Source organism: Oryzibacillus soli (assembly GCF_051594765.1).
Classification (GTDB): Bacteria; Bacillota; Bacilli; order Paenibacillales; family NBRC-103111; genus Paenibacillus_AR.
In genome coordinates this window covers 114,917-170,422 of the sequence record NZ_JBPPGJ010000008.1, presented here as the reverse complement: position 1 = coordinate 170,422, position 55,506 = coordinate 114,917, and the positions used below count along the sequence as shown (strand labels likewise).

Here is a 55,506-nt window from a genome sequence, read left to right as displayed (position 1 = left end):
TGGGAATGGGACAACTGAAGTATTACACGGTGGACGTGTTCGCGGAGAAGCGGTACGAGGGCAACCAATTGGCGGTATTCACCGGCGCGGGGCAGCTGTCCCCGGAGGAGATGCTGCAGATCGCCCGGGAAATGAATTATTCCGAGACCACGTTCATCCTGTCGGAGGAGCCCCGGAACGGAGGATATGACGTCCGGATCTTCACGCCGGGAGGTGAGGTTCCGTTCGCCGGACATCCTTCTTTGGGCACGGCTTATGTGATTCGCGAGTTCCTCCTGGGCCAGCCTGTGGAACAGGTGGTACTGAACCTGGAAGTCGGGCCAATCCCCGTGGAGTTCGGTACGGACGGCATGCAGTGGATGAAGCAAAACCTGCCGGAATTCGGACCGGTCTTCGATCCGGGCACGATGGCGGAGGTGCTGGGTCTGGCCGCCGGCGACCTGGATGAACGGTATACGGTCCAACGGGTATCCACCGGCCTGCCTTCGATCCTCGTACCGTTGAAGGGACTGGCCCAGGTCAGGAAGGCCCGGACCCGGAGCGAGCCTTACGAGGCCTTCATCCGGGAACACGGCAACCATACGATCCTGCTGTTCTCAGCGGAAACCTACAAGCCGGATAACCAGCTGAATGCCCGCTCCTTCTGCGATTGCGTAGGCGTCCCCGAGGATCCGGCCACCGGCTCGGCAGCGGGGAATCTGAGCGCCTATCTGGTCCGGCACCGGTATTTCGGCAGCACGGACATCGATGTGCGCATGGAGCAGGGCTATGAGATCGGACGCCCGTCCCTCCTGCATCTGAGAGCCTCGGAGCTGGCGGACGGCTCCATCCGGGTCCGCGTAGGCGGGCGCACCGTGCCCGTAGCCCGGGGAGAATGGCTCTAAGACAAAAAAGGGGAAATGATATGGCAACCTTAATCCTTTTTTCCATAAGGCTTCCCCTATACAATGTAAAAATCGAGAGAGGGTGTACCTATGGGAAAATGGAAGGACAAAGTATGGCACGCTTTGCAATCCTATGACACGGCCGTCTGGGTCCGGGCCTTCGGCACGGCCTTGACGTCGCTGACCAACTTCATGATGAGACCGTTCCTCGTCTTCTACCTGTACGACCAATTGGATGGCTCCATCATGCTGTCCATGCTGGTGGTCGGACTGTCCCCCTTGGTCGGCGTCCTGGTGAACGTTCTGGCCGGAGGAATCAGCGACCGGATCGGCCGAAAACCGGTGATGCTGGCGGCGCTCCTGATCCAGGCCGTCTCCATGCTGGCCTTCACCGCAGCCAACCAGGTTTGGCACTTCGCGCTCATTTCCGTGCTGAACGGCATCGGCCACGCGCTGTTCGGCCCCGCTGCCAACGCCCAGGTCAGCGATGTAGTTCCGGAGGCCAAGCGGCCGGAGGTATTCGCCTTGTTCCATACCGCACTGAATATCGGCGCCGCCGTCGGACCGCTGATCGGCGTGGTGCTGGCGGCGTGGAACATGCACGTGGTGTTCCTGATCTGTGCCGCCGCCATGAGCTGCTATGCCGCCGTCGTCTGGTGGAAGGTTCCTGAAACGCTGCCTTCGGAGGTCAAAGGACGCAAGTCGGAGAGTCCCAAGCGTCCGTTCGCCGGCATCCGGCTTCGGGACCATTCTCCTCTGCTGTGGCTGACGCTGTTCGCCTGTCCGGTGACGCTGCTGTATGCCCAGGTGGAATCCACCTTCCCGCTTCACCTGCAGACCCGGTTCGAGGATTACAAGAACGTATACGCCAGCCTCATGGCGTTCAATGGCACCATGGTCATTCTGCTTCAGATGTGGATCGCCCGCCGGACCAAGGATATTCCGGCCCGCAAGGTCATGATGTTCTCCTACGGCATGTTCGCCCTGGTAAGCGTCGGATACGGCTATGCGCCTTGGTTCGTCCTGCTGCTCGCCGTAGAATTCGTCTTCACCATCGGCGAAATGCTGAACGGCCCCCACATGCAGAAGCTGGTGTCCGTCATGGCCCCTCCCGAGCACCGGGGCTTCTACTTCAGCATCTACGGCATGAACTGGCAGCTGTCCCGGGCGGTGGGACCCATACTCGGGGGCTTCCTGCTCAGCAGGATCAACGGGGAATTTCTCTTCTCGTTATTGACCGTTGTTATCCTCGCGGCCGGCATCGCCATGTCCGTGCTGGCCCGCCGGGTGGAGGCCGCCAAGGCTGCGTCCGAGCTGGCGCTTGCAGAGGAAGCCAAGAGCGGCACATCTGCAGCAGCCGCAACGGCATAACAGTCTCACCGCACGACAAGAGGTTGGAGCATGAGATCGCGCTGCCGGCAGGCAAGCGGAGATCTCCTTACTCCAACCTCTTTGGTTTTTTGGGCGGCGGATGGGTAAACGGAACGCATGCCGGGCTCCCTTAGCTTCCTAACCGGGAAGCCAAGGTGCTCAGCACCTGCTCCCACCTCTCCTTCATCCGCTCCCGGACGTCGGCGTCCGCCAGTTTCTCTTGGTGGAAGCTGACTGTCGTCCGTCCTGCTGCCGCCGGCAGCAGCCGGATCTGTAGGGTGGAGGCTTGCTCCCACCCGGGCGGCTTCCAGGTGAGCCGCAGCTGCTCCTGCAGCTTAACCGCCCGCACCTCTCCCATGGTGCCGTCGTCGGCGGTATATCTCGTTCCCTTCACAGGCTCTAGGCCAGCCGCCACACCTCCGAGCCACAGCCGCATGCCCTCGGGGGACAAGAGATAGTCCCATATTGCTTCAGGAGATGCATGCAGGGTGCGTCTGACGCCGACTTGAAATCCTGAATCAGCGGTTAACCCGACCGGCTTCTCTTTCATTCCTACTCCCTCCTTCCTTCGGATACAGCGCCGCCTGTTCAGCGAAATGTATGTTCTCCTCTTATGAGCTTGGTGGGAGTTTTCATCTCGTAGAATCGCTTCGCTATATTCGTTCCATTCGTGTGCCAATCTTCTGTACCGTCAATGTGAATTATAGGACACGTTAGTGTTTCCGCCCATTGTTCCATTTTTGACAGCGAACGCGAAGCCACGAACTCGATAAATTTCAAATGCTGCTCGTACATATCGCCGCCTTTACGGATGCGTTCTCCGTGTTGCATATACTCACGTTGCTCTATACGTTCCATACGTAGCTCAATCGGTGCTGTGATAAATACGGCGAGGTCGTAAAACTTCGGAATGGTGTCGCCAAAATCACCGGTAACAGCAGTGAGTACAAACAAACGATACTTCTCAATATCTCCAAGCATTAAATTCAAGCAGTCCTCATAAGGGCGAACATTAGTATATGGAAGTTCTGATTTTTCAAAGTGATAATCCTCGTGATCCATATGCTTAAAGTCCAATATGTTCGCCAGTTCGCGTCCAAGTGTAGTCTTTCCGCTTCCGTTTGCCCCGAACAAAATTATACCATGAGGTTTATTCATATTGCTGTCCTCCATTTACAACCGCCCTAAAGCGAATTCTTCTATAGCCTTAAAAGGGGTGAAATATAATTGTTTAATTATATAATAATTTACACATAAACTTGGATATGCGACAATGAGTACAACAGGGGAAGGAATAGCGTTAGGATTTTGATTCGTCCAATTAACCGAAAAAGGGGGTTAATACATGGTTCTCATCGAGAAATTAGCAGATGAACTTAAGTTGGCCGGAGACAAAACCCGGTTAACCATTCTTTCTTTTCTGAAAGAACGGGAATGCTGTGTATGTGAGCTTGCCGAGTTACTTCAAACCAGTCAACCCAATGTGAGCCAGCACATGCGAAAACTGAAGGATGGCAAGCTTGTCAAGGAATCCCGCAAAGGACAATGGATTTATTATTCTTTGGATCTGGCGGATAAACCCTATTTGATGGAGTTATTAGAGATACTTCCGTCCCAGAAAGACAAGGTCGAACAAGTTTCAGCTGAGAACATAAACCGCTGCGAATAACTTCAACAAAGGAGTGCGTTTCCCTTGGGCCAAGAATCCACAAAAAGATTATCATTTTTAGACCGATACTTAACCCTTTGGATCTTTTTAGCTATGGGGATTGGTATTTTGCTCGGAAACACGGTCCCGTCATTTGTTGACTTCCTCAATAAATTTCAGGTTGGGACAACATCGATTCCTATAGCGGTCGGGCTCATCCTCATGATGTACCCTCCGCTTGCGAAAGTCCGGTATGAGGAATTGGGCCGAGTATTTAAGAATGGCAAGATCCTGGGCTTATCTCTTCTTCAGAACTGGGTGATCGGACCAATCCTAATGTTTGGCTTGGCCATCCTATTTTTGAGGGATTACCCGGAATACATGGTAGGTTTGATTATGATCGGCTTAGCCCGCTGTATAGCTATGGTAATTGTTTGGAACGACTTGTGTAAAGGTGATACGGAATATGCCGCGGGACTTGTTGCATTCAATTCCATCTTTCAAGTATTGTTCTATTCCGTTTACACCTACATCTTCGTTACATGGATGCCTGGATGGTTTGGTCTGCAAGGGATGGTCGTCGATATTACCATGGGTGAGGTCGCCAAGAGCGTCTTTATTTACTTAGGGATTCCCTTTATTGCCGGTATGCTGACACGGTTCATTTTCACGAAATCCAAAGACAGGGTTTGGTACGAAAAGAACGTTATCCCCAAAATCAGCCCGATCACATTGATTGCTCTATTGTTCACGATTATCGTAATGTTCTCCTTGAAAGCGGATATGATCGTGGATCTGCCTCTGGACGTGGTTCGGATTGCCATTCCTCTTCTGATTTACTTTGTGGTCATGTTTGTGATTTCGTTCATCATGGGCAAACGTGCCGGTGCAAATTACCCGGTTACATCAACTCTGGCATTCACGGCGGCCAGCAATAACTTTGAGCTTGCGATAGCTGTCGCTGTTGGTGTCTTTGGTATCCATTCGGGGGCCGCTTTTGCAGCTGTAATCGGTCCTTTGGTTGAAGTGCCCGTCATGATCGCACTCGTAAATGTCGCCTTCTGGTTCCAACGCAAGTACTTCGGAAGTGAAAATAGCGTTACGCGAACCATATAACAATCGACTAATTCAAAAGGAGCTATTAAAAATGGACAAAAAACTCGTTTACTTCCTTTGCACAGGCAATTCCTGCAGAAGCCAAATCGCGGACGGATTCCTCAAAACGCTCGGCAGTGACAAATATGAGGTAAAGAGTGCTGGGCTTGAAGCTCATGGGTTGAACCCTCGTGCTGTCAAAGTAATGAATGAAGCCGGTGTTGATATCAGCAGCCATACCTCAGATGTAATCGATCCGGAAATTTTGAACAAAGCGGACTATGTCATTACCTTATGTGGTCATGCAGACGAGCATTGCCCTGTCATTTCGAACAAAAACGTTGTGAAATGGCATTGGGGTTTTGACGACCCGGCTAAAGCAACCGGTACAGAAGAAGAAATCATGGCTAAGTTCCGGGAAGTACGTGATTCGATCAAGTCCCGCATTGAAATCTTCGTTCGCGAAGGTAAATAATAATTTGTGGTATGCAAAGAAGCCAAAGAGCGACGGCGGCTGCTGTGGCGGCAGCTCCTGTTGCTAGAGGATCATAAATATGAACTACAACTTATTGGTTTCCCACTGTTTTGGGTTTACACTTAAAATCATAAAAAACTGGCCTTTCTAACGAGTTCGTTTTGCGTCCTTTGGATAAAAGCAACGTCCTCATGATTAAACCCTACGCATTCGAGGTGTTATTAATGGAGATGGAAACATTATGGGGGGCTTTTCACGAACCATTAAAGGCGTTTATTACTCGGCGGGTTTCTAACGAACAAGAAGCTGAAGATATATTGCAGGATGTTTTCTTGAAGATATTCACCAAGATGGATAGTCTTCGAGATGAAGAAAGCTTGAAACCTTGGATTTATCAAATCACCCGACATTCGATCATTGATAATTATCGCAAGAGAAAGCCCGTAGGAGATCAGCTGCTCCATGACTTACCTGAGTTTATTGAATCCAACGAGTCTAATTTGAATATGGAACTCTCCGCCTGCTTGCGGCCAATGATTCAGCAGTTGCCGGATAAATACCGGGAAGCCATAGAATTAACCGAACTAGAAGGTCTCTCGCAAGTTGAACTTAGCCAAAAACTTGGCATTTCATTTTCAGGTGCGAAATCAAGGGTTCAAAGAGGCAGACAAAAATTGAAGGATATTATCTCAGCATGCTGTCACCTGGAGCTGGATCGGTATGGGAACGTTCTTGAAATCGAAAGCAAAGATGCCTCTCCAAAATGTAATTCGTGTGGTTGCCAATAAGGTTTTGCGTCTTTCCCCCCCCTGCTTCGTCTTAATGAATGCAAGAAAAAATCTTGAAGGACGAAGGGAGCGCTTGAAATGACCGATTCGAATAAGGTACATGTTCAGTCTTGCTGTGGAGGCACTGCACTTCCACCTATAGAAGCATGCTGTGCGGCCGACCAATCGGCAAAAGAAGCCGGTGAGGAAGGCTGCGGTTGTTCAGAAAACAAACAAGAAAATAACAGCGATGTAAAAAAAGTATCCTGCTGCTGATTGAATGATGAAAGGAAGGGCATAGTCGGCCCTTCCTTTTTCTTTGCCGATTTGTGACCAGAGCCGATTATTGGATCTATTTGACTGCTTTGATTACAGCGGAAACAATGTAATCTTGGAGATTAGCGCCAGGGACCCAATCCCGGATAAACTCCCTAGATTCTTCTTTGGGCAGGATATTAATCTGTGAAAAACCACTCTCCTGTAATGCCTTCTCCAACTCTTGAATCGAAGAAGCCCCGGATATGCAGCTGGACAAGGAATTCAGATCGTTCTTGATGTCCACCGGCAATTCCGCAGTTGTAACGATATCCGAAACGGCAATGCGTCCGCCAGGTTTCAAGGCTCTATAGGCTTCACGGAATACCTGAGGTTTGTCAGGAGAAAGATTGATGACACAATTTGAGATAATGACATCGATTGATTCGTCAGCAACCGGCAAATGTTCAATCTCCCCAAGACGGAACTCAGCATTTTTGAACCCGCCTTTTAGCGCGTTTTTGCGTGCTTGACTAACCATTTCAGGTGTCATATCTACCCCAATTACTCGTCCTGATTCTCCTACTTGACGGGCGGCAAGGAAACAGTCGAATCCCCCGCCACTTCCAAGGTCCAAAACGCTTTCCCCGGCCTTTAAATCGGCTATTGTCTGAGGGTTGCCGCAACCAAGCCCCAGATTTGCCCCTTCCGGTACTGCATTAAGTTCTTCTGTGGAGTATCCCAATTTTGAAGATACCTCTTGTGGGGCTGCACAATCTGTTGGATTTGCTCCAGAGCAACAACTACCGGAATTTGCTTGCTGTAAAACAATCTGTTTGTACCGATTTCGGACATTCTGTCTGATTTCATCATGACTGGCTTGGCTCATTGGAATCGCTCCCTGCGTTTAATATATTCTAATCAACAGCAGCTAGCCTTGTGTTTCGCTCGACCTCCCTTTGCTGTGTACCCCCTTATATAAAGAAAAGTCGATAAAAAGTTGTATTATGCAAGTATTTTATAAAAAGATTACCCCGGAGGTGCTTTACAACAAAGACTTGATTGTGCCATAGCGTTGTTCAGTAGCTTCAGGGAACGAATAACGGTCTCTTTTTCAAAATCATTCATATGGGAAAACACTTCGTTCAAGTAATCATTCATTTGTTGATCAATTGTCGCGGCAACGTATTTCCCTTCTGTTGTCAACTTGAGAATGGAGACGCGACGGTCATCCGGATGAGGCGACTTTTTGACCAAGTTCATCTGAATCAAGGACTGAGCCTGTCTGCTGAAGGTTGTAATATCTGTACCCAATGTTTCAGCGATTTGCTGCATAGAAGGCTCATGCTGGCGATCGATTTCATAAAGGATATGGCTCTGAACAAGACTGATGTCACAACCGCCAATAGTACAACAATTTTTGTTGAGAAAGCCAAATCGGCGTGTCATCGTTTGAAATAACATTCGGAGATCTTCCATGATTTCACCTCTTGAGATTAGTTATACAATAATTAATTGCATTTTACAAGTTATTTTGCGATCAGTTCTCTTTGAATCTGTTTGGGGGACGCGCCGCTATCGTTCTCCGATAGCGCAATAAGGCTGCCGATCAAGGAATGATCTGCTTCAATAACTCACCAGATTTAAAAAAACTTAAGAATCTCTTTGTTGAACTACTTATAGTTTTGTCTTCATTGAACATACTATATAAACTAAAGTCTATCTTATATAATTCTCTAACTGCGTTATTTCCCTCTTTATAACAAATATTATACTCACAACGTTTAGTATAAAATTCATGCGCGTAATTTCTTACCAATCCCCCAAACTCTGCTTTACACCTTATTCCAATTGTTATTAGATCCAGTTGGTCGGTAGGGTCCATTTTGGTATCCAATAGAATAAAGTCATCAAATGATCTATCAGAATAATAGATGGTAATCGTTGGATTATTACTTCTATTTTCATATAAATCTTCAACGATTTTCGAGACGTTTAATTCAATATTTAATACTTCCCTCAGTTTCTGGAATGCAGGTTCTTCAATATATTTATCATTATAATCATCTGGATAAAAAATAATGGAATCAAAGGGTACAATCATCCTTATTTCTAGGTCCCACGCAGTATCTAAAATCATCATTAATCACTCCATTAAACTGAATGTATCAACTCAAACTACTATTACCATTATTGGAACTACCTGCTCTTTAGCTTGGGATATTTCTTTATTCCTCTATAGTTCTCCGTTAGCGTAACGAGGAAAACTTGTTCTTGATATTAAAGTTGTACCACCCTGAAAACTAACAGCTAATACAAGCTGTCGAAAATTCAGAAAATACTCTACTAGACTAAAATCAGCTGAGTCTAAATTTATGAGCCATCAAATTAGCATTATGCAATAACCGTTGTATTTCTTCAATTACTATTTCTGGCTCATCGTGATGAATATAATGATACTGTTCTTTGCAATTTTCAATTTACTTTGTGTTGAAAGTTTTTGAAATTGGGCTTGCAATCTTTGCTCGACTAGTAATAATTCTTAATTGGGCCAATCTTCATTGTCACATTCAGGAAGTCCTCTAGTTAGTATTGTTAGGGGAGTATCGTTTTGCCTCAAGTGATCAACGATTTCCTTATAACTCTGCAACTTATCAATCTTCTCGATATTTAACATTGGATTCTCAAGATATGCTTTATTCGCCGCTAACAAATGCGGTGGGAGCACCTTTTCATACGCAAGTTCTTTGTATTCGGGTACGGCATCAATTAAGATCATACCTGATACGAGTGTTGGATATAGACTATTCAAACAAACCTGCCTGTTACTTATGCGAATGGCTGCCGTGATATTCCGCGGCAGCCTGGTTGTTGGATATGAAGAGGCTATCGTTCATCGTTTGCTGAATAATTACCACTCTTAATGACTATTCACCTACAGCTATTGCTTCTATTTCAATCAAGAAATGATCATTTACTAGATTACTCACTTCAACTGCCGAACTGGCAGGTGGATTCTTCGTATTAATATACAAATCTCGAATGTCGCGAACTACCTGTATTTGGGAGATGTCAGTTAAAAAGAAGGTCAATTTAACAACATCGTCAAAGCTTACGCTGGAAGCTTCTAGCGCCACTTTAATGTTTTCGAATACCTGCCTCGTTTGTGCAGCTAAATCTCCTAGTCCTACCACTTCTCCGTTTTGGTTTATGGCAATTTGCCCAGAAACATATATCGTTCTTCCGTTTCGTACTTCCACAACTTGTGTATAACCATTTGCTGGCGGCATTGATTGTGGATTTCTAAAAATTAATTGCTTATAATCATGCATAGAATTCACTCCTTTTTAGTAAGAAAGGATAAGCAGCTAGAGCGCTGCTAGACCATGTATATAGAATGTTACCAGAAAAACCACATTATTTTGACTATATTTTTATTTTATGTAATCATTGCAAGTTTACTGCCCGTTACTTAAGCGAAGGCTGCCGTGATGTCCGCGGCAGGCTGTTTGTCGTTAGATCTATTTTGTTACTTTCTTTGCTTCTAGCCAATAGCCAAAAAATAATATGATGGAACCTGGTAATTCCGTAAAGAAATATATGGCCTTAGGGGCTACAATTATACCATTTTATGGAAATAAGCAACGCAAAATAATACGCAAGCCTGCCCGGACCAACGGCACTCAGCGGTCTTCGCTGATGCTTGGCAGCGCTATGAGCTCCAGCACGCCGACGGACTTCCAGCCCAGGTTGACCATAGGATTCTCTTCTTTTCCACTGATGAATTCCCAGGCTTTGACGCCGGGGCCGACCCAGGGGTGTCCGTACATCGCGGTGGGGATGCACAGGGCGTTGGAGTCGGAGATCGGCTTGCCCAGCATGCCAACCAACGCTTCGTGTATGCTTTTGTTATTGATGCCTCCAGATGTAAGCAGAAGTTTCATGAATGCACTCCTTTTCTTTGTGTACCTGACTCAATGGGACCACCGATCTTAGCGGCAGCCTCATCATGGTTGTTTGTTGTGGAACTAAAGTTCCCGTTAGCGCAACGAAGTAGCCAAACCGTAGCGGCCGCATTTGCTGGATTATATCCATACAAGCTATGACTCCGTTATGAGTTCTTCTAACTTTGATGAAAAAACATCCCAGTCTGGATCAATAAACCCGCTATTAAATGACCACCCTCTAGAACGTAGCTTCTCGCCTAAAGAGATGTAGTCGGCACGTTGCTTGTCATTTAGAGTAATATCTAAAGCTAATGTTCCGTCACCAACTACGAATTTTTTCATGTAATCGTGCAATTTCCAAAGGACCGTTTGCTTATCGTTATCTCTTTCCATTCCCAAGCGCAAGATAATGGAATCCATAGTATCATTTAGCTTCTGGACAACAAGAGCTTCATTTTTCCAATTATGATCTAGTTGATCCTGTATCGTTGCTTCAAGCTGAGCTAAATCTCGATAAATGTATCCATTTAATAACTCATATCTTATTTCTTGTTCTCTGTTATCACTTTTATGATTAATAAATAAGAATAACGATACTGATAGAATTACTCCGATCCAATAGAGTATTTTCCTCATTCAATCCTCCAATCACTCAACAAGTTATTTAGTGGCCTCTTCAATCGGGTATCGGTTTGTAATACTTTGTTACCCAATGGCCATCCGAGAACTGGCTCTATTGAACATGTTAAACGGTTCATTTCCACACAACATAGCTGTGAGTGTAGTCACTTGCATATTCCCTATCAACTTAGAATTGTAATATTATAACATTTTACCACAATAGTTGCTTCCAATGCGATGGTGCGTAAAACTGCCCATTACTTCAACGAAAAAACGGGATCCTTAACTGCATGGCAGCTGAAGATCATACAAGCAGGAGCAGCATCCCCATGGCAAGATCAAGTCGCTTAAGGAGCGCTCCAACGGAGTACGACGCCGACCGCCAGAAGTCGCAAATACGAAGAAACAGCAGGACGCTGCCTTGTGGGGGCGTCCTGCTGTTTTGCATTGTGACTCTTTATGGCTCCAAGGCAAGATCCGCGATTCCCTGAGGGTCAAGAATGAGACCCACCTGGCCGTCCCCCAGGATGGTGGCCCCCGAGATGACCTGGGATTGCTCGAGCGATCCAGAGATGCTCTTCAGTACCACATCCTGGATGCCGATCAACTCGTCCACCCGCAAGGCCAAACGGCGTGTGCCTGTATGAAGGATCAGGAGAGTCAGGAGCTCCCGCTTCACAGGGCGGGGCTTGAGATGAAGCTCACCGTACAGGGAAACCACCCTCAATGCCTGCTGCCGGTACATATACGCGGTTCCGCCGCCAGAGAGCGGGTGAAGCTCCGCTTCCTTCACCTTCAGGATCTCCAAGACGGCGGACATCGGCAGGCCGAAGGGTGAACCGCCGATGCGGAATAGCAGGCCCTTGATGATGGCCAGTGTAATGGGCAGCTTAATGCCGAAGCGCGTGCCTTGTCCTTCGGCGGTCTCCAGCTGGAAGATGCCGCCCAGTTTCTCGATATGGGTGCGCACAATATCGAGGCCAACTCCCCGTCCCGATACGTCCGTGATCTCCGCTGCGGTGGAGAAGCCGGGCTTATAGATCCATTGGATGATCTCCGAGTCAGGGAGTGCCTTAGCGTCGGCCTCGGATAGGAGGCCCTTGCGGATGACCGACTCCCGGATCTTGTCGGCACGGATTCCCCTGCCATCATCCTCTACGGTTAGGAGGACATGGTGCTCCTCCTGGGAGCCGCTGATCCGGAGCCGGCCAGACCGGGGCTTGCCTGCCGCCGTCCGCTCACCCGGCTGCTCGATGCCGTGGTCGAGCGAATTCCGGACCATGTGGACGAGCGGCTCATAGATTTCCTCGATGACCGAGCGATCCACCTCCGTCTCCTCGCCGACCAGGATCAGCTCCACCTCCTTGTCTAAGGACTGGGAGAGATCGCGGATCATCCTCGGGAACCGTTGGAACAGCTGTCCCACCGGCTGCATCCGCGTCTTCATGACGGACTCCTGCAGCTCTTGGATCAAGAGGGACAAGCCTTCAGACACCTCGTGAAGCTCCCGAACCCGCGGATTCCGGCGGTCCTCATGCAGCAGGGTGCGGGTCAGCTGGGTGCTCCTGGAATGCTGGATTACCAGCTCCCCCACCAGATTCATGAGCCCTTCCAGACGCTCCAGCTCCACCCGCATGGTCTGGCCTTTCTTAGTCTTCTTCCCCGGGGCATCCAGGGCGCAGAGCCTGGCGAATGGGACGGCCTCGGCAGGGGACGCGTCGGACTGCGGAGGGGTAGACGGCTGCGGAACCGCGACGGGCTGCAACAGATGTAGGTCACCCTCCTGCAAGGAGTGGAGCTCGACCTGTTCTACGTCCGGGAAGGATTTCAATAGCGAGCAGAGCTCCTCCTCCGCTTCGGGAGTATAGACCAGATAGGCCATATGCTCCGGGTCCACCGCCGGGTCAAGCGAATCGAGCTCGGGATAGGTGGAGGCGACAGTGCGGCTCTCCGCCAGGTGGGACCGGATCATATAATAACGGGCGGTGCGAAGCAGTGTTTTCGGCTGGAGCGTAATCCGGCAGCCGAAGGCCCGCACGGAATCGTCCGCACCGGGCAATGGCATCCGGGCTCCCTCCCAGAGTCCGCGGAGCCAAGTGTCAGGGGCGGCTTTTCCGTCAGCTGGAACCGCCGTCCTGTAGTCCTCATGGGTGACGGACTCCAGCATCCGCTTGATGGAGGAGATGTCGACCGCAGCCAGGTCCCCGCCGCCCTGGATGATCTCTTTCAAATGCTGAAGGTAATCCAGGCAGTGCATCAGGGTATTGATGATGAAGCCGTCAATGGAGAGATGGCCGTTGCGCAGCAGGTCCAGCACGTTCTCCATCTCGTGGGTCAGGTCCTTGACGGGACCGAAGCCCATGGCGGCCGAGGAGCCCTTCAGCGTATGGGCGACACGGAAGATCTTCTGGACCACCTCCGGATTGCCCTCCTCCTTCTCCAGAAGCAGCACCTGCTCCTCCAGCACCTGGAGATTCTCCTCCATCTCCGTTAAATACACGGGCAGCATTTCGGCGTAATAAGCTTCCACAACCCTCCTCCCCTCTTACGAACCGTTCCTGAGTATACGTGCTGCCTGAAGAATATGGACCAGCTTCCCTCCGGACATGCCGATGGCCTCTATTTGTACGGAGCCATCCTGTCCCGATACGCCCGGGGGGGGCTGGAGTTCGTCGAAGGAGGTGACCCGGTTGACCCGGTCCTCCAGCAGTCCGAACAGGTCGCCGTCTTGCAGCACGATGATGCGGGTAGCACGGTCATGCTTCTTGACGTCCATCCGGAGCTTGGATCGGAGGCTGATGACGGGAATGATCCGTCCCCGCAGATTGATGACTCCGATCACATCGTTACGCTTGTTGGGGTATACCGTGATGCTCTCGACCCGGATGATCTCATGGATGCACCCGATGGGCAGGGCGTAGGGAGTCTCCCCGATCTCAAACTCGATGTATTGTTCCTCTTCTTGCTCCAGTTCCTCCAGCCGGGATCCGTTAAAGAACGTCATATCCGTTCCTCCTGTCTGCCGTCCACCAGGCCTTAGAGCCGTTGGGACAATTTGCTGATTGCTTCGATCATGCCCTTCATCTCGTTGATGGATGCGGAGGTTTCTTCCGCTGCCGCGGCCGTCTCCTGGGTGACAGCTGCAATATTGTGCATGGCCTGCTGGACGCTGGAAGACTGGCCGGCTTGCTCTTCGCAGGCGGCGGCGATCTCCCCAACCCGGGCCGCGGCACCCTGCAGCATGGATTGAATCTCTGCGAACGCACGTCCCGCGTTCTGTGTGAGGGTATTCCCTTCGATGGCGGCTGATACGGCCAGGTTCGTATTGCCCTGCATCCCTTGGATGAGCTGGGCGATCTCCTTGGTCGCGGCACTGCTGCGTTCCGCCAGCTTGCGCACCTCATCGGCTACAACGGCGAAGCCCTTTCCGGCGCTGCCAGCGCGTGCTGCTTCAATGGCGGCGTTCAGGGCCAGAAGGTTGGTTTGGTCGGCGATCTCGTCGATGACATCGATGATGTCCCCGATTTTGTCGGACTGGCGGGACAGGTCTTCCATCTTGCGGTTGATCTCCTGCATACCTTGAAGGGTTTGCCGGATGACCTCGTTGCCCTGGCTAGCGGTCACGGCCGCCTGGTCTGAGACAACGCTTGCCTGCTCGGCATTGCGTGCTACGTCCTGGATCGCCAGGTTCATCTCGAGCACCATTTCATTAGCGGTCTCGGCCGACATGGCTTGGGATTGGCTTCCGCCGGCAATTTGTTCGGAGCTCTGCGAAATCTCGTTGGCGCTGCCTGTCACCTGGGTGATGGAGGCGGAGAGCTCGCGGAGGGTGCGACTGATGGAACGGTAGATCGCCCAGCTCACGAAGACGCCGACGAGGATGGCCAGGACGGAAGAGATGATGAGGACCCGCATGGTATTCTGCTGTTTGGCCTTCAGTTCTTCTTGGGCTTGATCCACAAGAGCGGTTTCGAATTGAGACAGCTTTTCGGCATTCTCTATGGCGCCCAAAAGGTAAGGCCGTCCTTGGATGGCAGATTGCTTAGCCTGCTCAATCTCACCCTTTTTCATGTGGGCAGTGATGGTCTCGGTGTAGGTCTCGTAGGTCTTCGCGGCTGCCATAAGCTCTTTGGCCAAGGACTTGGCTTCTGCGGAAACCAGCAGCTTATCGAGTTGGTTCGAGCTCTTGGCCACCTCCTTCTTGGCGATGAGGTAGGGCTGGACCATGGCTTCTTCATTGAACAGGATGTATCCGCGCATGGAGGCGCTGTACTGGAGGATGTTGTACCGCAGATTCTCCGTCTCGAATTTGGCTACGACTACGCGTTGAATCAGGTCGTCATACTGCTGCTTGGTTTGGTTCAAGTTCATGTAACTGAAGCCGGTGACGATAAGTAGCAGGATAAGAATCATCGTGAAGCCGACAACCATCTGTTTGCGGAGCGTAAGATTGCGGATTCGATCCATGAAGTGTACCCCCAGTGATATGATGGTGTGCAGTTGGTTCTGTTCACAATTTCGACAAAAATCGACATAATCCTTCTTTTAAATAGAATAATTATAAATCGCTCTTCATATCACTGGATTGACGCCTGGAATGACGAATGCTTTTATCGTTGGAAGAGTGGATTGTTCGGGGAGAAGGGTAAGCCTTCACCTTTGCCGATACACAACGGTTTATTCTTTATCCTGGAGGAATATGGGGATTACGCTGGCGCCAAGAAATTCGTGATGCCTAATTGATCCGGGTAGTCTGGAGTTAATCTCAACTCAAACTAGTTAAAATAACAACAATGAAATGACCCGGCCTATGATATGGCTGGGTCATTTATTGTTAACATTTTTGAACTAACTTTTCCGATAGCTTAATGATACTGGTATTCAAGACAGACCGAATGTATCAAGTCATCTAAGGAACCAATCCTCTGTTCAACTGAATCTACATGATAAAAAGTACATGTATTTCCGATTTCGTTCAGTTCATTAGTCGAAGAGTATAAATAAATTCTCTTTCCTGCTCCCAGAGCTATTCCTAACTCGACATGACTCCCTTTGCCTGCTGGAAGCATGACAATTACAATATCTGCAGCTAAAACCCCTGAAACTTCCTCTTGGCCTATTTTACGAAGTTTAATGATGGAGTCTATATTCGAATGTGTTGTCCAGTCGTACGTATGTTGAAAACCACGTGCTTTCAAACTCTCAGCGACTTGACGCACGTTTTCTATGTTTTTGAGACTGGAAGCTATATAAAACTTCATTTCGTTCCCCCATTTCTCTTCAATACATAACGTCATATATTAACATATATTGGAAGTATCCTACCAACTTATGACTCTAAGTTCCGGCCATTTACTTGTCCATTTTGCAACCTTATTGTAGTAAATCTCCTCTGAGATTAAATGCTTATTTGCTCTGAGAGTAAGTGTAAATAAGTCATCCAAACCGAATGGGGCATAGACTTGCCAATTTCCGCTTGTATTGCGTACTCCTAGTGCGGTAGCAGAGGTCGGCCATGTGTCGATCGCTTGTTCAAGACTTAAATAGGGGCTGGTTTTAATACCGAACTTATTCTCATACCACAAGTGCACCCTTGCTTGATTTTTTACGTCTACTTTTATCTGGATATTGCCAAAGCAGTTTATAACCCTTTCTGTAACAGCCTTTTCAGCCTCATAACTCAAATTTTGATCATCAAAATATACAATATCGATATCATCAATTCCATAAGTCAAAGGACGATTCGTGAGGTAATTCCATACTGTCTGTGTTATGCAACCAGCACCCACATAATATTGATTAAGACCTAGTAGGCTTGCATTGCTAAAAACTTTACAGAGAAAATCACTTTCTTGAATCACTTCAACAAGTCTGCTTTCCATTATCTGTTTATCCTCCCCATCACACCGCAATTAAAATAGAATTAATCACAGCTATTTGAAGACATCTGCCCGTTACTTAAGCGAAGGCTGCCGGTTGGATCCGCGGCAGCCAGGGTGTTGGAATTAACAGGCCGTTCGGGCTATTGCTGCCCGTAATCTCGATTTTCATCATAATCCGACCAGCTACTACTGTTTCCTTTCGAGATACCATCCGCGTTCCATATCCTATCCACAATTGAGCCTATTTCAAGGAACACAGGATCGCTCTTTTTATCCTTAAGATAACCAAAATGTAGATCAATATGGAGATCGATACCTTCCCAGATCTGCAACAGGTTTTCATTAGCGAACCGCATAGCTATTGGCTCCGCCAGCAATGAACAACCCATTTCTCCTTGAACCAATTTCCCTATCAGGGATTCGTCATCGACATACATGATTTTTTGCGGAACCATATCCTGTTTCAGGAAGTAATCGATGGATTGTTTATAGAAGGGGCAACCCTGTGTTGTCCAAATCCACGGCTTCTCAGCAAAATACTTCAGGGACAGCCTCTTCTTCGGTGGTACATCCCAACTGTTGGGATAGACCACAACCATCTTGAAGGTATGGAGTTTGATGGAGTATACGGACGGATCTGCAACATTCCCATAATAAAAACCCGCGCTTATTTTCTCGCTCGTCAAACCTTGGGTGAAATCTTCACTTTTAATATCGATAAAATGCAATTCTACCTGCGGCAGGCATTCCGAAATAAACCTGATCAATTTCTCTATTTGAAGAAGCTGCTCGTTTGTATTTATACCGATCCGAATGGTGTCTGTATGTGCCTTCAAATCGCTCGCTTTAAGATAGAAATCATCTAGGGAGGTTAGTATTTTCTGAGCTTCCAACAACATCTTCGAACCTTTTTCTGTAATAATCATTCCTTTGGAAGTTCGATAAAAGAGAGGAAACCCAACTTCTTTCTCCAAGGCTTTGATGTGTGCGCTTGCAGCCGGCTGACTTGTGTTAAGATACGCTGCCGCTTCGGTCAAATTACCAGTTCGAGCAATTTCTATAAAGGTTTTCAATTGATACAGCTCCAATTATCTTAAACCTCCTCAAATGCATTTGCATGAAGCCTTCCGTTTTCCCAATGGGTCCGATCTGAACTTGAAATTGGACGGTTTTAAGCATGGTGAGCTATAGTAATCCCAGAATAATTATATAAGGAGTAACCATCATGTCTCTTTTCATTGCCATGTGTTTTTTTTCATTATCCATGTCGATCTCTCCAGGCCCAGTGAACATAACCATTCTTTCTTCTGGAGTCAATTATGGTTTTAAGCAGTCATTACCCTTCGTATCCGGTTCGACAATCGGGTTTACATTCTTGTTGACTACTGTTGGTTTAGGGATATCCAATCTCGTAGCGCAAGCCCCTATATTCTATGAATTGCTTAGATATATAGGGGCGGGATATATGAGTTATATTGGCTACAAGATTATGGTATCACATACAGAAATCGAGTTAAAAGAGGAACAACTGCCACGTTTTCGTCACGGTTTTCTTATGCAGTGGCTTAATCCCAAAGCTTGGATTGCATGTTTTTCCGGTGTGTCTGCCTTTGTATCGAATAGTTCCTATTCGCTGCTTCTTGTCTTTGTGTGCATTTATTTTCTCATTTGTTATTTTTCACTTGCCTCTTGGGCCCTTTTAGGATCGAAATTACAGTTTCTTATGAAAGTGAAGAACGGCATTAAGGTTTTTAACTTGATGATGGGCGGATCGTTGATTATTGTGGCAATTTTTCTTTTATTTTCGAATTATTGGGATTAAAAAGATCCGCTTGTGTTCTTACCCTGAATTCTCGAAGGTCTTGTCTCCCCATAACTTGACTCATTTGGCAATATGTAATTTTCTGCACTTCTATATCACTATCCTGCCCGTCAGCTTAGTGACGCTCACCTTTCTATTCTCAGACAAACATGTGGGCTTGCCCGCCGCGCGGGATTTTCGTAATCGCCTAGCTGGTTATTGCTCGGATTCCTCGCCCGTAAGCGCCCATACGAACGGCGGCGTGATGCCTCCCATGGCCTTCAGCATGGCCGGCGGGCCACCCTTCTTGTCCTCGTGAGGCTGCGGACGCGAACCCTTCAGCGTCTCCGCAACCGCATCGAACAGCTCCTCCGTGTCCTCGTCCGTTGCAGAGGCAGCGTCGTAGCCGGTCAGCTTGTCCTTCAAACCGGACAAAGCCTCCGCCAGCGGATCCTGCTCGTCCTCATCCGACTCCTCCAACGCTTCCAGCATGGATTGGAGGGTCGTGAGAACCGACTTCTCCTCCTCGGTGCTTATGGAGTCCTCCTCGTCCTCCTCCTCTTCCATGCCGTTCATCGGAGGCGGTCCTCCGGCTCCCCGCATGGGAGGCGGGCCCATCGGCCTCTGCGGCCGGGCATTATCCATGGAGGAGGTGACCTTATCGAACAGATCGGTGATCTCCTCCTCCGAGGAGGCGCTCAGGTCTACACCGGACAGCGTTTCCTTCATCGCAGTCAGGGCGGAGAATAGCGGATCCTGTACGTCCTCCGCTGATCCATCGCTAACGGCGGAATCCGTCCCCAGCTGGCTGAGCTGGGACTGCAGCTCCGTCAGGAAGGACTTCTTCTCGTCCACCGTAAGGTCCCCGCCTGTCTCTTCCGAAGCGGAAGCGGATGATGCTGCCGCCCCAACTCCTGCTGCGTTCTGCGCCGCCAGATAGGCCATGGCCTCCGGACTGATCTCAATGGAGTCCCCCGTATGGCGGTGTCTGCCGCCCGACTTTTCCGCTTCCGCTTGACCGGTGCCTTGGTTCGAGTCCTCTGTTTTACCGGCGCCTTGGCTTTGACTTAATGCATACCATGAATTCCCGCTGTGACGGGTATGGATGGATATCGACAATCTCATCGTCTCCCTTATTTCCCGCAGCCGCGTAACATAGCCCACACCCCTATAACGGCACCAAAGCTGTGTACAGGCTGAACGCCCGCTTAAGATTGGCTGAATTTTCCTTGCCGATGATAATAGCAGATTGGAAGAACCTCAATCGAACGGGGGAGCTTCCGACAGCATACAAAAAGACACCCTGCACAGGTGTCTTCTTCCATCGTCTTCATCCAGCGCAGACGCCGTTACAGACGCCCGCCATCCAGCCCGCTGCGGATCTCGATCAGCATCCTGACCAGCTCCTCCGGCTCCAGCAGCCGCTTGCCCTTATCCGCTTCGTGACGAATCTCCCGCATGAGCTCCATGCTGAGCTCCCGCTCCGGCCGGTAACCCTGCTCCCGCAGGATGTGAGCCACCGTCTTCCAGCCGGAGTGCTTGCCGACGACATACCGGTGCTCCGCTCCCACCTCCACCGGATCGAAGCTCTGGTAGGTCTCCCGGTTCTTCAGCATGCCATCCACATGAATGCCGGATTCGTGGGTGAAGACCATGGTGCCGACGATGGGCTTCGCAGGCGGAAGGGGCCGGCCCGCCGCCCGGCTGACTGTCTCGGCCAGCTCCTTGAACCGGATCGTATCCAGTGCGGTGCGCCCTCCGTACAGGTGGTGCCAAGCCATCGCCACCTCCTCCATGGCGGCATTGCCCGCGCGCTCTCCGATGCCGGTGACGGTGGTGCTGGCCCAGAGGGCTCCCGCCTCCATGGCGGCCAGCGTATTGGCGGTGGCCATGCCGAAATCGTTGTGGCAGTGGACCTCCAGCTCCACATCCTCCGGACACTCGCCCAGCAGGGAGCGCATCCGCTCCCGCATGGTAACCGGCTGGAGCATCGATACCGTATCCGCGTAGCGGAAGCGGCGGATTCCATCGCTGTGGAGCATGAGCACCAGCTCCATCAGGAACGGGGTATAAGCCCGTGAAGCATCCTCGAACCCGACGGAGATCCCTAGGTCGAATCGTTGGGCATAGGCGACGGCCCGGCGGATCATCCCGACGATCTCCTGGCGCCCCATATGCAGCTTGGCCTTCATCTGCAGATCTGAGGTGGGGATCGTCAGATGCACCCACTCGGCGCCCGTCTCCCGCGAGGCGTCGATATCCTCCTTCAGCGCCCGGTTCCAGGTGGAGACCCGGATCGGCAGCCCCATCTCCACGATGGAGCGGATCACCTCCCGCTCCTCCGCTCCCATGGCGGGGATGCCGATCTCCGCCTGCTCCACCCCTGCCAGCGAGAGCTGCCGCACGATCTCCCGCTTCTCCTCCGGAGTGAAGACCACCCCCGCCGCTTGTTCTCCATCCCGCAGAGTCGTATCACAGAATTTGATCGGTTTCATAGAGGATCTTCCTTTCTCCGGCATATTCATCCATTCCAAGCCTTCTTCCTTGCTTTCTGTTTCCACCGCGCTTCCCTCGCCGCTTCCATCCACTTATCCCTATGCTCTACTCTCTATAAGCCCCAGACCTTAGCCTGCGCCGCAGGTCGACTTGCATGCCGCACAGGCGGAGGTGCTAAGGCACCCGGCCGCCCATGACCCGATGGAACTGCTCTGGGCCGGCGCCTCTTGCGCATCCACATCCCGGAGAGCCCGCTCCAGCGCCCATCGCACCGCACTCCCGCATTCCTCCGGCGTGGACTCCTCCGTCACCCGCCCTTCCAGCTCCACCGCCTCCAGATAGAAGCGGAACCGGAGCATCAGGGGAATCCGTTTGCCCTCCAGACGCTTCGGTTCGTAAGCCACCCCGTAATGCTCCAGGAATTGCTCGGCGCTAGCCAAGCCCGACGGCAGCTTGATATAATCCGCCATGATTTCTCCTCCTCTCTTCACAAGCCGGACACAGCGGGATATCCCGCAGCGACACGCTGATCGACGACAGGCTGAGCGTATCCAGCCGCACCATGCGGCCGGCCGTCACTGGTCCGATGCCGGTGATCCACTTCACCGCTTCCAGAGCCGCCATGCAGCCGGCCAGCCCCGAGGTGGCGCCTAGTACCGGGAAGCCCAACGGCTCCCAGCCCGCATCCCGGTCCGGGTATAAGCACTCGAGGCAGGGGGTCTCTCCGGGCAGCGTCACCGTCAGCGATACCTCGAAGCCATACATGGCCGCCTCGATCATCGGCTTGCCGACCTCACGGCACAGCCGGTTGAGCGCATACCGCTCGGGAAAATCATACCGGGCGTCGATGACGATATCCGCCGCCTCCACCCAAGCTCCGGATCGCTCCAGGGTGATCCGTTCCGGATAAGCCTCCACCTTAAGCTCCGGGGCGATCTTCTTCAGGCTCTCCACCGCGCAGGGGATCCGCTCCTCTCCGATCCGTTCCGCATCCATCAGAATCTGGCGGTTCAGGTCCGGCGGAGCGATGATCCCTTCATGGGCCAGAATCAGCTTGCCGACCCCCGCCGCCGCCAGATAGAGGGCCGCCGTTCCGCCGAGCCCGCCGATGCCCGCCACCATCACCGTGGCGTTCTTCAGCTTCTCCTGTCCTTCCGCCCCCAGCAGCTTCAGCTGCCGGGCATACCGGCCCCAATCCTCCGCCATGCCGATCCCCCCACATTATACTTCCGCCCTCGCCATGTCCGGGTAACGCTCCAGCCATTCTATAGACCCGGTTATGAGCCGGCTGGCTTCACGCTCCACATCCTCCATGGCGGAAAATCCGAATTGCCCCTGCCGCCAAGCCTGGGCCGCCAACACCAGCCGGCCGCTGTAAACAACGGCCCGGCCGAAGCCCTCCGCATCCATCTCCACGATGCTGCAGGTAGGCACTCCCGTCCGCATGTCGATGGCCATGGCGACGGCCTTGAAGAACACCTCCGCCTGCCGGCGGATGGAAGCGGAGTCGGTGCCGCACAAGGTGCTGCCGCCCCGAACCGATTCCTTGTCCAGGAGAAAATGCTTCTTCAGCTTCTCCTCCTTGGTCTTGCGTCCCAGCAGCCCGTAGCGGTCGTGGGCATCCAATATGCTCAGCACGCACCTCTCGAAGGGCAGCGGATTGTGCCTGCGAAAGGGCATAATCTTATCCGCAGCTCCGGTTCCCACCGCGTTCCCGGCGGCCGCCACAGCATCTCCCGTATCCCCGATCATCCTGCATCCGCCTCCTCCGGCTTCCGCATGGCTTTGGCCAGCCACAAGGGAGGCTTGTGCTTCAGCATCTCCTGAAGCCGGGCCAGCTGGCCGAGAATCTCCGTGCCCTCCTCCACCTTAAGCGGCATGACGCCGGCACGGGTCACCTTGGCCGCCGCCGTCGGTCCGATCTGACAGAGAAAAACCAGCGTGCAGTCCTTGACGGCCTCCACCCGCTTCTCAATCTTATCGGATTCGATCTGATCCGCCTTGTCGGCGATGCTGCGAGCCGTGAGCCAGCGATATCCTTCCGCGTCCAGCTCGAAGACCGAAAAACAGCCGCACCGTCCGAAATGGGCGTCCACATGCTTCCCGTCCTCTGTTGCAAATGCTACCTTCATGCAAATTTCCTCCTCTCGCCGGCCAACAGGATGTTGCCCATGCCATTGATCCATTCCGTGGTGCCTCTATAGCCGATTCCGACCGCAAGCGAAGAGCCGAAGCGGTCGAACACCGGAAAACCGCACGGGTAGAACGGCACTCCCAGCCGTTCCGCCCCCTGCTCGCCATGGGAGCTGCCGATCCAGACGTCGGCCCCGTTCTTCTCCGACAGCTCCTCGAGATCGCCCCAATCGCCGATCCACACCTGCTCCTCCATCCGGTCGAACACCGGGGACGGAGCGGAGGAAACCAGCGCCGCAGGCAACGCGCCCATCTCACGCAGCCAGCCGGCTACGCTGTACAGGTGGTCCGGCTCCAGCGCCACCGCCGCTTTTTTGCCGCCGAAGACGAAGTGGGCATCCAGCATGCTGTCCAGGAGAAACTCCCGCTGCCAGCGGTACCTGACCGGTACCTCCTGCCGGCTCCGAGCCGCCAGATACGCGAAGAGCTGATCCGATGCCTGGAGACCCAAGAGGGAGGGGAACACCTTATAGGGAATACCCGCCTGCTGCTCCAGCAGCTTCGCGGCCGGCACCATGCTCTCCCCGACCGCGAGAGTGGATTCGGCTGTCAGCACATGCCGCGCGTAATCCAAGGGCAATCCCCCCCGCGTAAGCGGCGTATGCCCCGTAAGCAGATGTCCGGATAGAGAGGTGGACAAATCCGGGAGGACGATGACCTCGAACCCGAAGGAGGAGACGATCTCCTTCAGCTCCATCACGTCGCCGGGGGTCAGGTGGGAGCCTGCCAGCAGATTGATCCGGTTCTTGCTCTTCTTGCGGGTCCGCTCGTCCCGCCCCAGCTCCAGAATGCCTTGAATCACCGCTTCGGTCGTCTTGGCGTACCCCGACTCCAGCGATCCCCGGAAATCCGGAAGGGACACTCCCACCAAGAGCGTGTCCTTCAAGGCCTTCTCCTTCCGGTAAGCCCGGAGCTCTCCCTCGATGTCCTCCCCGGACACTTCGGTCAGGGCGGTGCTCAGGACTCCGATGAAGGAGGGCTTGTGCTTTTCGAGGATCGTGTCGAGCCCTTCGCGCAGGCACTGCCCGCCTCCGAAGATGACGTTGAACTCGTGCAGGGCCGTGGTCTGGGAAGCGATCGGCTCCCGGAAGTGGCGCGTCATCAGCGCCTTGATAAAAGCCGAACAGCCCTGCGCTCCGTGAAGGAGCGGCATGGCCCGGTAGAATCCCTGCAGCGCGAGAACGCCGCCTAACGGCTGTCCCGTCTTCATAGGGTTGATCGATACGGCTTTGGCTTCAGCCTTCCATCCCATACGCTTCCCCTCCTTGCCATGGCGCCGGCTTCTGGACCAGTCTCCACACCGGACTCTCGAGGGCCGCGGCCAAATCCCTTGCCAGCCTCTTCATCCCCTCGTATCCGGCGTAGGCCGTATGGCGTTCCTGGTTAATATCGAGAAACGGAATCTGCTCCTTCAGGGAGGTGTACATGTTCCGCCCGCCTGCGATGATGATGTCGGCCTTGCGATCCCGGACCACCTTCAGAATCTTGGCGGCTCCGCCTTCGGAGATGAGCTCTGCCTCCATGCCCACCCGCTCCTTGATGCGGGAGATGTCCTCATCGGTGCTCTTGTTCGTGCCTACGCCGACCACCTTGATCCCCAGCTCCTGGAGCGCGCTGATGACGGACCAGCTCTTCACTCCGCCGGTATAGAGCACCGCCCGCTTGCCCCGCAGCACCTTCTTGTAGGGGGCCAGCTCCCGGTGAAGCTGCTCCTCCTCCTTGCGGATCAGCTGCTGTACCCGGTCCTCCAGCTCCCGGTCCTGCAGATAGTAGGCGATCTGGCGCAGAGAGAATCCGGTCTCGCGGGCACCGTAGAACGATCCCTCCACATAGGGGATTCCGTAACGTTCCTTCATCTTGCGCCCAAGCGTGATCAGAGCCCGGCTGCACACCACCAGATTCAGCTTGGCCCGGTGGGCATGCCGGATAGTCTCGAACCGCCCGTCCCCCGTAATGCGGGACAGCACGCGGATGCCGACTCTTAAGAGAAGCTCCTCGATGTCCCACTGCTCTCCGGCGATATTGTATTCGCCGATCAGATTGATGTCGCGGGACGTCAGGGTCGAGGGGTCCGGCTCCGCCGTACCGATGACATGGGTGAACAGAGCGTCCCCTGCCAGCCGGTTGCCCCGATTCTTGCTGCCGGCGAAGCCCGGGCTGTGAACCGGAATAACGGGAATGCCCCAGTACCGGGACGCCTCTGCGCAGACGCTGTCCAGATCCTCGCCGGTCAGAGCGGTGACGCAGGTGGAGTAGACGAAGACGGCCGGCGGGTTCAGCCGTTCCATCACCCGGGCGATGGCAGCCCTGAGCTTGCTCTCCCCGCCCATGATGATATCCTGCTCTGTCAGATCCGTATTCAGCCCGTAACGGGACAAGGAAGGCCCGGAGGAGAGACTCCCCCGGCCTTCCCAGCTATTCCCGACGCAGCCTGCGGGACCATGCACCAGATGGGCTGCGTCCGCGATGGGCAGGAGGGTGATTTGGGCGCCGTCAAAAGCGCAGCCTCCGGCTGAATCGCCCGGCTTCGGCTTCGGACATCCTTTTTTGTCCGGCGTGCTGTGATCACAATCCGGTTCAGGGCTCCATTTCTTCATTGCGCTTGCCACGGCCATCCCCTCCTAAACAAAATTCCCGCCAAAGTGACCTCTGATCTCTAATGCCGATTCCAATCCCTTTGGCGGTGCCCTCCATTGCATGGTCGAGTGTCTTATCTTACAAAGTCGAAGCTGTGCGGCTCGGTGGTGTCGTCCAGCTGCTGCAGCAGCGTGTTGACCACCTGGGTCAGCACCTGAAGCGCTCCCTTGTAGCCGATGATCGGGAAGCGGTGCAGATGGTGCCGGTCGAAGATCGGGAAGCCGATCCGGACCAGCGGGATGCCTGCGGCCTTGCAGTTCTGCTTCAGATGGGTGCTGCCGATGGCGAAATCCACCGGATCCGTGAAGAGCAGGGACCGCAGGTGCCACAGGTCATGGTTGATGTAGACCTTGGCGTCGAGACCGTGCGGGGAGGCCTTCAGGAGGGAATAGGCTTCCTCCTCGAACTCCTTGTCGCCGTTGGAGCAGATGATATGCACCGGCTCCAGGCCAACCTCCAGGCAGAAGGAGATCAAGCCGAGGAGAAGGTCCGGATCGCCGACCAGGGCGACGCGCTTATTGTGCAGGTACGGATGGGAATCCGTATAGGCGTCCACCACCTTGGCTCTCTCGGTGATCAGCTCCTGAGGCACCGGCAGGCCGGTCACGCGGCTGATCTCCTTCAGCAGCTTGTCAGTGGCGGTAATGCCGACCGGCGAGTAGACGGCCGTCGTCTCCTGCTTCCACTTGTCCTTGATGTAGCTTAAGGTCTTCTTGGTGGAATACTTCTGCAGGGCGATGGTGGCGTCCGCTCCGGGAGCAGCCGCTACGTCGGCCATCTTGGTTCCGCCGTAATAATATTGGTAGTTGCCGTCCGCCGGCGAATTCAGGTTCTCGCTGTAGTCGCTGAGCACGGTATGCTCCACCCCGAAGAGGTCCAGAATCCGCTTGATCTCATCGAAGTTGGCGGTATAGGTGTCGAAGCCGTTGATGACGTTGATTTTATTGTTCTTCGGTGCTTCGGTAGGCACGGCGCCATTACGCTCGGACAGGTAGGACAGAATGCCCTTCATGGCGGCGTCGTAGCCGGTCAGGTGGGAGCCGACGAAGCTCGGGGTGTTGCAATACGGAACCGGGAAATCCTCCGGAATGGCCCCTTGCTTGCGGGCATTGTCGATGAAGGCGTTCAGGTCGTCACCGATAACCTCCGCCATGCACGTGGTGCTGACGGCGATCATCTCCGGCTTGTAGAGCGCCAGAGCGTTCTGCAGGCCCTCGATCAGGTTGTTCATCCCGCCGAATACGGCGCCGTCCTCGGTCATTGAGGAGGAGACAGCCGGCACAGGCTCCTTGAAGTGGCGGGCCAGATGGCTGCGGAAGTAAGCGATGCAGCCTTGGGAGCCGTGTGAGAAGGGCAGCGTCTTCTCGAAGCCGAGCTGGGCCAGCACGGCGCCGAGGGGCTGGCAGGCCCGGGCCGGGTTGATAACCAGGTCCTTCCGGGCGAAGTTCTTCTCCTTGTACTCCTCGGTCTTCATATATTCTTCTTGTTCCTGGGCCACGTCGCGGGAACAAGCATTTTCGAACAGTCTCTTGCGCTCCACCATATCCAGGTAAGGCTGGGTTTCAAACAAGGTATTGTGGTCTTTGATATCGATCTTGGGCGTGTTGGCCATTGGGTGTTCCCCCCTCATAATGTGTTGGCGTTCCGTCATCCTTAGAAAGGAGCCTTGATGAGATTCCAGGTCGGGCTGTTGATGGCCATATCCATGTCGCGAGCGAACACTTTGAAGCCATCGTAGCCGTGGTATGGACCGCTGTAATCCCAGGAGTGCATCTGACGGAAGGGGATCCCCATTTTGGTGTACACGTACTTCTCCTTGATGCCGGCGCCGACAAGATCCGTACCCAGCTTCTCGGCCAGATGCTCCAGCTCGTAAGAGGTCGGGTCGTCATAGATGATCGTGCCTTCCTTCACTTCCTTCACCATGCGCTGATAGTCATCCTTGTGGCCGAACTCATAGCCGGTGCTGATGACCTCCATGCCCAGATCCTCGTAGGCTCCGATGGTGTGTCCGGCACGCAGGCCGCCGACCATCAGCATGACCTTCTTGCCCGCAAGCTTCGGGCGGTACTTGGCGATAACCTCGTCCGCTTCCGCCTGGTATTGGGCGATGACGCGCTCGGCGTTGGCCTGGATGGTCTCGTCGAAACGGGCGGCGATGGCGCGCAGGCTCTCGGCGATCTTGGTGGGGCCGAAGAAGTTGTATTCCATCCACGGAATGCCGTAGCGCTCTTCCATGGTGGTACAGATGTAGTTCATGGAGCGGTAGCAGTGCAGAATATTCAGCTTCGCCTTATGCGAGATGGACAGCTCGTTCATCGTGCCGTCCCCCGCCCATTGGCCGATGACACGGAGGCCGATCTCCTCCAGAATCTTGCGGGAGGCCCAGGTATCGCCGCCGATATTGTACTCGCCGATCATGTTGATGTCGTACGGAGTGGTATCTTCAAATTCGCCCTTGCCCAGCAGGTGGTCGCGGACCGCATCGTTGGCGATATGGTGGCCCAAGGATTGGCTGACACCGCGGAAGCCTTCGCAGCGTACGGGTATAACCGGCAGCTCCAGCTCCTTGGTCATCTTCTTGCCGACGGCTTCGATATCGTCCCCGATCAGACCGACCGGACACTCGGACTGGACCGAGATGCCCTTGGCCAACGGGAACACTTCCTTGATCTCCCGGCAGATGTTCTCCAGCTTCTTGTCACCGCCGAAGACGATGTCCTTCTCCACGAAATCGCTCGTCACCTGTAGCACGCCGAATGCATCCACACCCTGGGTGCCCGTGGCATAGTTCCGGCGGGTGCCCCAGCTGTACTGGCCGCAGCCGACAGGACCATGGCTGATGTGGACCGCATCCTTGATCGGGCCCCATACGACGCCCTTGGAGCCGGCGAAGGAGCATCCGCGTGCGGTCATCACGCCGGGACGGGTCTTGATGTTGGATTTGACGGAGCATTTGCCGGTTTCGATGACCGCCTCGTCCGCCACCTCATAATGCTTGGCGCGTTCTTTCCTGGTTTTGTCCGGATAAACCTCCAGCATCTCGTCGATGATTTTCTTCGTTGCTTCCATATTCAGCTTTTCAATGCTTGCGCTCATTCGTACGCCTCCTCTCTAATCTGGGGGAATCCGGAAAGAGAGCCGCATCCGTTCCCGGCTGCAGCTCCTACCGGCTCCGGTGCAGGGTTTACTTGGCTGCCGCTTCTTTGGCCTCCAGCTTCTTCAGGGCGGTTTCGTCGTCCTCGATGACGCCGTATTCCATCAGAAGGTCTTCCAGCTCATCCATTTCGATCGGAGTCGGGATGGTCATCATATCGTTGTAGAGAATGTTCTCCGCCAGCTTCTTGTACTCGGCGGCTTGGGCGTGGTCCGGATTGTATTGGGTCACGGTCATCTTGCGGAGCTCGGCGTGCTGCACCACGTTGTTGCGCGGTACGAAGTGGATCATCTGGGTGTTCAGACGGCGGGCCAGCTCCATGATGAGCTCATCCTCGCGGTCGGTGTTCCGGCTGTTACAGATCAGGCCGCCCAGCCGGACGCCGCCGCTGCTTGCATATTTCAGAATACCCCGGGCGATATTGTTGGCGGCGTACATAGCCATCATCTCGCCGGAACACACGATGTAGATTTCTTGGGCTTTGTTCTCCCGGATCGGCATCGCGAAGCCGCCGCATACGACGTCGCCGAGTACGTCATACGATACGAAGTCCAAGCCTTCGTAAGCGCCTTGCTCCTCCAGGAAGTTGATGGAGGTGATAATACCGCGTCCTGCGCAGCCTACGCCCGGTTCCGGACCGCCGGATTCCACACATTGGATGCCGCCGAAGCCGGTAGCCACCACGTCCTCCAGCTCCAGATCCTCTACCGTTCCGCGCTCTGCCGCCAAGTGCAGAACCGTTTGTTGTGCCTTGGTGTTCAAGACGAGACGGGTGGAATCCGCCTTCGGGTCACAGCCTACGATCATAATCTTCTGGCCGAAAGAGGTGGCCAATTGCGCCAGCGTGTTCTGCGAAGTGGTCGATTTGCCGATTCCGCCCTTACCGTAAAATGCGATTTGTCTCAGTTTCCCCATGAGATTCATCCTCCAATTTGTCTGAATTTTCAGATTATTTTAATTATAAAAAGGGATTGGTTATTGTTTAGGCACCGCTTATGGCACAGCCGGTAAAATAGTGCTGATATCTTGCGCTCTCGATCAACAGCTCTTCAATATCGCCTTTGCGGGTCAGGGTGACGATCCCCTTCTCCTTCAGCAGCCGCATCGGGGATTCTCCAATCCCGGAGCACAGAAGCACCTTGCAGTCGGACAGCATCTCCGACGTTTCCTCCAGGATCACGCTCTTGCCTCCCGGCGTTCCGCATTGTGCCGTCCCGTTGCAGTAGGCCTGCACCTTGCGGACTCCCAAGAGCCTGGTCGACTTGCCGGTCACCTCGTACACCAGAAATTCCTTGGCGTGCCCGAAGTGAACGTTCACTTTGCCGCCTCCCCGGGTCGCTACGGCGATCCTTATGGCCGAGCCTCCGGCCGCAGGAGAAGATGATCCCGCCTTCACCTTGCGCTTCGCCTCCATGGCGGCATCCAGCTCCTTCAGCTTCTTCTCCCGCTGCTCCATGGTGAAGATCCTCTTCACCGGCCCTTCGGGAACCTTGCCTTTGTCCGCCACGCTGGTGTCCTCTCCCAGAAGTCCCACCGCGTCCGCCCGGCACTGCCGGCAGTGCCGCATGACCGGAAGCAGCCTGGAGCTGGCTTCCTGCGCCTTCAGGACCATGGAAGGCTTCGGCTCCTTGACGCCTTCCTTCTCGTAGGGGCTGCCCGGCGACAGGATCAGCGGCATGATGTTGTGGGTGAATGCGCCCAGCTCCTTCACCCGGGCCGTCACCTCTTCCAGGTGGCAGTCGTTGACCCCGGGGATCAGCACCGAGTTCACCTTGATGGCAATCCCTCTCTCCGCCATCATGCGGATGCCCTTCAGCTGACGTTCCAGAAGCAGCTCCGACGCCTCCAGCCCCCGGTATACCTTGCCGCCGTCCGCCACCCAGCCGTAGATCTTCTCGCCGATCCGGGGATCCACGGCATTCACGGTGACCGTCACATGCCGGATGGAGAGCTCGGCGATCCGGTCTGCGAATTCCGCCAGCCGAAGGCCGTTGGTGCTCAAGCAGAGGTGGAGTCCGGGAACCTTGCCGTTCAAGAGACGGAAGGTTTCGAAGGTTGCTTCCGGATTCGCCAGCGGATCGCCCGGCCCCGCCACGCCGATTACGGTAAGCTGCGGCAAGGTCTGGAGGGTCGTCTCCACCTTGCGGACCGCTTCTTCGGGGCTCAGCACCTTGCTTACGACTCCGGGCCGGCTCTCGCTCACGCAATCGTACTTGCGGTTACAGTAGTTGCAGCGGATGTTGCAGCCGGGTGCCACAGCCACGTGCATTCTTGCGAAGAAGTGGTGGGCATCTTCGTCATAGCAGGGATGTCTGGAATGGTTCGGTTCCATTCAACCACCTCCTTGTGTTATGTTTCATCACATATCTGTGCTGCCCTTGCTTTGTTAGACCCATATTACTCCTGATCCGCCTGGAAGGTCAACGCTTTTACCTATCAAAACCAGCATTGTAAACATTCTGACACATCTAATGTCATGTTATATTACATATAAGTGACGTAAATCGTTTTCAAATTTGTTCTGAAACGCATACAACTTTTCGCTTGATTGGTTAGGAATCATTCTCAATGCGGATTGGATTCGTGCCCGGCCGTCCGGATTTGGATTATGGACCCGCGGACCTTATAATGCGGATAGGATAAGGATACGGAGGGTTGAGACGTGGCTAGATTGCAGAGAGACTTCTTCGAAAGAGATACGGTGGAGGTGGCGCAGGCTCTGATCGGCTGCAAGCTGATCCGGCGTCAGGATGGGATAGAGGCCGAGGCGGTGATTGTGGAGACGGAGGCTTACAAGGGAAGCGGCGATCCGGCCAGCCATGCGGCAAGGGGCGTCACCCCCCGCAACCGGCTGATGTTCGGTCCACCGGGCATTCTTTATGTCTACTTTTCCTACGGGATGCACCATTGCATGAACATCGTCACGGAACCGGACGGCGTGCCCGGCGCGGTGCTGCTGCGGGCTGCCGTACCCGTGTCGGGGCTGGAATGGATCCGCTCCAATCGACCTCGCATTCCGGAGGCCCGCCTGATGGACGGTCCCGGCAAGCTGACCCAGGCACTGGCTGTGGATTTGGCCTTGAACGGCTTCGATGTGTGTGATCCCTCCCGCACGGAGCTGCGGCTGGAGGCGGGAGAAGCGCTGCCCTTCCAAGCCACAACCCGCATCGGCATCAGCAAGGGCAAGGAGCTGCCCTGGCGTTTCGCAGCGGCCCCCGGCCGCACTATGCCCCCATCACCCGGCTTCCGCTGAACAGAAGCATGAACGGTTCAGGCTCTACCGGACGGCTGATATAGTACCCCTGAATCTCATCGCAGCCCAGCTCCAGCAAGCTCTCCCATTGGAGGCCCTCTTCCACGCCCTCCGCGATCACCCGCTTGCCCAAGCCATGGGACAAGGCGATGACGCTCTGCACGATGGTCCGGTCCCGGGTCACGTGCAGCATATCCTTAACGAAGGTCCGGTCGATCTTGATCAGATCGGCGTCCAGCTTGCGGAGCAGCGACAAGGAGGAGTATTCCATACCGAAGTCGTCGATGGCCAGGCCGACTCCCAGCTCCGCCATCTCCCGGCTGAGCCGGGAGGAATCCCTTTCGCTTCGCATGGCGGCCGTCTCCGTAATTTCGAGACACAGCCTTCCCGGAGCCAGCCGGGTCTCCTCCAGCATCCGCTTCAGCCGGTCGGTAAACTGAAGGTCCGAGATCTGGCTGGCGGACAGATTGATGGACAGCCGGATCGGAGGAAGCCCCTGCTCCTCCCATTGCTGCAATTGCCGGCAGGCCGTCTCCAGCACCCAATAGCCGATCGTCCGAATAGCCCCCGAGCGCTCCGCCAAGGGGATGAACTCCACCGGAGGCACCAACCCCCGCTCGGGATGCTGCCACCGGATCAGCGCCTCGGCGCCGACGATCTGGCCCGTCCGGATGTCCACCTGCGGCTGGTAATGAAGCCGGAACTCCTGATTCCGTAGAGCCTCCTCCACCGCCGAATCGAACCGGCGCATAGCTTCCCGCTCCTTCGCGGGGACCGCCCAGTCGGCCATCTCTACCAGAACTGCATATTGGCTTCTGCCCTTCGGATGGGGCATCCATTCCGACTTCGCCACCACCCTCTTCTTCCTTGGCCCTGCCAGGATCTCGAAGCAGCCCTGGAGAAGCGGCGTCCCTGCTTCATCCTCCGGCCAATCTGCCGATCGGCCCCATTCGCCTACAGGGGCCACCAGATCGCGGATGGACCGGGACACCAGCCCGTCTGCCGGCAATTCGAAGAGCTTCTCCGCCTCGGGGTTGGCCTCCGCAATTTCTCCCTCCTGATCCAATAAGAGAATCGAAACCGGTGCATGATCATACAAAAAGCGGTATTTCGCCTCAACAGAAACTTGGGGACGGTTCATTTCCATGCTCACCCTTCTTGTGTCTTCGTTCTTGTGTATCTACATGACTCATCCATCGTTAGGCCACATACTCGGTGAGGATTGTCCAGTTGCGGCCGGCCTTCTTCGCCGAATACAGGGTGTAGATCCGCTGAAGCAGACCGTCCCTGATCTCCTTCTGCAGCGATTCCTGCTCGTAAGCCGCGGAGAGCAGGAAGATCTAACCCGCTCCAAGTGTATGCGCTTCCCAAATCACGACATGCCGCTTCCCTGCGAATCCGGATCCGCCATGCTGTCCGTCAGCCTGTACAGCGGGCGGTCATGAGTCTTAAGACCCAAAGAGCGAACCTCCTCGTTGCCAATCCAGCACCGGCTCCAGGCACAAAAAAAAGAAACCTTGCTCTAAGGTTTCCTCCATCCTTAAAGCGGCAACTGGCTGGCATGCGGTCATCCCTGACCGTGAAGCCCCTGTAGCTTTGCGTCCCTTGCTTTCACAAGGTTTGCCTTGAACGTCTTTGCATAATATTCACATTTTATATAGTTCTTTTATACCATATCTGTCGAATTATGTCCACCGTTTTTTTACAGCTTCTCCTAGAGTTCCTTTTTTTCGGATTTAGCTGGTCCCATGGTTTCTCCCGGTACAAAGGGTCCGAGCAGCCGTACATGCTCGTAAGGAGACAACGGATTCGCCAGTCTGCGGAGCATCAGCTCCGCCGCCCGTTCCCCCGATTCGTCGATGAGCAGCACCGGTCGGGACAGCCCGGGCCGGTGCAGGACTTCCCAATCCTCAATCCCCACCACAGAGAGCTCCTCCGGAACGGACAGCCCCAAGGCCGCCGCAGCTCCAAAAATCCACTCCGCTTCGCCGCTGACTCCACCGATCACCGCCGTATATCTGCCGCTGGCAAGCCTCGTCTTCAGCCGCCCCATCCAGCGTCCCCTGTCCTCCGTCCCTTCCGTCAGATGTTCGCCGGGGTTCAGAGACAGCCCCAGACGGGCGGAGGCATTCAAGAAGGCCTCCCACCGGAGACGGAACCCGCGGAACTTCACGGTATCCCCCGCATACAGGATGCTCCGGTGCCCCTGCTTGTATAAGGCATCCACACTGATGTGAACGGCGTGCTGAACATCCCAGATCACGCTGTCCACCGCCGCTTCGACCGGCGGATAATTAATAATCACTACGGGTACGGACAGCTTCAAGAACGCCGTCTCCACCCACTCCGGGATAGCCGGGCCCAGGAACAGACCGTCCATATGCAGGAGGCCCGCACGCTCCGCCCATTCCAGCAGCTCCTCCTCCCTTCGGCACCAGCCGGGGAACAGCAGGTTCTGGGCGGCATGGCCCAGCTCATGGAGCCTGCGCTCCAGTCCCTCGGACTGCAGCCGGAACAGCCGGCTGTCATTCATGATGAGCAGCGCGAACCGCCGCGGCTTGCCTGAAGCCATCGGAATTCGTTCCGCGGCCAGCCCGTCCGACAGCGCCTTGGACCAATAACCCAGACTCCTCGCCGTACGGAACACCTCCCGCCGAGTGGACTCCGACATGCCCGGCAGTCCCCGCAGCGCCTTCGATACCGTATGGACCGTCAGCCCCAGCTCGTCCGCAATGGTCTTCAGTGTGATCTCCTTCTTGAGCGGCATCCGTTCCCTCCACCTTTCCTCCCCTTATTTTATCAAAAGAAACGGCAAAAAGGACCTCCCAAGGGAGGTCCCTGTCTATGATTTTGCCGGCAGTACAGGAGCTTTGCCGCCCGGCGGCTTGTCCTTTTCTGCAATCTCCAGCCCCAGCTTGCGGGCCACAATACCGGTGGTGCTGGCTTGGATCAGAATCGTCAGGAGTACGGCCATAAACGTGACTGAAGCGATCACATCCGCGTGCTGGATGCCCGTGCCTGCTATCATGCCGGACAATGCGGCGGGAATGACCCCGGTTTCCCGGACCCAGAACATGAAGACCAGCTCATTGCGCCTCCACTTGGCTTTGCGGTCGGGCAGGGCACAGAGAAGGACCGTGATGGGCCGGGCCACCAGCATGAAGATCAGAATAACCGCCACGCTCGGCAGCAGGTACTCATAGATGACGCCGAAGTCGACCTGGCTGCCCAACAGGATGAAGATCAGCATCCGCATAATGACCGTGACGTTCTCCGCCACATGCTCCATCTCGTGATGCTTGTCGGTCATATCCAGCTTGAACAGCTTGGCGTTGCCCCAGATGAGCCCCGCCACGAAGGTGGCCATAAAGCCGCTTACGTGGAGTATGTCCCCAAGCAGATAGGCGCCAAGCGAGGTCATCAGCATGGCGATGGCCGCATAGTCCTTCAGCTCCCCGAACCGGGAGTGGCCCACCAGATAGGAGACGCCAAAACCGACGGCCGCCCCCACCGCTACGCCACCCAGCGCCGTCTTCAGGAAATCGAGGACGCCGGAGGCCAGGGTCACCTCCGAGGTGCCGATAATAACGGCCAGGATCGAGAAGGTCAGGATGGAACCGGTGGCATCATTGAAGGCCGATTCGCTCTCTACCGTCTCCCGGACCTTCGGAAGAATCTTTACCTGCTTGAAGACCGGGATCAGGGTAGCCGGATCTGTGGAGGAGATGACGGCTCCCAGGAGCATGGCATAGGACCAGCCCAGGTCCAGCAGGAAGTGAGCCGCAACGGCAACCAGTCCGCCTGTAATCAGCACGCCGGGAACCGACAGCATGGCCACGGTGAACCATACCTTCTTCAGGCCCGTCAGCCTGATGTTGCGGCCGCCGTCGAAGAGAATGAGCGCGGCGCCTCCGGTCAGAATCAATTGATTGACAATGGAGGTGCTGGGCTCCACGATCCAGTGCAGTCCCTGGCCGGCCAGGATGCCGGTCAGGAGGAACAAGGCCACGTCAGGCAGCTTCAGCCACCGGGACAGACGTCCTACCACCATGCCCAGTCCGCAAACAAAAACGATCAGATAAAAAATATGATGTATGATCTCCGTACTGGCGCTTTCCATACGGATGCCTCCTCATGCTCCAGACATGGCCGTCAATTGACGGCGTTCTCGAACTTCTCGATCTGGTCATTGGTCCCGATCACCACCATGATATCCTTCTCATCCACGGTATCCTCTGCCGTCGGGGCGATGATAACCCCGTTGCACTTGTTGATGGCGACCACGCTGCAGCCGAAGCGGGCCCGCGTATTCAGGTCCTTCAGGCTGCTGCCGGAGATCTTCTTCGAGACGGACAGCTCCGCAATGGTGTAGTCATTGGACAGCTCGATATAGTCCAAGAGACTGGGCGACGCCAGCTGGTGGGCGACACGGACGCCCATGTCCCGCTCCGGGAAGATGACGCGGTCCACGCCGATCTTCTCCAGCACCTTGCCGTGAAGATCGGACATGGCCTTGGCCACCACCTTCTTCACGCCCAGCTCCTTGCACAGGATGGCCGCCAGGATGCTGGCCTGGATATCATCCCCGATGGCGATGACCACGCAGTCGAAGTTCCGGATGCCCAAGGACTTCAGCACCTCTTCGTCATTGCATTCGGCCAGGACCGTATGGGTCAGCTCGCCGCTTAGATCATCCACATTGGCCTCCCGCCGGTCGATGCCCAGCACCTCGTATCCCAGCTTCATGAGTTCCTTCGCCAGGCTGGAACCGAACCGGCCCAACCCGATAACCGCATACTGCATCTTCTTCATGACTGTTGCTCCTCATCCGAAAATATCGATTCTATAGGTGATAAGACGAACCGCTTCGTTAACCGATGGTGATCTTGCCCTCGGGATACCGGTACAGCTCCTTCTCGGGCTTGGGACCCAAGGCGTAAGCCAGCGTGATGGGGCCGAGCCGGCCGATGAACATCAAGAGAATGATCACCACCTGGCCGATATCGCTCAGGTAAGGGGTCAAGCCCATGGTCAAGCCCACCGTACCGAAGGCGGACACCACCTCGAAGAGGATCATGAGGAAATTCCGGTCCTCCGTGGTGGACAGCACCATGGTGGCGAAGAGCACCAGGAACATGGCGATAAACGTCAGGGTGATCGCCTTGAAGATCCGGTCCTGCGCCAGACGGTTGCGGAACATGACGATGTCCTGCTTGCCCCGGATCATGGCGATCATGGCCCCGATCAGAATGGCGAAGGTAGTGGTCTTGATACCGCCGCCCGTTGACCCCGGAGAAGCTCCGATGAACATCAGAATGACCATAAAGAACTGGGTGGCCTGACGCATGCCCGCAATGTCGATAGAATTGGCTCCCGCCGTACGGGGAGTGATGGACTGGAAGATGGAGCCCCAGATTTTCCCGGACCAGTTCAGAGAGGCCAGAGTCTTCTGGTTCGTAAATTCGAACACCAGGATCACAATGGCTCCGAACACGATCAGGAAGGCGGTCATGCTGAGCACCACCTTGGAATGCAGGGACAGCCGCTTGGTGCGCCTGAAATCCAGCAGATCCGACAAAACGATGAAGCCCAAGCCGCCCAGCACGATCAGAGCACCGCTTGTGAAGGAGATGATCGGATCATCCACATAGCTGGTGATGGACGTGAACGGTCCGGAGATGGGACCGAAGATGTCGAAGCCGGCATTGTTGAAGAAGGAAACGGCATGGAAGAAGCCGTAATACAACGCTTTGCCGAACGGCATGTCAAAGGACCAGCGGATCGTGAACAGGATCATCCCGCCGAGCTCGATCATGAGAGAATAGTTGATAACCTTGCGGATCAGCCGCACGATGCCCTCAATGGAGTTCTGGTTCAGCGCCTCCTGCAGAATCAGTCGCTCCTTCAGCGAGATCCGCTTGCGCAGCATCATCGCCACCAGAGTCGCCATGGTCATGAAGCCCAAGCCGCCGACCTGTATCAGAACCAAGAGAACCAGCTGGCCGAAAACGTTAAAGTGGGTCCCGGTGTCCACGACGACCAAGCCGGTCACGCAGGTGGCCGAGGTGGCGGTGAACAGGGCGTCCAGGAAGGGGGTTCCCAGTCCCGAACGGGTGGAGATGGGCAGCGACAGTAAGACTGCGCCGATTAAGATGATGAGAGCGAAACCTGATACCAGGATCTGGGGCGGAGTCATCTTCATCTCCAGAGGATTTTTGACCATGTTCATGTGCTGATCTCCTTCTACGTTGTGCCTCCAAAAAACACAAAAAAAGACACTGGAAAACCAATGCCTTACCGTTGGTATCCTGATGAAAGCCTACGAGGTTAGCTGACGGGTTCGGGTGTACAGGCCACCCTATTCGTAATGAAACGAAATTCACCCCATAATGCAATGGTTCCCCCGTTTTCTTGGAGAAATTCGGCTTTTATTCAATTGATACCGATTATAGCTTACCGGAAGGCAGGGGACAAAGAGCATATTCCCGAAAAACGGCGGATAAATATGATATGGCGGCATGTTTTGGGGAGAAGGCAAGGCACTGTCTTCCATTTTCATAGGTTTTCCATTATTATCTCCGATTATCACATCTTTTCGGGGGTTCCGCGGATTCCTGCTGCTGGAAACGGCATGCCACTTTATGTTACCTTGGTAGTAGCCTGATGATCCCTAAGAACAAGAACGAGAAGGAGACGGTCTAGTGATTCCACACAAGTTGAACGGCAAGCTTCTTTTCTTGGCTTTACTCGGCGTCATATTATACTTTACCTCCGCCCTGATCATGTCCCTAAGCCATAACGAATCCATGGAGGAGGATCTCTCCGCTCCGGCGGTTACCAAGGAGATGGCCCTCGATGCAGCCTCCCGTTATGCGGCGGATAAGCTGGGGTTCAAGGCCTCCGAGATGAAGATCGCCTACCAGACGGAGAAATATACCAGCGGCTACGTCACCAAGAACAGCCTGATGGATACCTATACCGAGAAATACGGCACGATCGCCCCTCTCGAATACTGGCTCGTCATCGCCAAGGATGACTCCGACCGGGTCCTTCATCTCCGGGTGGATATGGAGACGCCTGCCGTCACCGCCTGGGAGGAGCCCGGGGCCCTGCCCAAGCCCCACGACGAGAAGAATGCCCCTCTTGCCATGAAGGCGCTGAAGGATGCGGGGTACAACCCGGATGACTTCACCTATTCGCCACCAACGAAGAAGGCCGAGGCCAACCGCTTCACCTTCCTCTCCAAAAAGGAAGCCATCGGGGAAGCCCCGATGGCCATCAAGATCGGCATCCGGAGCGGTGAGCCCGTCTCCTTCGTGACCGGCTTCCGGATTCCGGATGATTATATGGATTGGATCAAGGGCCAGGAGCGTCTGGCCGGATGGATGACGGGTGGCTTCCTCTTCTTCACGGCCGCCATGGGCATCACGGCGCTGGTCCTGGCCATCATCCACCGCAAGCGGGTCCACTGGAGCCGAGGACTCCTCATGACCGGCGTCTTCTTCGTGATCTACATCATCATGAATCTGAATGTGACCGACGCCTTGCTGGCGGCGGAGAGCGGAGCCGGCGATACCGCGGAGGCGCTGATGAACGCCATCATGATCGCCTTCGTCGTCGGCGTCTCGGTGCTGATGGCGGCCGCCGTCTGGTTCTGCCTCCTGTCCGGTGACCAGCAGTGGCGGATGAAGGGCTTCCGCCCGTGGCCGCGCTGGAGAGACCCGGATTTCGGCCGGGACGTCTTCTACGGCATGGGCCGGGGCTATCTGATCTGCTTCTTCATCCTCGGAGTGCAGCAGATTGTCTTCCTCGCGGAAGCCAATCTGTTCCATTCCTTCGGCATTCCCGACCCGTCCCAGTCGCCGTTCAATATGAAGTGGCCCCTGCTCTTCCCCGCCGCAGCTTGGGTGGCGGCCATCATGGAGGAGGCCATCTACCGCCTCTTCGGCGTCATTCTCTTCAAGCGCCTGCTTCGCTTCAACTTCCCGGCGCTCCTGGTCAGCAGCGTGATCTGGGCACTGGGGCACACGGGGTACACGCTGTACCCCAGCTACACCCGGCTCGTGGAGGTCACCATCCTGGGCTTCATCTTCGGCTACACCTTCCTGAAGTACGGCTTCATGACGGCCGTGTTCGCCCATGCGATCATGGACAGCCTGCTGATGGCCCTGTACGTCATGACTGGAGATCCGTCGGCTGCCAATCTCTTGACGGGCTTGTTCTACATCCTGCTGCCTGCCGCGATCGGCTACGCCGTCAGATTCCTGCATCCCCGTCTGGGAGGTCCCCGGCGCCGTTCGGATCCTCCGGAAACGAATCCGGATCTTCCTCCGGACCGGGATTCGGAGCTTGCTCCGGACCCCCGTTTAACGACGTAAGAATCGTCAACGCCAGCTTTTCTCCGATTCCGAGAGGCCTGAAGTCTTCGACTTGGGCCTCTTTGATTTTGCGCAGGGAGCCAAAATGCTTCAGCAGCGCCTTCCGCCGCTTCTCTCCTACCCCCGGGATGGCGTCCAGCTGGGACGCCACCATGGACTTCCCCCGCTGCTCCCGGTGGAAGGTGATGGCGAACCGGTGGACCTCGTCCTGGATCCGCTGCAGGAGATAGAACTCCTGGCTGTCCCGCGGCAAGGGCACCACCTCAGGCGGGTCGCCGGCCATGAGCTGGGCGGTCTTGTGCTTCGCATCCTTCACGAGGCCGCAGACGGGGATATAGAGCCCCAGCTCGTTCTCCAGGACGTCCATAGCGGCGGAAATCTGACCCCGTCCCCCGTCCACCACGATCAGATCCGGCTGCTGCAGGCCTTCCTTCAACACTCGCTCGTAGCGGCGCCGGATGACCTCCCGCATGGTCTCGTAATCGTCCGGTCCCTCTACGGTCCGGACCTTGTACTTGCGGTATTCCTTCTTGTCCGGTTTGCCGTCGGTGAAGACCACCATGGCGGAGACGGGGTCCGTCCCTTGAATGTTGGAGTTATCGAAGGCCTCGATGCGGCGGATGGTCCCGGAACCCAGCCAGGACCCCAGGTTCTCCACGGCCTTGACGGTGCGCTCCTCATCCCGCTCGATGAGCTTGAACTTCTCCTCCAGGGTGACCCGGGCGTTGTCGCAGGCCATATCCACCATCTTGCGCTTGGACCCCCGCTGTGGCACATGCACCTTCACCTTCAGCCAGGCCTCCAGCGTGGCCTTCACGTCCGTCTGCGCCTCTACATCAGGGCCCTCGTGTGCGGCGGCTTGGGCATCACCCGGCGCTTCCCCTTCCTCCGGCTCGGAGGGCAGGAACACCTCCCGCGGCAGAGCCGGGTTCTCGCTGTAATACTGGGCCACGAAGGTCAGGAAGTCCTCGTAGGCTTCGCCGTAATACGGGAAGGCCGTGGCGCGGCGTTCGATCATTTTGCCTTGGCGCATGTAGAGGATCTGGACGCACATCCAGCCCTTGTCCGTGTAGTAGCCGAACACGTCCCGGTCTACCAGGTCCATGGTCTGGATCGTCTGCTTCTGCATGACGGCGTCGATGGACAGGATCTGGTCCCGCAGCTCCTTGGCCCGCTCGAAGTTCAGCTCCTCCGCCGCCTCGTGCATCCGCTTCTCCAGCTCCTGACGGATGGCGTCATGGCCGCCGTTCAGGAAGCGGGTGATCTCCGCCGTCATCCGCTCATACTCCTGGGGATCCACCTCGTATTCACAGGGCGCCACGCACTGGCCCAGATGGTAGTACAGGCATACCTTATCCGGCAGCGTCCTGCACTTGCGCAGGGGATACAGCCGGTCCAGCAGCTTCTTCGTCTCCTGGGCGGCGTAGGCATTGGGATAAGGCCCGAAGTACTTGGCCTTGTCCTTCACCACCTTGCGGGTGACCTCCAGCCGAGGATGGGTTTCGTGGGTGATCTTGATATAGGGGAAGGACTTGTCGTCCTTCAAGAGCACGTTGTAGCGCGGATGGTACTGCTTGATCAGGTTGCATTCCAGGATCAGGGCTTCTACATTGCTGCCCGTGACGATATATTCGAAGTCGGCGATCTCGCCCACCAGACGCTGGGTCTTGATGTTATGACTCCCCGTAAAGTAGGAGCGAACCCGGTTCTTCAGCACCTTGGCCTTGCCGACGTAGATGATGGTGCCTTCCGCATTCTTCATCAGGTAGCAGCCCGGCTTATCCGGCAGGAGCGCGAGCTTCTGCTTGATGGCGTCACTGTGTTTGTCTGTCATATGCCCTAAGCCTCTCCTCTCGGGCTTTCTGCGCATAAAAAAAGCCCCTTTTCAGCATAGCAGAAAAGGAGCTTTTTGACACGGGAATCAAGCTCTATTGATGGCGGGACAGCACGTTCTTCAGCGCGTCCTTGGATTGGAAGCCGACTACCTTGTCAACCGGCTGGCCATCCTTGAACACGATCAGAGTCGGAATGCTCATCACGCCGAAACGGGAGGCGGATTCCGGATTGTCGTCCACGTTCACCTTCGCGATCTTCACAGCGGTCAGTTCCTGATCGAGCTCTTCCAGAACGGGAGCGATCATCTTGCAGGGTCCGCACCAGGGAGCCCAAAAGTCAACCAGCACGGTTCCGGCGCCTTCGACTTCAGCCTTAAAGGATTGGTCCGACACGTTAACAATTGCCATGGATATCCTCCTTCTGTTCTATACATTCTAAATGTTGAGCTTTAATAATATACAACGCAGGGCGTCAACATGTAAAGTATACCACAACAAGCCCAAAAAAACATGCGAAGCGGCCCGTTAACCCTTTACAAGGATTCTTGCATTTGGGTATACTGTTAATTAGACTCGATCTATTATGAGAATAGCTATCTCCAAAAACGGACACTTCCCGCCGCCAAGCGGCTCCTTTCGATAGATGAACCCTAGGAGGTCAAACCATGGCAGATCCCAGAGAACACGTGAACGAGGAACCCCGCAACGACCTGATGGATACCGGCATCGGCTTCGCCGTCATGTTCGGTGTGTGCTTCTTGATCGCGGCCGTTGCCACCATCATCACGCTGGTCTAAGACGGGCCGGCACCGTAAGGCACCATACGAAAAAGGGCTTTCCCTACCGCCGTCAGACGGCTTCGGGATAGCCCTTTTTTTGCTGCCGCGGACGTCTCCGGCACTTAGGTGGCGGCATCATATCCGGAAGGGGCGGGCCTCTCACCCGCCGTCACCTGCCGGTCCTTCTTCAGACGCTGAACAAACCAGAGTGCCGCAAGGAAGCTCAGAGCCAGACCCAAGACACCCTCCCCGTTCATGACGAACAGATTGCCCTCCAGGAGGCCTGATTGGTTCGTGTAGATGTCACCGAGCACCGTGGTATTGATGACATTCCATACGGAATGAAAGAAGAGGACCGGAATCAGACTGCCTGACAGATAGTAGCAATAGGAGAAGGGGAAGCTGACCATAAAGACATTCAGCGCTTGTACCGCCACCAGCAAGTAAGGATGACGGAAATCGTTGGCCTGCGCCAGACAAAACACGGCGGGCACATGATACAGGGCCCATATGATCCCCAAGAACACGGTCGCTTTGCGGCGTCCATACTGGCGGGTCAGCTCCGGCAGCAAATAGCCCCGCCAGCCGTACTCCTCGCCCCATACGAGCAGAAGATTGACGAGGATCGTCACCACGACGGTAATGTAGAGGCGCAGCTCGGACAGTTGATCGGTCTGGAGGCTGCCGATGCGGGTAATCTGGGACAGGACGGCGCAGACGAGAAGAAATCCGAGCGGATAGAGGATGCCGAAAGCGAGGGCAGGCCCCTTCCTTGCGGGTTCAGGCTTATGGGAGCCGGATGGATACCTCTTCTTAAAGATAAGCGCAGCAATGGCCGGAATGAACATGATCACCGCATAAGCTTTGGTCCCTACGGAAGGGTTGATAAAGAGAAGAACGGTGATCAGCCAGGTCACCGATAGAACCGAAACCGAATATCTCCATGCCGGATGTTGGACGGGCTTGCTTCCAGAAGCCATAGGGAACCTCCCTGAAATGGATATGCTTGGGAACTACGCTTCCATTGTAGTCGATTACCCGGCTGGAGAATAGTGACTTAAGTCAGTATAAAAGGACCCGGAAGCTTCAGCCGCTTCCGGGTCCCGCTATCCGCCGGCTTACTGCGCCGGCTGGCTTCTTTTGTTATGCCCATGGACCTCGACGACCTCGACGTAATGCCGGATCCGGTCCATAATCCGCTGGCCCTTGAACTCCTCTTCGCCGTCCTTGCTCGTGAAGCTGAAGTGCTTCTCCAGCCCCTCGAACTCGTAATTGGAGGTGAAGAAGGTGGGCTTCCGGTTCATCCGGTAGTTCAGAATCGTGCCCAGCACATGATCCCGGAGCCACGGGTTCATGTTCTCGGCCCCGATGTCGTCCAGCACCAGGAGATCCGTCTCCTTCAAGAGATCCACCGTGTCCTTCAGCTTCTGGGGCTCGCCGAACATGGCCTTCAGATCCTCTGCGAAATCAGGCATGTACACGATGACTCCGCTTAAGCCCTCCTTGGCCAGCTCGTAGAGCATGTAGCACATGAGGAAGGTTTTCCCGGTGCCGAGAGAGCCCTCCAGGTACAAGCCCTTTGTCTGAAGCCCCGTCTGCCGGGTCTGGTCGATATAATCGACGATCCGGCCTACGGCTGCGGCCCGCTCTCCGTCCATGCGCACGATCTCCTTCAGATCGTACCCCCGCTCCAGCGAGCTCTGGTCCACGTAGAAGCTGGTGATGCGCCGCTGGATGGCATCGTCGGATTCCCGCGCGATCTGCTTCGGGCAGGGGACCTTCTGGTCGTAGATCAGGTTCTGTCCCCGGACCTGGTCCACCATCAGCCGCGTGGCATGGCCGGGCAGCTCATTGGGGCACTGGTCCAAGCCCGGGCACTGCCGGCAGGCCCGGTATTCCTTGGTATATTGATACACCCGGTTCAGATGGGACATGATGTCCTGATCCGTAATCTCCGGGAACTTGGAGCGCCACTTCTCGAGGAGCGGGTCCTGCAGAATCGTATGAAACTTCTCCTCCGCCTTCTTCCGAAGCGAGGCAAACGGCATGGAATTCAACACGTCCTTCATCGAATCCATCGGCTGTCCCTCCTATCCCTTCGCTCTAGCTTTTTCCTTCCTCCCACTTGCTGGCCTTGCGGATAATGGCCTCCATCTCTTCCTCCGACAAGGTCTTGCGGCCGGGCTTGTCCGTGACCACGGGGATCACCGGCTTCTGCTGCTTGCCGCCGCGGCCGCTTCCGCCCGTGCTCCGGGGCCCCCGGGCACTGCCGGAGCCGCCGGCCCGTCCGCCGGCCGCCGAGCCATTCTCCGTGCGCTTGCCGCCGCCTGCAGTCGCACCCGCCCGATAGCGGAGCATCTCGCGGATATAATCCACCGCCTGCTCGTAGGTGCCCACCTGCTTGCCCAGCATGTCGGTGACAATCGCTTCGATATAAGCCTTGGACCAGGAGCGGCGGTTCACGTGGAGGAAATGAATCAGCACATTGATCACTTCCTCCGACAGCCCGTAGCTCAGATCGATGCGCTCGAACAGATCCAGAAGCCCATCCGGCACCGTAGCCGGGAAGAACTTCTTCAGCACCAGCGTATACGGCTGATTGCGGAGAATCATGTTGTATTGATGGATGTCGCACTGCCCCTGGAAGATGGGAGGAACCTCGAGATAGAACTCCATCTGGACGCCCTTCTCCTCCTCCGGCTCCGCCCCTCCGGACCCATCCTGCTCCGAGGCCGCCGCTGCCAGCTTCTTCAGCTTGATGCCGTTCTGGTCCTCGCGGCGCTTGCCCTGCCGATACAGGAGACCCGCCCGGTATTGCAGCACCTCGAACAGCAGGTTGCCCTCCTCGTCGAAGACCCCGTCCTCATCCAGCAGACGACAGGTCTCCTGCAGCGTCAGGCCGTACTTCTTGGCTGCGATGTTGATGGCCGCCAGGTGCTCCTTCCGAAACTGGAGCGCCTCGATGAAGGTCCGGTGCCGGGAGCTCTTGGGAATCCGCGTCAGGATCTCCGCGTGATGGAAGCCCTGCGATTCCGTATCCAAGGCTCCGCCCTGCTGGCGTCCCGCCGCCGATTCATAGAGAGCCTGCTCCAGCTCGTAATCCACCACCTGGGTGTTCAGCCGGAACAGCTCATAAAACGGCACGGAGAGCTGCTCGCTGACCGAATCCCGCAGCTCCGCGGGCTCCCCGGAGAGCAGCTCCTCCCGGAGCAGAAGCAGCATATACTTGCCCACCTTATCCCGCAGAAGCAGGGTCAGATGCTGATTCCGGAAAAATTCCCCCGGCGGCAGCGGCTCGTACAGCTGGTATTCATATAAGTATTCTTCGGTATCGGGAACCAGCCGGCGGTTCGTTGAGAGCAGACCGACGGCCTCCAGCTTCGAGGACCACTCGATGAATTGCTTGCGGCCCTTCTCCCCCGGCTCCAGCTCCAACTGGAGGAACAGCCTTCTCTGCTGTTCGAAGGGCGAATAACCCACCTTGTCCCCGGGAAGCTGCTGATAGAGCGTATGATAGAGGCTCACGGCTCCCGCACCCACCATCGGCTGGTACATGCCCGCCAGCATCTTGTAAGACAGACCGCTCAAGGCGAAGTCCCGGCTGACGGTAAACCGGTGATTTTCCGTAAAATGCAGCAAATTCGTCAATTTCATTCCGGCTTTTCCCACCCGTACGATTCTAGCTCTGCAAGAGAGATTCAATCTTCATTCTATCACAAGATTCGACAGGGGAGAGAATAAAATACTGGTTCCCTTATGGACAAGCCCAAAAAGCCTCCGAAGCCGACTGGCTCTCGGAGGCCGTAAGTGTGGCCTGTATTTAGATTTCCTGCATGCCATGCCGGGCAGTTGGGGTATCGGCGTCCGGCAGGTAATCGGGAACATCCTGGACGAAGTTCTCCCATCGGGAGTCGGGAAGGGTGCCGGTAAAATGGCGCTCCATCCAATCGTTCAGAAGCCGGTGCATCGTCCGCGGGGCCTTGGTCACGATGTGGTGGCCCACGTCGTTGATGAAGATCAGGTCCCGATTCGGCAGACGTTCGTCCAGCACCTTGGCGTACGCGTGGTAATGTACGTCATTCTTGCCGTACATCAGGAGCATGGGCTGCTTGATGGCATGGAGCCGGTCCGTGCAGGAGTAATCGATACACTCCCTATAATATTGATGGATGTTGCTGGCATGCCCGTTGACCGCCCCCTGGTACAGGTTGTTGAAGGTAACGTTCATATCCGCGTTGGTCCAGCCCACGCTGCCCCCTAAGAGGCGCTTGGCCTTGATCCGGGTCAGGCCGGAGGCCAGACGCACCCTGCTTCGGTGCACCCAGTCCGTCATCTGAGACATGCCGGATACCAGAATGCCGCCGACGAACCGTTCCGGGTAGGTCAGAAGCGCCTCCAGCGCAATCAGGCTGCCTGCGGAATAACCGCATACGACGGCCTGCTCGATTTCCAGCTCATCCAACAGCTGCTTCATATCCTCTGCGATGACTGGCACCTTCACCGGCGTCTTCGAATAGAAGCTTTGGCCGTGGCCCCGGACGTCGAAGAGCACCACCTTGTAGCGGTCGGCCAGCTGGGCTTTTTGGTAATTGAAGATTTCCTGGTTCAAAATAGGCGGATGCACGAACACGATGGGCATCCCGTCCCCGGTGACATGGTAATGCAGATTGGCGCCGTTCACTTGTGTCATTGGCATGGGACATCACCTCTTCACGATTTATGATGAACGGTTTTAGGATGTCCCATTAGAAGAAAAACCCCCTGACGGGGGTTTAGAACATTTTGTACCCTTTGATGCGCAAGCTCTTGATGACGGTTCCGCTGACAACGGCACCTAACAGGCCGCTGACCAGAGGAAGCACGTCCACGAAGGCGTACGAGGTGCCCCAAGACCACCACACGAGCCCGACAATAAGACCCAGATAGGCGACGATCGGGAACCAGGTGGTTTTGAGCAGCATGTTCAGAATGAACCCCAACCCGAAAAACATCGTAAACGCCAGGATCACCAAGATAAAATTCTGCAGAATTTGAATGACCACAGCGCGGCCCTCCTCTTCAATCGATAAACAGATCTCTCTTTATATTAACGCAAGGCTTGGGAAAAGGAAAACCGAAACGGGTTGGTTTGCCCTTTTTCCGGAAATTGTCTACAATGAAAGAAGAATTTTAATGTGGACAAGACAAAAGGAGTGTTTCCCTTGAGCGAAGCGGTTCAAACCCTGGAGGGCTGGTATGCCCTGCACGATTTCCGGACCATCAATTGGGCCTCATGGAAGTATATCAGCGCGGAAGAGCGGGCCGAGGCCCTGGAGGAGCTCCGTGTATTCCTCCGCGATTGCCGGGCCGTCGAGGAAGCCAAGCGCGGCAGCACCGCCTTCTATACGGTGGTCGGCCAGAAGGCGGACTTCGTCTTCATGCATCTGCGCGAAACGCTGGACGAGCTGAATGCGCTGGAGAACGCCTTCAACAAGACCAAGTTCGCCGAGCATACGATTCCGTCCTATTCTTATGTGTCCATCGTGGAGCTGTCGAGTTACATGGCCAAGCCCGGCACCGACCCGATGGAGGATCCGGAGATTCTGGCGCGGCTGAAGCCGGAGCTTCCGAAGAGCAAGCACATCTGCTTCTACCCGATGAACAAGAAGCGGGAGGGCGCCGACAACTGGTACATGGAAACCATGGAACGCCGCCGCGAAATGATGCGCAGCCACGGCATGATCGGGCGCAGCTACGCAGGCCGCGTCAAGCAGATCATCACCGGCTCCGTCGGTCTGGACGATTGGGAGTGGGGGGTCACGCTGTTCGCGGATGACCCGCTGGTCTTCAAGAAGCTGGTCTACGAGATGCGGTTCGACGAGGCGAGTGCCCGGTTCGGCGAATTCGGCGAATTCTACGTCGGCAATCTGCTCGACGAGGCGAAGGCAGAGGCCCTGCTGAGCGTACGATGATCGCAGGGATTCAATGGAGCATTACGGAAGGGACCGGCGGGGATGAAGCCGGTCCCTGTCTTCTTCTCCGGTCCGAAGCGCCGCTTCGAACCTTCAACACCTCCATCTGGGGCGGAGGGTATGGCTCATCCCGCAGTCTGATCAATCGGCAGGTGACGAAGAGCTACTGGCCCGAAGACCCCGCGGAGGAGATGGGGCGCTACATCGAGGCTCTCGGCATCGATTCGGCCGACGCCTGCGGCATGCTTACCGCCGCCTGGGTCCAGGACGCCGGGTATGCGGAGGAAGTCCTGCCGCTGCCGTGTCCCGATTATGGAGGCGGGGAGGCCGACCGGGAGCTTCGCGTGGCCGCATGGGTCACCGCCGGGCTGGGCAACACCTACCGGGCGGGGGATGCTGTGCCTGCGGAGCAGCTTTTTGCCGGCACCGTGAACATCATCGTGGTTGCCGACGGACGGCTGAGCGATACGGCTCTTGCCGGGGCCGTCATTACCGCGACGGAGGCGAAGGCCGCCGTATTCCAGGACCTGGGCGTCATCGTCAAGGCCACCGGCCGGCCGGCTACCGGTACCACCACCGATGCGGTGCTGGTTGCCGCCACGGGCCGCGGCGCCCGGGAATACGCCTATGCGGGAGGCGCCACCCTGCTGGGCCAGCTTATCGGACGCACCGTATACCAGGCCGCTCACCACTCCTGCAGCCGCTATCTGAGCCGGCATCCGGAGTATTCCTGCTTGTTGCGGGAGCCGGAATGAATCCGCATAGAAACTAAACAGGCTTGCCGCCCCGGGGGATCCCGCAGCAGCAAGCCTGATCTTTATTCATCTTCATCTTCGTCTTCGCCGGAGATGGTTAACGCTGCATCCCGCTCCCGCAGATATGCCTCGGTCTCCCGGTCCCGCTGACGGCTCTTCTCCTTCAGCCGTTCGATAGCGGGCAGGATCAGCAGATCCACCTCGCGCTGGATGGTATAGGCCAGATCGTACCGGCTCTGGCTCTCCAGGTACGAGCCCGCTTCCATCAGGGCATTGTACCGCTCCAGCTCCTCCCGGGTCAACAGCCCCCGAACCTGGACGCTGCAGTGTCTCATAACCGGCCTTTCTTGATGACCAGCGGAATGCCGCCGATCTTGTAGAGGTACCGGATATCGACAGCCTTCTTCAGCATGGCCGCTACGGTTCCCTTGAACTTGCGGTCGCCGACCACTCCGATAGCTTCGTTCTTGCCGAGGGACGCGACGACGCCCCGGTTGATGAACTTGAACTCCTTCATCGGCGTGTTGCGGATGGCCGCCACCAGGTTATAGGCCACAATCTCTCCCTGCTGGGTGGCGATCTGCGCCGTCGGCGGATACGGCTTGCCATCCTCGTTGAGGACGATGGAGCAATCGCCGACGACATAGACGTTGTCGAATTCCTTGGTGCGCAGCATCTGGTCTACGACGATCCGGCCGCGCATGGTCTCGAAGCCCGCTTCCTCCAGCATCCGGTTGCCGCGGACGCCGCCGGTCCAGACCACCGTGCCGGACTTGATCACTTCGCCGTCCATCAGCACGACGCCGTCCGGCGTACATTCCTTGATGGCGCTGGCGATCTTGAAGACGACGCCCTTCTTGCTCAGCACCTGCATGGCGTACTCCACCAGCTCCGGATCGAAGCCCGGAAGAGCGGTCGGAGAAGCCTCGATGTTGTAGATCTTGACCAATGCAGGATCCACATCGAATTCACGGCACAGCTCCGGCACCCGGTCCGCCAGCTCCCCGATGAACTCGATTCCGGTAAACCCGGCTCCGCCTACGACGAAGGTGATGTAATCCGTGCGGCCCGGCTCACGCTTGAACTTGGCGAACTGGTATTCGATATGCTCCCGGATCAGGCGGACGCTGTTGATGCTGCGGATATTCATGGCATACTCGCGGAGTCCCGGAATACCGAAGGTTTCCGGTTCGCCACCCAGGCCGACGACCAAGTAGTCGTAGGAGAGGGTGCTGTCCTCGAGGATGATCTTTTTATCATGGGGACGGATCTGAACGACCGTGGATTTGACGAAGTCGATCTTGAATTCATCGATGAGCTTGGAGATATCGACGCGCGCATTCTCCGGATTGTCCGTGCCGGCCGCAGGCATATGCAGATGAGTGGTGATATAGTGATAATCATGCTTGTTGACAAGAGTCACATCGGCTTCGTTATAATTCAGCTCTTTCTGGAGCCCGATGGCCGTGACGATCCCGCCGTAACCGGCGCCTAAGATGACAATTCTAGGTATTCGGCTCATAAGTATCCCTTCCGTCTTCTATAAGTTCTGTATCCTTGCTAACTTGTGAAATTTTGCACTACTGACTGCAGGAAAAAGTCTTAATTCACATAGTTTTCACATCTATACATGAATTATTTGCAGAAGATCGTGTTATAATCACAAGTTCATTTTCCCAGTCTTATGAAATCATATAATTATCTTTTCAAAAGATCAAGTCCAAATTATCATTTTATATGACTATTATCACAAAATAAACCCGTAAAAATCAACAAATTATTGTCTTTTACTAAATTTTTATTTTTTGACGAACGCTATAGCCGTGAACCGTTAAAAATATCGCCAAAGTGTGATGCATCGGGTTTCTTTCTGCCCCATTGACGCTTATAATAAATACTAATTTGATTTTGGTATATTGTGAAATTTATAACAATCTTAGAACTGAGGTGCCCTTATTTATGGAACAGCAAGAGCTTGATCAGAGCATGACGGACATTATCGTAATCGGCGGTGGCCCCGCCGGCATATTCGCAGCCTTCTATGCGGGGATGCGCCAAGCGAGCGTCAAGCTTATAGAAAGCATGCCCCAATTGGGCGGCCAGCTGGCAGCCCTCTACCCGGAGAAGTATATCTACGACGTAGCCGGCTTCCCGAAGGTACGAGCCCAAGAACTGGTGGATTCCTTAACCGCCCAGATGAGCCAATTCCCCGTACAGGTCTGCCTGGAGGAGAAGGTCTTGAATGTCATCAAGAAGGATGAGCGCCACTTCGAGGTGGTTACCGACCAAGGCGTGCACACCTCCAAGGCCATCATCATCACCGCCGGTGCCGGAGCCTTCGAGCCGAAGCGTCTGGAGCTGCCCGAGGCCGCCCGCTATGAGAGAAAGAACCTGCATTACTTCATCAAGGACCTGAACTCCTTCAAGGGCCAGCGGGTGCTGGTCAGCGGTGGCGGCGACTCGGCCGTGGATTGGGCCATGATGCTGGAGCCCATCGCCGAGCAGGTGACCCTGATCCACCGCCGCGACAAGTTCCGGGCCCACGAGCACAGCGTGGAGCTCTTGATGCAGTCCAAGGTGAATGTCGTGACTCCGAAGGAGGTCGTGGCCCTTCACGGTGAAGACCGGATCGAGGCCGTCACCATCAAGGATACCAAGACCGGGGAGGAATCCCAGCTTGACGTGGATGCCTTCATCGTCAACTACGGCTTCAACTCCTCTCTCGGCCCGATTGCCGAATGGGGCATCCAAATTGAGTCCGGCTCCATCGTCGTCGATACCCGCATGCAGACCAACATCCCGGGCATCTTCGCCGCCGGCGACATCACCACCTATCCCGGCAAGCTGAAGCTGATCGCCGTCGGCTTCGGCGAGGCCCCCACCGCCATCAACAACGCCAAGGTGTACATTGATCCGGACGCCAAGCTGTCACCGGGACACAGCAGCAGCATGAAATTCAAGTCATAAATCTTGGAACGAACAGGCATCCTACCCTTATCTATCGTGATTAGGGAGGATGCCTTCTTTGTCTACCATGTGTCCCGTATGCAACGGACTAACCTCACTTCACCTGCTCTGTCCCAAATGCGGCTCCCCCGCCCAGGACGACGGAAGGCTGAACGATTATCTAGGGCCTTATTCGCCTTACAGGCCCATCGATGAGGTCGGGCTTACGAACGGATTCCTCGATGTCCACACGCACCGCTGTACCCATGTGGGCCATTGCGGGTCGTGCGGCTATGTTTTCCACAGGTTCGTGCAGGAATGGCGGGTGTAAGGAACAACAAAAAAAGCTCAGTTCGCCTGAGCTTGTGGATAATGGGGAATGTGCAGTTTGCGTCTCTTGATCTCCGTCAGCAACAGTTCGATAAATTCATGCTCCAGCTTCAGATCGACAGCCCGGAAATACGATTCCAGAAGGACTTCATTGCTTAATATTCTCATCATTATCACCTACCGGCTTACGTGGTAGATTCATAGTATCATGATAGAATGAATAGAACAAGCGTTCCGGTTATCCACACTCTCCTGTGCACAGACTGTGGATAGGATGTTGACAGACCTCGAGATATGTCTATTTATCCGTGTTGATTTGTGGATAAAAGTTATACACATCTGCGGACAAGTCGGGATATGTCGAAAGATTTTCTTCCAAATCAAGGATTTTGTCCTCCCGGACGGTACAGGAAAGAATAGATCATCAGATACCCCATGATGCCGAACACGCCGGCCATTGCGATGAACCGGTAGGGCTCCGGCTCCAGGAAGACCGGTAGATCCGCCAGCATCCGGTGCGGATCGGTGAGCACCCACCAGCTGTTCCAGCGCAGCTCCCTCCCCACGTACACACCCACCGCCTGCAGCACCAGCACGGTGAAGCTGAACCCCCATCCCGCCGGCCAGCCGTACTTTCGGCGCACGGCATGGTGGAAGACGTACAGCGAGACGTAACCCAACAGCAGCGAGATCCAGGCGAACAGCACCAGCATGAACAGATCGGACCAAGGCCAGAGCCCTTTTCCCCGCACGTAGGTGAAATGGATCAGATCCGTCACCACATAGGAAGCATTGGGAAGAAACAGCAGCCAGCTGCCGCCCAGCGCCCAGCGCACCGCCCGCCGGATGCTTCCGCCAGCCGGGCTTGTCCCAAGCCAATGCCAGGCTGTGCCGGCCCACATCGGAATCCAAGCCAAGAAGAGATTCCAGATCATAAAGGTATAGAATCCGGTTCCGGAGATCTTGACCCGGTACAGCACCCACAGACATCCTGCGGCTGTCGCCAAGACGAAGCCGGCATACCACCGGATCCAATCACTACGATACATGAACTTTTCACGCGTCCTCTCTCCAAGGGGGCTTTTCTTTTGCACCCGATTCGATTATTGTAAATATTATACATGTTTGCCCCCCAAAAAGAAAAAGCCCCCAAACGGCTGGTCAGGAGGATGTATCATCATGGATCGAATCGCCGTCATCTCGGACATTCACGGCAACCAGCCCGCTCTGCTGGCCGTGCTCCAGGACATCCGTCAGAGGGGAATCGGACGGATCTACTGTTTGGGCGATCTTGTCGGCAAGGGCCCCAGCCCCGACGCCGCCGTGGATCTGGTCCGCGGAAGCTGCCAGGTAGTGGTTCAGGGCAATTGGGACGATCTCGTAAGCCGCAAGAGCGACGCCGTACTCGATTGGCACCGGGACCGGCTGGGCCCGGACCGGCTCCGGTATCTGGAGCACCTGCCGTATTCCCATGACTTCTATATGAGCGGTCGCAAGATCCGCCTGTTCCACGCTTCGGCCAAGGGGTTGTACCACCGCGTTCAGCCGGGTCATCCCCTCGAGGAGCGGATGGCCATGTTCGATCATACGGAGCTTGTGGACCGGGGCAGTTCTTCCGGTGAATCTTCCGCTCCGGATGTCGTCGGCTACGGCGACGTGCACAACGCCTTCGTCCAGCATCTCGGCAGACGGATGCTCTTCAATGCCGGCAGCGTAGGCAACCCCCTCGATATGAACCAGGCGGTCTATGCTGTCCTCGAGGGAAACTTCGGCTCGCTCCAGCCTGCCCCGTTCGGGGTTCAGCTGGTACGGGTCCCTTACGACATCGAAGGAGCCATCCGCCAAGCAGAGGAAGCGGATATGCCGGATCTGGAGCCGTACGCCAGAGAGCTCCGGACGGCCCGGTACCGGGGATTGCCTCCGGCCTGAACATAAGCAAACAAACAGCGCCCGGCCGGGATACGGTCCGAGCGCTGTTGTGTGTCGGGATGAGGCCGCTTAAGAGGGAAGCAGCGCGTCCCGCTCCACGGCACCCGGGATCTTCTCCATC

55 protein-coding genes, 3 pseudogenes and 2 riboswitches (1 of these 60 running past the window's edge) are annotated in these 55,506 nt (G+C 55.3%); of the genes and pseudogenes, 15 read left to right on the top strand and 43 right to left on the bottom strand.

What is annotated here, in order from left to right; translation table 11 throughout:
- The first annotated feature begins 5 nt into the window (after positions 1–5).
- Together ACSEXW_RS12795 and ACSEXW_RS12790 are read left to right on the top strand one after the other, a co-directional pair.
- Entirely contained in the window at positions 6–884 is an 879-nt protein-coding gene (locus ACSEXW_RS12795; protein WP_438446541.1) for a PhzF family phenazine biosynthesis protein, read from the top strand.
- 90 nt (positions 885–974) lie between these two features.
- Complete coding sequence (locus tag ACSEXW_RS12790; RefSeq protein ID WP_438446540.1) at positions 975–2,255, top strand: MDR family MFS transporter; 1,281 nt, start codon at positions 975–977, stop codon at positions 2,253–2,255.
- A gap of 130 nt (positions 2,256–2,385) precedes the next feature.
- Here ACSEXW_RS12790 and ACSEXW_RS12785 read toward each other — a convergent pair whose 3' ends face one another.
- Together ACSEXW_RS12785 and ACSEXW_RS12780 are read right to left on the bottom strand one after the other, a co-directional pair.
- Positions 2,386–2,805: an SRPBCC family protein gene (locus ACSEXW_RS12785; protein WP_438446539.1), complete on the bottom strand. Its 420-nt coding sequence runs from the start codon at positions 2,803–2,805 to the stop codon at positions 2,386–2,388.
- Positions 2,806–2,843: 38 nt separating this feature from the next.
- A complete protein-coding gene (locus tag ACSEXW_RS12780) occupies positions 2,844–3,413 on the bottom strand; it encodes an AAA family ATPase (RefSeq protein ID WP_438446538.1) in 570 nt (189 codons plus the stop codon).
- 187 nt (positions 3,414–3,600) lie between these two features.
- Here ACSEXW_RS12780 and ACSEXW_RS12775 point away from each other — a divergent pair, with 187 nt between their 5' ends.
- From ACSEXW_RS12775 to sigZ, 4 genes are all read left to right on the top strand, one after another.
- Positions 3,601–3,924 carry an ArsR/SmtB family transcription factor gene (locus ACSEXW_RS12775; RefSeq protein WP_438446537.1) on the top strand — a complete coding sequence of 108 codons (324 nt, stop codon included), beginning with the start codon at positions 3,601–3,603 and terminating at the stop codon, positions 3,922–3,924.
- Between the two features lie 24 nt (positions 3,925–3,948).
- The gene (gene arsB, locus ACSEXW_RS12770) at positions 3,949–5,019 is read left to right on the top strand and encodes an ACR3 family arsenite efflux transporter (RefSeq protein WP_438446536.1); all 1,071 of its coding nucleotides are present in this window, start codon (positions 3,949–3,951) and stop codon (positions 5,017–5,019) included.
- Positions 5,020–5,050: 31 nt separating this feature from the next.
- On the top strand, positions 5,051–5,473 hold the full coding sequence (gene arsC, locus ACSEXW_RS12765) for an arsenate reductase (thioredoxin) (RefSeq protein ID WP_438446535.1): 423 nt from the start codon (positions 5,051–5,053) through the stop codon (positions 5,471–5,473).
- Between the two features lie 224 nt (positions 5,474–5,697).
- Positions 5,698–6,261: an RNA polymerase sigma factor SigZ gene (gene sigZ / locus ACSEXW_RS12760; protein ID WP_438446534.1), complete on the top strand. Its 564-nt coding sequence runs from the start codon at positions 5,698–5,700 to the stop codon at positions 6,259–6,261.
- Positions 6,262–6,592: 331 nt separating this feature from the next.
- Here the strand turns inward: sigZ and ACSEXW_RS12755 are convergent, their stop codons facing one another.
- The 6 genes and pseudogenes from ACSEXW_RS12755 to ACSEXW_RS12730 all read right to left on the bottom strand — a co-directional run bounded on the left by ACSEXW_RS12755 (position 6,593) and on the right by ACSEXW_RS12730 (position 11,078).
- A complete protein-coding gene (locus tag ACSEXW_RS12755; RefSeq protein ID WP_438446533.1) occupies positions 6,593–7,384 on the bottom strand; it encodes an arsenite methyltransferase in 792 nt (263 codons plus the stop codon).
- A 140-nt stretch (positions 7,385–7,524) separates the two neighbouring features.
- On the bottom strand, positions 7,525–7,974 hold the full coding sequence (locus tag ACSEXW_RS12750; protein WP_438446532.1) for a MarR family winged helix-turn-helix transcriptional regulator: 450 nt from the start codon (positions 7,972–7,974) through the stop codon (positions 7,525–7,527).
- Positions 7,975–8,104: 130 nt separating this feature from the next.
- Positions 8,105–8,638, bottom strand: coding sequence for a hypothetical protein (locus tag ACSEXW_RS12745; protein ID WP_438446531.1), 534 nt, complete (start codon positions 8,636–8,638; stop codon positions 8,105–8,107).
- Positions 8,639–9,422: 784 nt separating this feature from the next.
- Positions 9,423–9,827 carry a RidA family protein gene (locus tag ACSEXW_RS12740; protein WP_438446530.1) on the bottom strand — a complete coding sequence of 135 codons (405 nt, stop codon included), beginning with the start codon at positions 9,825–9,827 and terminating at the stop codon, positions 9,423–9,425.
- 354 nt (positions 9,828–10,181) lie between these two features.
- Positions 10,182–10,439, bottom strand: a pseudogene (locus ACSEXW_RS12735) (Type 1 glutamine amidotransferase-like domain-containing protein); the annotation flags it as partial.
- A 156-nt stretch (positions 10,440–10,595) separates the two neighbouring features.
- Positions 10,596–11,078 (bottom strand): hypothetical protein, encoded by a 483-nt coding sequence (locus ACSEXW_RS12730; protein ID WP_438446529.1) that lies wholly within the window; start codon positions 11,076–11,078, stop codon positions 10,596–10,598.
- 289 nt (positions 11,079–11,367) lie between these two features.
- On the opposite strand from ACSEXW_RS12730, the pseudogene ACSEXW_RS28580 reads away from it, so the two are divergent.
- A pseudogene (locus ACSEXW_RS28580) lies at positions 11,368–11,424 on the top strand (DUF6254 family protein); the annotation flags it as partial.
- Positions 11,425–11,520: 96 nt separating this feature from the next.
- Here ACSEXW_RS28580 and ACSEXW_RS12725 read toward each other — a convergent pair.
- The 6 genes from ACSEXW_RS12725 to ACSEXW_RS12700 all read right to left on the bottom strand — a co-directional run bounded on the left by ACSEXW_RS12725 (position 11,521) and on the right by ACSEXW_RS12700 (position 18,033).
- Positions 11,521–13,593, bottom strand: coding sequence for a chemotaxis protein CheW (locus ACSEXW_RS12725; RefSeq protein ID WP_438446528.1), 2,073 nt, complete (start codon positions 13,591–13,593; stop codon positions 11,521–11,523).
- 15 nt (positions 13,594–13,608) lie between these two features.
- Positions 13,609–14,067 carry a chemotaxis protein CheW gene (locus ACSEXW_RS12720; protein WP_438446527.1) on the bottom strand — a complete coding sequence of 153 codons (459 nt, stop codon included), beginning with the start codon at positions 14,065–14,067 and terminating at the stop codon, positions 13,609–13,611.
- Between the two features lie 32 nt (positions 14,068–14,099).
- Positions 14,100–15,530, bottom strand: coding sequence for a HAMP domain-containing methyl-accepting chemotaxis protein (locus ACSEXW_RS12715; protein ID WP_438446526.1), 1,431 nt, complete (start codon positions 15,528–15,530; stop codon positions 14,100–14,102).
- 398 nt (positions 15,531–15,928) lie between these two features.
- The gene (locus ACSEXW_RS12710) at positions 15,929–16,324 is read right to left on the bottom strand and encodes a nucleoside 2-deoxyribosyltransferase (protein ID WP_438446525.1); all 396 of its coding nucleotides are present in this window, start codon (positions 16,322–16,324) and stop codon (positions 15,929–15,931) included.
- 60 nt (positions 16,325–16,384) lie between these two features.
- Complete coding sequence (locus ACSEXW_RS12705) at positions 16,385–16,945, bottom strand: nucleotidyltransferase family protein (protein WP_438446524.1); 561 nt, start codon at positions 16,943–16,945, stop codon at positions 16,385–16,387.
- A gap of 140 nt (positions 16,946–17,085) precedes the next feature.
- On the bottom strand, positions 17,086–18,033 hold the full coding sequence (locus tag ACSEXW_RS12700) for a LysR family transcriptional regulator (protein WP_438446523.1): 948 nt from the start codon (positions 18,031–18,033) through the stop codon (positions 17,086–17,088).
- A 137-nt stretch (positions 18,034–18,170) separates the two neighbouring features.
- Between ACSEXW_RS12700 and ACSEXW_RS12695 the strand changes: the two genes are divergently transcribed.
- Positions 18,171–18,767, top strand: a complete 597-nt coding sequence (locus ACSEXW_RS12695) for a LysE family translocator (RefSeq protein WP_438446522.1) — start codon at positions 18,171–18,173, stop codon at positions 18,765–18,767.
- Positions 18,768–18,962: 195 nt separating this feature from the next.
- Here the strand turns inward: ACSEXW_RS12695 and ACSEXW_RS12690 are convergent, their stop codons facing one another.
- The 12 genes from ACSEXW_RS12690 to nifB form a co-directional block, all read right to left on the bottom strand.
- Positions 18,963–19,865: a hypothetical protein gene (locus tag ACSEXW_RS12690; protein WP_438446521.1), complete on the bottom strand. Its 903-nt coding sequence runs from the start codon at positions 19,863–19,865 to the stop codon at positions 18,963–18,965.
- Between the two features lie 230 nt (positions 19,866–20,095).
- Positions 20,096–21,241: a homocitrate synthase gene (gene nifV, locus ACSEXW_RS12685; protein ID WP_438446520.1), complete on the bottom strand. Its 1,146-nt coding sequence runs from the start codon at positions 21,239–21,241 to the stop codon at positions 20,096–20,098.
- A 129-nt stretch (positions 21,242–21,370) separates the two neighbouring features.
- Positions 21,371–21,712 (bottom strand): nitrogenase-stabilizing/protective protein NifW, encoded by a 342-nt coding sequence (locus ACSEXW_RS12680; RefSeq protein WP_438446519.1) that lies wholly within the window; start codon positions 21,710–21,712, stop codon positions 21,371–21,373.
- Positions 21,675–22,448: a HesA/MoeB/ThiF family protein gene (locus ACSEXW_RS12675; RefSeq protein ID WP_438446518.1), complete on the bottom strand. Its 774-nt coding sequence runs from the start codon at positions 22,446–22,448 to the stop codon at positions 21,675–21,677. Before ACSEXW_RS12675 ends, ACSEXW_RS12680 begins: the two co-directional genes overlap by 38 nt.
- A gap of 15 nt (positions 22,449–22,463) precedes the next feature.
- Positions 22,464–22,994 (bottom strand): DUF269 domain-containing protein, encoded by a 531-nt coding sequence (locus ACSEXW_RS12670; RefSeq protein ID WP_438446517.1) that lies wholly within the window; start codon positions 22,992–22,994, stop codon positions 22,464–22,466.
- Positions 22,991–23,374 carry a nitrogen fixation protein NifX gene (nifX, locus tag ACSEXW_RS12665; RefSeq protein ID WP_438446516.1) on the bottom strand — a complete coding sequence of 128 codons (384 nt, stop codon included), beginning with the start codon at positions 23,372–23,374 and terminating at the stop codon, positions 22,991–22,993. The genes ACSEXW_RS12670 and nifX overlap by 4 nt, the downstream gene beginning before the upstream one ends.
- The gene (nifN, locus tag ACSEXW_RS12660) at positions 23,371–24,687 is read right to left on the bottom strand and encodes a nitrogenase iron-molybdenum cofactor biosynthesis protein NifN (RefSeq protein WP_438446515.1); all 1,317 of its coding nucleotides are present in this window, start codon (positions 24,685–24,687) and stop codon (positions 23,371–23,373) included. The genes nifX and nifN overlap by 4 nt, the downstream gene beginning before the upstream one ends.
- Entirely contained in the window at positions 24,671–26,044 is a 1,374-nt protein-coding gene (gene nifE, locus ACSEXW_RS12655) for a nitrogenase iron-molybdenum cofactor biosynthesis protein NifE (RefSeq protein ID WP_438446514.1), read from the bottom strand. Before nifE ends, nifN begins: the two co-directional genes overlap by 17 nt.
- Before the next feature lie 101 nt (positions 26,045–26,145).
- Entirely contained in the window at positions 26,146–27,684 is a 1,539-nt protein-coding gene (gene nifK, locus ACSEXW_RS12650; RefSeq protein WP_438446513.1) for a nitrogenase molybdenum-iron protein subunit beta, read from the bottom strand.
- Positions 27,685–27,725: 41 nt separating this feature from the next.
- Positions 27,726–29,171, bottom strand: coding sequence for a nitrogenase molybdenum-iron protein alpha chain (gene nifD / locus ACSEXW_RS12645; protein ID WP_438446512.1), 1,446 nt, complete (start codon positions 29,169–29,171; stop codon positions 27,726–27,728).
- Positions 29,172–29,259: 88 nt separating this feature from the next.
- The gene (gene nifH, locus ACSEXW_RS12640; RefSeq protein ID WP_438446511.1) at positions 29,260–30,144 is read right to left on the bottom strand and encodes a nitrogenase iron protein; all 885 of its coding nucleotides are present in this window, start codon (positions 30,142–30,144) and stop codon (positions 29,260–29,262) included.
- 67 nt (positions 30,145–30,211) lie between these two features.
- Positions 30,212–31,561 (bottom strand): nitrogenase cofactor biosynthesis protein NifB, encoded by a 1,350-nt coding sequence (gene nifB, locus ACSEXW_RS12635; protein ID WP_438446510.1) that lies wholly within the window; start codon positions 31,559–31,561, stop codon positions 30,212–30,214.
- A 330-nt stretch (positions 31,562–31,891) separates the two neighbouring features.
- Between nifB and ACSEXW_RS12630 the strand changes: the two genes are divergently transcribed.
- Complete coding sequence (locus ACSEXW_RS12630; RefSeq protein ID WP_438446509.1) at positions 31,892–32,482, top strand: DNA-3-methyladenine glycosylase; 591 nt, start codon at positions 31,892–31,894, stop codon at positions 32,480–32,482.
- On the opposite strand, the gene ACSEXW_RS12625 is transcribed toward ACSEXW_RS12630, so the two are convergent.
- The 5 genes from ACSEXW_RS12625 to ACSEXW_RS12605 form a co-directional block, all read right to left on the bottom strand.
- Entirely contained in the window at positions 32,454–33,629 is a 1,176-nt protein-coding gene (locus ACSEXW_RS12625) for a putative bifunctional diguanylate cyclase/phosphodiesterase (protein WP_438446508.1), read from the bottom strand. The two genes, ACSEXW_RS12630 and ACSEXW_RS12625, sit on opposite strands and share 29 nt — an antisense overlap.
- A gap of 397 nt (positions 33,630–34,026) precedes the next feature.
- Positions 34,027–34,117: riboswitch (cyclic di-GMP riboswitch) on the bottom strand.
- 79 nt (positions 34,118–34,196) lie between these two features.
- Positions 34,197–35,249, bottom strand: a complete 1,053-nt coding sequence (locus tag ACSEXW_RS12620; RefSeq protein ID WP_438446507.1) for a LacI family DNA-binding transcriptional regulator — start codon at positions 35,247–35,249, stop codon at positions 34,197–34,199.
- 75 nt (positions 35,250–35,324) lie between these two features.
- Positions 35,325–36,602, bottom strand: a complete 1,278-nt coding sequence (locus tag ACSEXW_RS12615; RefSeq protein WP_438446506.1) for a cation:proton antiporter — start codon at positions 36,600–36,602, stop codon at positions 35,325–35,327.
- A gap of 32 nt (positions 36,603–36,634) precedes the next feature.
- Positions 36,635–37,294, bottom strand: coding sequence for a potassium channel family protein (locus tag ACSEXW_RS12610; protein ID WP_438446505.1), 660 nt, complete (start codon positions 37,292–37,294; stop codon positions 36,635–36,637).
- A gap of 58 nt (positions 37,295–37,352) precedes the next feature.
- A complete protein-coding gene (locus ACSEXW_RS12605; RefSeq protein ID WP_438446504.1) occupies positions 37,353–38,711 on the bottom strand; it encodes a TrkH family potassium uptake protein in 1,359 nt (452 codons plus the stop codon).
- Between the two features lie 72 nt (positions 38,712–38,783).
- Positions 38,784–38,919: riboswitch (cyclic di-AMP (ydaO/yuaA leader) on the bottom strand.
- A gap of 345 nt (positions 38,920–39,264) precedes the next feature.
- Between ACSEXW_RS12605 and ACSEXW_RS12600 the strand changes: the two are divergent.
- A pseudogene (locus tag ACSEXW_RS12600) lies at positions 39,265–40,626 on the top strand (CPBP family intramembrane glutamic endopeptidase); the annotation flags it as partial.
- Positions 40,627–40,738: 112 nt separating this feature from the next.
- On the opposite strand, the gene uvrC reads toward ACSEXW_RS12600, so the two are convergent.
- Together uvrC and trxA are read right to left on the bottom strand one after the other, a co-directional pair.
- Positions 40,739–42,694 carry an excinuclease ABC subunit UvrC gene (gene uvrC, locus ACSEXW_RS12595; RefSeq protein ID WP_438446503.1) on the bottom strand — a complete coding sequence of 652 codons (1,956 nt, stop codon included), beginning with the start codon at positions 42,692–42,694 and terminating at the stop codon, positions 40,739–40,741.
- A gap of 94 nt (positions 42,695–42,788) precedes the next feature.
- Entirely contained in the window at positions 42,789–43,103 is a 315-nt protein-coding gene (trxA, locus tag ACSEXW_RS12590; RefSeq protein WP_438446502.1) for a thioredoxin, read from the bottom strand.
- 257 nt (positions 43,104–43,360) lie between these two features.
- On the opposite strand from trxA, the gene ACSEXW_RS12585 reads away from it, so the two are divergent.
- Positions 43,361–43,492: a YqzM family protein gene (locus tag ACSEXW_RS12585; RefSeq protein ID WP_438446501.1), complete on the top strand. Its 132-nt coding sequence runs from the start codon at positions 43,361–43,363 to the stop codon at positions 43,490–43,492.
- A 104-nt stretch (positions 43,493–43,596) separates the two neighbouring features.
- On the opposite strand, the gene ACSEXW_RS12580 is transcribed toward ACSEXW_RS12585, so the two are convergent.
- From ACSEXW_RS12580 to ACSEXW_RS12560, 5 genes are all read right to left on the bottom strand, one after another.
- Positions 43,597–44,454 carry a CPBP family intramembrane glutamic endopeptidase gene (locus tag ACSEXW_RS12580; protein ID WP_438446500.1) on the bottom strand — a complete coding sequence of 286 codons (858 nt, stop codon included), beginning with the start codon at positions 44,452–44,454 and terminating at the stop codon, positions 43,597–43,599.
- 138 nt (positions 44,455–44,592) lie between these two features.
- Complete coding sequence (gene dnaI, locus ACSEXW_RS12575; RefSeq protein ID WP_438446499.1) at positions 44,593–45,552, bottom strand: primosomal protein DnaI; 960 nt, start codon at positions 45,550–45,552, stop codon at positions 44,593–44,595.
- Between the two features lie 25 nt (positions 45,553–45,577).
- On the bottom strand, positions 45,578–47,128 hold the full coding sequence (locus tag ACSEXW_RS12570; RefSeq protein WP_438446498.1) for a replication initiation and membrane attachment family protein: 1,551 nt from the start codon (positions 47,126–47,128) through the stop codon (positions 45,578–45,580).
- A gap of 166 nt (positions 47,129–47,294) precedes the next feature.
- Complete coding sequence (locus ACSEXW_RS12565; protein ID WP_438446497.1) at positions 47,295–48,170, bottom strand: alpha/beta fold hydrolase; 876 nt, start codon at positions 48,168–48,170, stop codon at positions 47,295–47,297.
- 76 nt (positions 48,171–48,246) lie between these two features.
- The gene (locus ACSEXW_RS12560; RefSeq protein ID WP_438446496.1) at positions 48,247–48,516 is read right to left on the bottom strand and encodes a YuiB family protein; all 270 of its coding nucleotides are present in this window, start codon (positions 48,514–48,516) and stop codon (positions 48,247–48,249) included.
- A gap of 159 nt (positions 48,517–48,675) precedes the next feature.
- On the opposite strand from ACSEXW_RS12560, the gene hemQ reads away from it, so the two are divergent.
- Together hemQ and ACSEXW_RS12550 are read left to right on the top strand one after the other, a co-directional pair.
- Positions 48,676–49,425, top strand: coding sequence for a hydrogen peroxide-dependent heme synthase (hemQ, locus tag ACSEXW_RS12555; RefSeq protein WP_438446495.1), 750 nt, complete (start codon positions 48,676–48,678; stop codon positions 49,423–49,425).
- Complete coding sequence (locus ACSEXW_RS12550; protein ID WP_438446494.1) at positions 49,422–50,180, top strand: adenosylcobinamide amidohydrolase; 759 nt, start codon at positions 49,422–49,424, stop codon at positions 50,178–50,180. Before hemQ ends, ACSEXW_RS12550 begins: the two co-directional genes overlap by 4 nt.
- Before the next feature lie 62 nt (positions 50,181–50,242).
- Here ACSEXW_RS12550 and ACSEXW_RS12545 read toward each other — a convergent pair whose 3' ends face one another.
- Both ACSEXW_RS12545 and ACSEXW_RS12540 read right to left on the bottom strand, forming a co-directional pair.
- Positions 50,243–50,515 carry a hypothetical protein gene (locus ACSEXW_RS12545; protein WP_438446493.1) on the bottom strand — a complete coding sequence of 91 codons (273 nt, stop codon included), beginning with the start codon at positions 50,513–50,515 and terminating at the stop codon, positions 50,243–50,245.
- Positions 50,512–51,702: an NAD(P)/FAD-dependent oxidoreductase gene (locus ACSEXW_RS12540; RefSeq protein WP_438446492.1), complete on the bottom strand. Its 1,191-nt coding sequence runs from the start codon at positions 51,700–51,702 to the stop codon at positions 50,512–50,514. Before ACSEXW_RS12540 ends, ACSEXW_RS12545 begins: the two co-directional genes overlap by 4 nt.
- A gap of 437 nt (positions 51,703–52,139) precedes the next feature.
- Here ACSEXW_RS12540 and ACSEXW_RS12535 point away from each other — a divergent pair, with 437 nt between their 5' ends.
- Positions 52,140–53,147, top strand: coding sequence for an NAD(P)/FAD-dependent oxidoreductase (locus ACSEXW_RS12535; protein WP_438446491.1), 1,008 nt, complete (start codon positions 52,140–52,142; stop codon positions 53,145–53,147).
- A gap of 327 nt (positions 53,148–53,474) precedes the next feature.
- Here ACSEXW_RS12535 and ACSEXW_RS12530 read toward each other — a convergent pair whose 3' ends face one another.
- Both ACSEXW_RS12530 and ACSEXW_RS12525 read right to left on the bottom strand, forming a co-directional pair.
- Positions 53,475–53,624 (bottom strand): sporulation histidine kinase inhibitor Sda, encoded by a 150-nt coding sequence (locus tag ACSEXW_RS12530; RefSeq protein ID WP_438446490.1) that lies wholly within the window; start codon positions 53,622–53,624, stop codon positions 53,475–53,477.
- A gap of 212 nt (positions 53,625–53,836) precedes the next feature.
- On the bottom strand, positions 53,837–54,505 hold the full coding sequence (locus tag ACSEXW_RS12525; protein WP_438446489.1) for a DUF1361 domain-containing protein: 669 nt from the start codon (positions 54,503–54,505) through the stop codon (positions 53,837–53,839).
- A gap of 130 nt (positions 54,506–54,635) precedes the next feature.
- On the opposite strand from ACSEXW_RS12525, the gene ACSEXW_RS12520 reads away from it, so the two are divergent.
- The gene (locus ACSEXW_RS12520; protein ID WP_438446488.1) at positions 54,636–55,385 is read left to right on the top strand and encodes a metallophosphoesterase family protein; all 750 of its coding nucleotides are present in this window, start codon (positions 54,636–54,638) and stop codon (positions 55,383–55,385) included.
- A gap of 69 nt (positions 55,386–55,454) precedes the next feature.
- Here the strand turns inward: ACSEXW_RS12520 and ACSEXW_RS12515 are convergent, their stop codons facing one another.
- Positions 55,455–55,506 carry the final stretch of a DUF3231 family protein gene (locus ACSEXW_RS12515; protein WP_438446487.1) on the bottom strand. 950 nt of this gene lie beyond the right edge of the window, so the window shows 52 of its 1,002 coding nt (coding positions 951–1,002); its start codon lies off the right edge, out of view; the stop codon is at positions 55,455–55,457.

Excerpts from the sequence above, each read along its gene's own strand:
- ACSEXW_RS12795 (WP_438446541.1), top strand. The coding sequence starts at position 6 with ATGGGACAACTGAAGTATTACACGGTGGACGTGTTCGCGGAGAAGCGG.
- ACSEXW_RS12790 (WP_438446540.1), top strand. The coding sequence starts at position 975 with ATGGGAAAATGGAAGGACAAAGTATGGCACGCTTTGCAATCCTATGAC.
- ACSEXW_RS12785 (WP_438446539.1), bottom strand. The coding sequence starts at position 2,805 with ATGAAAGAGAAGCCGGTCGGGTTAACCGCTGATTCAGGATTTCAAGTC.
- ACSEXW_RS12780 (WP_438446538.1), bottom strand. The coding sequence starts at position 3,413 with ATGAATAAACCTCATGGTATAATTTTGTTCGGGGCAAACGGAAGCGGA.
- ACSEXW_RS12775 (WP_438446537.1), top strand. The coding sequence starts at position 3,601 with ATGGTTCTCATCGAGAAATTAGCAGATGAACTTAAGTTGGCCGGAGAC.
- arsC (WP_438446535.1), top strand. The coding sequence starts at position 5,051 with ATGGACAAAAAACTCGTTTACTTCCTTTGCACAGGCAATTCCTGCAGA.
- sigZ (WP_438446534.1), top strand. The coding sequence starts at position 5,698 with ATGGAGATGGAAACATTATGGGGGGCTTTTCACGAACCATTAAAGGCG.
- ACSEXW_RS12755 (WP_438446533.1), bottom strand. The coding sequence starts at position 7,384 with ATGAGCCAAGCCAGTCATGATGAAATCAGACAGAATGTCCGAAATCGG.
- ACSEXW_RS12750 (WP_438446532.1), bottom strand. The coding sequence starts at position 7,974 with ATGGAAGATCTCCGAATGTTATTTCAAACGATGACACGCCGATTTGGC.
- ACSEXW_RS12745 (WP_438446531.1), bottom strand. The coding sequence starts at position 8,638 with ATGATGATTTTAGATACTGCGTGGGACCTAGAAATAAGGATGATTGTA.
- ACSEXW_RS12740 (WP_438446530.1), bottom strand. The coding sequence starts at position 9,827 with ATGCATGATTATAAGCAATTAATTTTTAGAAATCCACAATCAATGCCG.
- ACSEXW_RS12730 (WP_438446529.1), bottom strand. The coding sequence starts at position 11,078 with ATGAGGAAAATACTCTATTGGATCGGAGTAATTCTATCAGTATCGTTA.
- ACSEXW_RS12720 (WP_438446527.1), bottom strand. The coding sequence starts at position 14,067 with ATGACGTTCTTTAACGGATCCCGGCTGGAGGAACTGGAGCAAGAAGAG.
- ACSEXW_RS12715 (WP_438446526.1), bottom strand. The coding sequence starts at position 15,530 with ATGGATCGAATCCGCAATCTTACGCTCCGCAAACAGATGGTTGTCGGC.
- ACSEXW_RS12710 (WP_438446525.1), bottom strand. The coding sequence starts at position 16,324 with ATGAAGTTTTATATAGCTTCCAGTCTCAAAAACATAGAAAACGTGCGT.
- ACSEXW_RS12705 (WP_438446524.1), bottom strand. The coding sequence starts at position 16,945 with ATGGAAAGCAGACTTGTTGAAGTGATTCAAGAAAGTGATTTTCTCTGT.
- ACSEXW_RS12695 (WP_438446522.1), top strand. The coding sequence starts at position 18,171 with ATGTCTCTTTTCATTGCCATGTGTTTTTTTTCATTATCCATGTCGATC.
- nifV (WP_438446520.1), bottom strand. The coding sequence starts at position 21,241 with ATGAAACCGATCAAATTCTGTGATACGACTCTGCGGGATGGAGAACAA.
- ACSEXW_RS12680 (WP_438446519.1), bottom strand. The coding sequence starts at position 21,712 with ATGGCGGATTATATCAAGCTGCCGTCGGGCTTGGCTAGCGCCGAGCAA.
- ACSEXW_RS12675 (WP_438446518.1), bottom strand. The coding sequence starts at position 22,448 with ATGGCGGAGGATTGGGGCCGGTATGCCCGGCAGCTGAAGCTGCTGGGG.
- ACSEXW_RS12670 (WP_438446517.1), bottom strand. The coding sequence starts at position 22,994 with ATGATCGGGGATACGGGAGATGCTGTGGCGGCCGCCGGGAACGCGGTG.
- nifX (WP_438446516.1), bottom strand. The coding sequence starts at position 23,374 with ATGAAGGTAGCATTTGCAACAGAGGACGGGAAGCATGTGGACGCCCAT.
- nifN (WP_438446515.1), bottom strand. The coding sequence starts at position 24,687 with ATGGGATGGAAGGCTGAAGCCAAAGCCGTATCGATCAACCCTATGAAG.
- nifK (WP_438446513.1), bottom strand. The coding sequence starts at position 27,684 with ATGGCCAACACGCCCAAGATCGATATCAAAGACCACAATACCTTGTTT.
- nifD (WP_438446512.1), bottom strand. The coding sequence starts at position 29,171 with ATGAGCGCAAGCATTGAAAAGCTGAATATGGAAGCAACGAAGAAAATC.
- nifH (WP_438446511.1), bottom strand. The coding sequence starts at position 30,144 with ATGGGGAAACTGAGACAAATCGCATTTTACGGTAAGGGCGGAATCGGC.
- nifB (WP_438446510.1), bottom strand. The coding sequence starts at position 31,561 with ATGGAACCGAACCATTCCAGACATCCCTGCTATGACGAAGATGCCCAC.
- ACSEXW_RS12625 (WP_438446508.1), bottom strand. The coding sequence starts at position 33,629 with ATGGAAATGAACCGTCCCCAAGTTTCTGTTGAGGCGAAATACCGCTTT.
- ACSEXW_RS12620 (WP_438446507.1), bottom strand. The coding sequence starts at position 35,249 with ATGCCGCTCAAGAAGGAGATCACACTGAAGACCATTGCGGACGAGCTG.
- ACSEXW_RS12615 (WP_438446506.1), bottom strand. The coding sequence starts at position 36,602 with ATGGAAAGCGCCAGTACGGAGATCATACATCATATTTTTTATCTGATC.
- ACSEXW_RS12610 (WP_438446505.1), bottom strand. The coding sequence starts at position 37,294 with ATGAAGAAGATGCAGTATGCGGTTATCGGGTTGGGCCGGTTCGGTTCC.
- ACSEXW_RS12605 (WP_438446504.1), bottom strand. The coding sequence starts at position 38,711 with ATGAACATGGTCAAAAATCCTCTGGAGATGAAGATGACTCCGCCCCAG.
- uvrC (WP_438446503.1), bottom strand. The coding sequence starts at position 42,694 with ATGACAGACAAACACAGTGACGCCATCAAGCAGAAGCTCGCGCTCCTG.
- trxA (WP_438446502.1), bottom strand. The coding sequence starts at position 43,103 with ATGGCAATTGTTAACGTGTCGGACCAATCCTTTAAGGCTGAAGTCGAA.
- ACSEXW_RS12585 (WP_438446501.1), top strand. The coding sequence starts at position 43,361 with ATGGCAGATCCCAGAGAACACGTGAACGAGGAACCCCGCAACGACCTG.
- ACSEXW_RS12580 (WP_438446500.1), bottom strand. The coding sequence starts at position 44,454 with ATGGCTTCTGGAAGCAAGCCCGTCCAACATCCGGCATGGAGATATTCG.
- dnaI (WP_438446499.1), bottom strand. The coding sequence starts at position 45,552 with ATGGATTCGATGAAGGACGTGTTGAATTCCATGCCGTTTGCCTCGCTT.
- ACSEXW_RS12570 (WP_438446498.1), bottom strand. The coding sequence starts at position 47,128 with ATGAAATTGACGAATTTGCTGCATTTTACGGAAAATCACCGGTTTACC.
- ACSEXW_RS12565 (WP_438446497.1), bottom strand. The coding sequence starts at position 48,170 with ATGCCAATGACACAAGTGAACGGCGCCAATCTGCATTACCATGTCACC.
- ACSEXW_RS12550 (WP_438446494.1), top strand. The coding sequence starts at position 49,422 with ATGATCGCAGGGATTCAATGGAGCATTACGGAAGGGACCGGCGGGGAT.
- ACSEXW_RS12545 (WP_438446493.1), bottom strand. The coding sequence starts at position 50,515 with ATGAGACACTGCAGCGTCCAGGTTCGGGGGCTGTTGACCCGGGAGGAG.
- ACSEXW_RS12540 (WP_438446492.1), bottom strand. The coding sequence starts at position 51,702 with ATGAGCCGAATACCTAGAATTGTCATCTTAGGCGCCGGTTACGGCGGG.
- ACSEXW_RS12535 (WP_438446491.1), top strand. The coding sequence starts at position 52,140 with ATGGAACAGCAAGAGCTTGATCAGAGCATGACGGACATTATCGTAATC.
- ACSEXW_RS12530 (WP_438446490.1), bottom strand. The coding sequence starts at position 53,624 with ATGAGAATATTAAGCAATGAAGTCCTTCTGGAATCGTATTTCCGGGCT.
- ACSEXW_RS12525 (WP_438446489.1), bottom strand. The coding sequence starts at position 54,505 with ATGTATCGTAGTGATTGGATCCGGTGGTATGCCGGCTTCGTCTTGGCG.
- ACSEXW_RS12520 (WP_438446488.1), top strand. The coding sequence starts at position 54,636 with ATGGATCGAATCGCCGTCATCTCGGACATTCACGGCAACCAGCCCGCT.